General features: G+C 59.7%; 54 protein-coding genes and 3 pseudogenes (1 of these 57 cut by a window edge). 21 read left to right on the top strand and 36 right to left on the bottom strand.

Going from position 1 to position 57,422, the window contains the following annotated elements; all coding sequences use genetic code 11:
* Positions 1-250 precede the first annotated feature (250 nt).
* Positions 251-616, bottom strand: a pseudogene (locus RIB87_RS09855) (sodium/proton-translocating pyrophosphatase); the annotation flags it as partial.
* On the opposite strand from RIB87_RS09855, the pseudogene RIB87_RS09850 reads away from it, so the two are divergent.
* Together RIB87_RS09850 and RIB87_RS09845 are read left to right on the top strand one after the other, a co-directional pair.
* Positions 607-837, top strand: a pseudogene (locus RIB87_RS09850) (ATP-binding protein); the annotation flags it as partial. The pseudogenes RIB87_RS09855 and RIB87_RS09850 overlap by 10 nt on opposite strands.
* Before the next feature lie 112 nt (positions 838-949).
* On the top strand, positions 950-1,351 hold the full coding sequence (locus tag RIB87_RS09845) for a hypothetical protein (protein WP_350146060.1): 402 nt from the start codon (positions 950-952) through the stop codon (positions 1,349-1,351).
* A 43-nt stretch (positions 1,352-1,394) separates the two neighbouring features.
* Here RIB87_RS09845 and RIB87_RS09840 read toward each other — a convergent pair whose 3' ends face one another.
* From RIB87_RS09840 to RIB87_RS09825, 4 genes and pseudogenes are all read right to left on the bottom strand, one after another.
* The gene (locus RIB87_RS09840; protein ID WP_502943236.1) at positions 1,395-1,646 is read right to left on the bottom strand and encodes a tRNA-binding protein; all 252 of its coding nucleotides are present in this window, start codon (positions 1,644-1,646) and stop codon (positions 1,395-1,397) included.
* A gap of 74 nt (positions 1,647-1,720) precedes the next feature.
* Positions 1,721-2,098 (bottom strand): annotated as a pseudogene (locus RIB87_RS09835) (sodium/proton-translocating pyrophosphatase); the annotation flags it as partial.
* A gap of 128 nt (positions 2,099-2,226) precedes the next feature.
* Positions 2,227-3,366 carry a zinc-binding dehydrogenase gene (locus RIB87_RS09830; protein WP_350146058.1) on the bottom strand — a complete coding sequence of 380 codons (1,140 nt, stop codon included), beginning with the start codon at positions 3,364-3,366 and terminating at the stop codon, positions 2,227-2,229.
* A 119-nt stretch (positions 3,367-3,485) separates the two neighbouring features.
* Positions 3,486-4,298, bottom strand: a complete 813-nt coding sequence (locus RIB87_RS09825) for an SDR family NAD(P)-dependent oxidoreductase (RefSeq protein WP_350146056.1) — start codon at positions 4,296-4,298, stop codon at positions 3,486-3,488.
* 106 nt (positions 4,299-4,404) lie between these two features.
* On the opposite strand from RIB87_RS09825, the gene RIB87_RS09820 reads away from it, so the two are divergent.
* On the top strand, positions 4,405-6,204 hold the full coding sequence (locus RIB87_RS09820) for a flavin-containing monooxygenase (RefSeq protein WP_350146054.1): 1,800 nt from the start codon (positions 4,405-4,407) through the stop codon (positions 6,202-6,204).
* 17 nt (positions 6,205-6,221) lie between these two features.
* On the opposite strand, the gene mobA is transcribed toward RIB87_RS09820, so the two are convergent.
* The gene (mobA, locus tag RIB87_RS09815; protein WP_350146052.1) at positions 6,222-6,800 is read right to left on the bottom strand and encodes a molybdenum cofactor guanylyltransferase; all 579 of its coding nucleotides are present in this window, start codon (positions 6,798-6,800) and stop codon (positions 6,222-6,224) included.
* A gap of 82 nt (positions 6,801-6,882) precedes the next feature.
* On the opposite strand from mobA, the gene RIB87_RS09810 reads away from it, so the two are divergent.
* From RIB87_RS09810 to RIB87_RS09800, 3 genes are all read left to right on the top strand, one after another.
* A complete protein-coding gene (locus RIB87_RS09810) occupies positions 6,883-7,167 on the top strand; it encodes a hypothetical protein (protein ID WP_350146050.1) in 285 nt (94 codons plus the stop codon).
* A gap of 27 nt (positions 7,168-7,194) precedes the next feature.
* On the top strand, positions 7,195-8,187 hold the full coding sequence (gene moaA / locus RIB87_RS09805; RefSeq protein WP_350146048.1) for a GTP 3',8-cyclase MoaA: 993 nt from the start codon (positions 7,195-7,197) through the stop codon (positions 8,185-8,187).
* Positions 8,188-8,313: 126 nt separating this feature from the next.
* Entirely contained in the window at positions 8,314-10,122 is a 1,809-nt protein-coding gene (locus RIB87_RS09800; RefSeq protein WP_350146046.1) for a hybrid sensor histidine kinase/response regulator, read from the top strand.
* Here RIB87_RS09800 and RIB87_RS09795 read toward each other — a convergent pair.
* On the bottom strand, positions 10,102-10,791 hold the full coding sequence (locus tag RIB87_RS09795) for a response regulator (protein ID WP_350146044.1): 690 nt from the start codon (positions 10,789-10,791) through the stop codon (positions 10,102-10,104). The two genes, RIB87_RS09800 and RIB87_RS09795, sit on opposite strands and share 21 nt — an antisense overlap.
* A gap of 74 nt (positions 10,792-10,865) precedes the next feature.
* Complete coding sequence (locus tag RIB87_RS09790) at positions 10,866-11,861, bottom strand: S1C family serine protease (protein ID WP_350146042.1); 996 nt, start codon at positions 11,859-11,861, stop codon at positions 10,866-10,868.
* Between the two features lie 160 nt (positions 11,862-12,021).
* Here RIB87_RS09790 and RIB87_RS09785 point away from each other — a divergent pair, with 160 nt between their 5' ends.
* From RIB87_RS09785 to RIB87_RS09765, 5 genes are all read left to right on the top strand, one after another.
* Positions 12,022-12,561 carry a PAS domain-containing protein gene (locus RIB87_RS09785; RefSeq protein WP_350146040.1) on the top strand — a complete coding sequence of 180 codons (540 nt, stop codon included), beginning with the start codon at positions 12,022-12,024 and terminating at the stop codon, positions 12,559-12,561.
* Positions 12,562-12,692: 131 nt separating this feature from the next.
* A complete protein-coding gene (locus RIB87_RS09780) occupies positions 12,693-14,345 on the top strand; it encodes an acetolactate synthase large subunit (protein ID WP_350146038.1) in 1,653 nt (550 codons plus the stop codon).
* Between the two features lie 37 nt (positions 14,346-14,382).
* Entirely contained in the window at positions 14,383-15,828 is a 1,446-nt protein-coding gene (locus tag RIB87_RS09775; protein WP_350146036.1) for an aldehyde dehydrogenase family protein, read from the top strand.
* A gap of 109 nt (positions 15,829-15,937) precedes the next feature.
* Positions 15,938-17,269, top strand: a complete 1,332-nt coding sequence (locus RIB87_RS09770; RefSeq protein ID WP_350146034.1) for an O-antigen ligase family protein — start codon at positions 15,938-15,940, stop codon at positions 17,267-17,269.
* Positions 17,270-17,275: 6 nt separating this feature from the next.
* Positions 17,276-18,289 (top strand): MraY family glycosyltransferase, encoded by a 1,014-nt coding sequence (locus tag RIB87_RS09765; protein WP_350146032.1) that lies wholly within the window; start codon positions 17,276-17,278, stop codon positions 18,287-18,289.
* Here RIB87_RS09765 and RIB87_RS09760 read toward each other — a convergent pair.
* The 3 genes from RIB87_RS09760 to RIB87_RS09750 all read right to left on the bottom strand — a co-directional run bounded on the left by RIB87_RS09760 (position 18,286) and on the right by RIB87_RS09750 (position 21,872).
* Positions 18,286-19,530 carry an acyl-CoA dehydrogenase gene (locus RIB87_RS09760; RefSeq protein WP_350146030.1) on the bottom strand — a complete coding sequence of 415 codons (1,245 nt, stop codon included), beginning with the start codon at positions 19,528-19,530 and terminating at the stop codon, positions 18,286-18,288. The genes RIB87_RS09765 and RIB87_RS09760 overlap by 4 nt on opposite strands.
* A 230-nt stretch (positions 19,531-19,760) precedes the next feature.
* Positions 19,761-20,780, bottom strand: a complete 1,020-nt coding sequence (locus RIB87_RS09755; protein WP_350146028.1) for an NAD(P)H-dependent flavin oxidoreductase — start codon at positions 20,778-20,780, stop codon at positions 19,761-19,763.
* 102 nt (positions 20,781-20,882) lie between these two features.
* Positions 20,883-21,872 carry an alpha/beta fold hydrolase gene (locus RIB87_RS09750; RefSeq protein ID WP_350146026.1) on the bottom strand — a complete coding sequence of 330 codons (990 nt, stop codon included), beginning with the start codon at positions 21,870-21,872 and terminating at the stop codon, positions 20,883-20,885.
* Positions 21,873-22,059: 187 nt separating this feature from the next.
* Here RIB87_RS09750 and RIB87_RS09745 point away from each other — a divergent pair, with 187 nt between their 5' ends.
* Positions 22,060-23,055: an NAD(P)H-dependent flavin oxidoreductase gene (locus RIB87_RS09745; protein ID WP_350146024.1), complete on the top strand. Its 996-nt coding sequence runs from the start codon at positions 22,060-22,062 to the stop codon at positions 23,053-23,055.
* A 166-nt stretch (positions 23,056-23,221) separates the two neighbouring features.
* Here RIB87_RS09745 and RIB87_RS09740 read toward each other — a convergent pair whose 3' ends face one another.
* The 4 genes from RIB87_RS09740 to RIB87_RS09725 form a co-directional block, all read right to left on the bottom strand.
* Positions 23,222-24,121, bottom strand: a complete 900-nt coding sequence (locus tag RIB87_RS09740; protein WP_350146022.1) for an EamA family transporter — start codon at positions 24,119-24,121, stop codon at positions 23,222-23,224.
* A 209-nt stretch (positions 24,122-24,330) separates the two neighbouring features.
* Positions 24,331-25,581, bottom strand: coding sequence for a serine hydrolase domain-containing protein (locus RIB87_RS09735; protein WP_350146020.1), 1,251 nt, complete (start codon positions 25,579-25,581; stop codon positions 24,331-24,333).
* On the bottom strand, positions 25,578-25,889 hold the full coding sequence (locus RIB87_RS09730) for a hypothetical protein (RefSeq protein WP_350146018.1): 312 nt from the start codon (positions 25,887-25,889) through the stop codon (positions 25,578-25,580). The genes RIB87_RS09735 and RIB87_RS09730 overlap by 4 nt, the downstream gene beginning before the upstream one ends.
* A gap of 189 nt (positions 25,890-26,078) precedes the next feature.
* Complete coding sequence (locus RIB87_RS09725) at positions 26,079-27,158, bottom strand: serine hydrolase domain-containing protein (protein ID WP_350146016.1); 1,080 nt, start codon at positions 27,156-27,158, stop codon at positions 26,079-26,081.
* 108 nt (positions 27,159-27,266) lie between these two features.
* Between RIB87_RS09725 and RIB87_RS09720 the strand changes: the two genes are divergently transcribed.
* Complete coding sequence (locus tag RIB87_RS09720) at positions 27,267-29,255, top strand: glycoside hydrolase family 5 protein (RefSeq protein WP_350146014.1); 1,989 nt, start codon at positions 27,267-27,269, stop codon at positions 29,253-29,255.
* Between the two features lie 156 nt (positions 29,256-29,411).
* Here the strand turns inward: RIB87_RS09720 and RIB87_RS09715 are convergent, their stop codons facing one another.
* From RIB87_RS09715 to RIB87_RS09690, 6 genes are all read right to left on the bottom strand, one after another.
* Positions 29,412-31,517, bottom strand: a complete 2,106-nt coding sequence (locus RIB87_RS09715; RefSeq protein WP_350146012.1) for a S9 family peptidase — start codon at positions 31,515-31,517, stop codon at positions 29,412-29,414.
* Positions 31,492-31,947 carry a peptide-methionine (R)-S-oxide reductase MsrB gene (gene msrB / locus RIB87_RS09710; RefSeq protein ID WP_350146010.1) on the bottom strand — a complete coding sequence of 152 codons (456 nt, stop codon included), beginning with the start codon at positions 31,945-31,947 and terminating at the stop codon, positions 31,492-31,494. Before msrB ends, RIB87_RS09715 begins: the two co-directional genes overlap by 26 nt.
* Positions 31,948-32,054: 107 nt before the next feature.
* On the bottom strand, positions 32,055-32,507 hold the full coding sequence (locus tag RIB87_RS09705; protein ID WP_350146008.1) for a MaoC family dehydratase: 453 nt from the start codon (positions 32,505-32,507) through the stop codon (positions 32,055-32,057).
* A 120-nt stretch (positions 32,508-32,627) separates the two neighbouring features.
* Positions 32,628-33,092 carry an OmpA family protein gene (locus RIB87_RS09700; protein ID WP_350146006.1) on the bottom strand — a complete coding sequence of 155 codons (465 nt, stop codon included), beginning with the start codon at positions 33,090-33,092 and terminating at the stop codon, positions 32,628-32,630.
* Positions 33,093-33,183: 91 nt separating this feature from the next.
* Positions 33,184-33,927, bottom strand: coding sequence for a gamma-glutamylcyclotransferase (locus tag RIB87_RS09695; protein WP_350146004.1), 744 nt, complete (start codon positions 33,925-33,927; stop codon positions 33,184-33,186).
* Positions 33,908-35,452, bottom strand: a complete 1,545-nt coding sequence (locus tag RIB87_RS09690) for an AMP-binding protein (protein ID WP_350146567.1) — start codon at positions 35,450-35,452, stop codon at positions 33,908-33,910. The genes RIB87_RS09695 and RIB87_RS09690 overlap by 20 nt, the downstream gene beginning before the upstream one ends.
* Before the next feature lie 191 nt (positions 35,453-35,643).
* Between RIB87_RS09690 and RIB87_RS09685 the strand changes: the two genes are divergently transcribed.
* Positions 35,644-36,555: a crotonase/enoyl-CoA hydratase family protein gene (locus RIB87_RS09685; RefSeq protein WP_350146002.1), complete on the top strand. Its 912-nt coding sequence runs from the start codon at positions 35,644-35,646 to the stop codon at positions 36,553-36,555.
* A gap of 37 nt (positions 36,556-36,592) precedes the next feature.
* Here the strand turns inward: RIB87_RS09685 and RIB87_RS09680 are convergent, their stop codons facing one another.
* Both RIB87_RS09680 and RIB87_RS09675 read right to left on the bottom strand, forming a co-directional pair.
* The gene (locus tag RIB87_RS09680; protein WP_350146000.1) at positions 36,593-37,840 is read right to left on the bottom strand and encodes an MFS transporter; all 1,248 of its coding nucleotides are present in this window, start codon (positions 37,838-37,840) and stop codon (positions 36,593-36,595) included.
* Between the two features lie 115 nt (positions 37,841-37,955).
* The gene (locus tag RIB87_RS09675) at positions 37,956-39,209 is read right to left on the bottom strand and encodes an MFS transporter (RefSeq protein ID WP_350145998.1); all 1,254 of its coding nucleotides are present in this window, start codon (positions 39,207-39,209) and stop codon (positions 37,956-37,958) included.
* Between the two features lie 156 nt (positions 39,210-39,365).
* On the opposite strand from RIB87_RS09675, the gene RIB87_RS09670 reads away from it, so the two are divergent.
* Complete coding sequence (locus RIB87_RS09670) at positions 39,366-40,550, top strand: ATP-binding protein (protein WP_350145996.1); 1,185 nt, start codon at positions 39,366-39,368, stop codon at positions 40,548-40,550.
* A 58-nt stretch (positions 40,551-40,608) separates the two neighbouring features.
* On the opposite strand, the gene RIB87_RS09665 is transcribed toward RIB87_RS09670, so the two are convergent.
* Both RIB87_RS09665 and RIB87_RS09660 read right to left on the bottom strand, forming a co-directional pair.
* Positions 40,609-41,046, bottom strand: coding sequence for a Rap1a/Tai family immunity protein (locus RIB87_RS09665; RefSeq protein WP_350145994.1), 438 nt, complete (start codon positions 41,044-41,046; stop codon positions 40,609-40,611).
* 46 nt (positions 41,047-41,092) lie between these two features.
* Positions 41,093-41,404, bottom strand: coding sequence for a hypothetical protein (locus RIB87_RS09660; RefSeq protein WP_350145992.1), 312 nt, complete (start codon positions 41,402-41,404; stop codon positions 41,093-41,095).
* 322 nt (positions 41,405-41,726) lie between these two features.
* Here RIB87_RS09660 and RIB87_RS09655 point away from each other — a divergent pair, with 322 nt between their 5' ends.
* Entirely contained in the window at positions 41,727-42,905 is a 1,179-nt protein-coding gene (locus RIB87_RS09655) for a DUF2336 domain-containing protein (RefSeq protein ID WP_350145990.1), read from the top strand.
* Positions 42,906-42,910: 5 nt separating this feature from the next.
* On the opposite strand, the gene RIB87_RS09650 is transcribed toward RIB87_RS09655, so the two are convergent.
* Positions 42,911-43,693 (bottom strand): helix-turn-helix transcriptional regulator, encoded by a 783-nt coding sequence (locus RIB87_RS09650; protein ID WP_350145988.1) that lies wholly within the window; start codon positions 43,691-43,693, stop codon positions 42,911-42,913.
* On the bottom strand, positions 43,690-43,986 hold the full coding sequence (locus tag RIB87_RS09645; protein ID WP_350145986.1) for a hypothetical protein: 297 nt from the start codon (positions 43,984-43,986) through the stop codon (positions 43,690-43,692). The genes RIB87_RS09650 and RIB87_RS09645 overlap by 4 nt, the downstream gene beginning before the upstream one ends.
* A gap of 107 nt (positions 43,987-44,093) precedes the next feature.
* Between RIB87_RS09645 and RIB87_RS09640 the strand changes: the two genes are divergently transcribed.
* Positions 44,094-45,014: an alpha/beta hydrolase gene (locus RIB87_RS09640; protein ID WP_350145984.1), complete on the top strand. Its 921-nt coding sequence runs from the start codon at positions 44,094-44,096 to the stop codon at positions 45,012-45,014.
* Here the strand turns inward: RIB87_RS09640 and RIB87_RS09635 are convergent.
* Both RIB87_RS09635 and RIB87_RS09630 read right to left on the bottom strand, forming a co-directional pair.
* Positions 45,011-46,072 (bottom strand): Rieske 2Fe-2S domain-containing protein, encoded by a 1,062-nt coding sequence (locus RIB87_RS09635; protein WP_350145982.1) that lies wholly within the window; start codon positions 46,070-46,072, stop codon positions 45,011-45,013. The two genes, RIB87_RS09640 and RIB87_RS09635, sit on opposite strands and share 4 nt — an antisense overlap.
* A 62-nt stretch (positions 46,073-46,134) precedes the next feature.
* On the bottom strand, positions 46,135-46,968 hold the full coding sequence (locus RIB87_RS09630; protein ID WP_350145980.1) for a GNAT family N-acetyltransferase: 834 nt from the start codon (positions 46,966-46,968) through the stop codon (positions 46,135-46,137).
* A 206-nt stretch (positions 46,969-47,174) separates the two neighbouring features.
* Between RIB87_RS09630 and RIB87_RS09625 the strand changes: the two genes are divergently transcribed.
* Positions 47,175-49,097, top strand: coding sequence for a hypothetical protein (locus RIB87_RS09625; RefSeq protein ID WP_350145978.1), 1,923 nt, complete (start codon positions 47,175-47,177; stop codon positions 49,095-49,097).
* A gap of 36 nt (positions 49,098-49,133) precedes the next feature.
* Here the strand turns inward: RIB87_RS09625 and RIB87_RS09620 are convergent, their stop codons facing one another.
* Positions 49,134-49,712 (bottom strand): helix-turn-helix domain-containing protein, encoded by a 579-nt coding sequence (locus tag RIB87_RS09620; RefSeq protein ID WP_350145976.1) that lies wholly within the window; start codon positions 49,710-49,712, stop codon positions 49,134-49,136.
* A 447-nt stretch (positions 49,713-50,159) separates the two neighbouring features.
* Between RIB87_RS09620 and RIB87_RS09615 the strand changes: the two genes are divergently transcribed.
* Positions 50,160-50,357: a hypothetical protein gene (locus tag RIB87_RS09615; RefSeq protein ID WP_350145974.1), complete on the top strand. Its 198-nt coding sequence runs from the start codon at positions 50,160-50,162 to the stop codon at positions 50,355-50,357.
* The gene (locus RIB87_RS09610) at positions 50,354-51,229 is read left to right on the top strand and encodes a DUF6456 domain-containing protein (RefSeq protein WP_350145972.1); all 876 of its coding nucleotides are present in this window, start codon (positions 50,354-50,356) and stop codon (positions 51,227-51,229) included. The genes RIB87_RS09615 and RIB87_RS09610 overlap by 4 nt, the downstream gene beginning before the upstream one ends.
* Positions 51,230-51,239: 10 nt before the next feature.
* Here the strand turns inward: RIB87_RS09610 and RIB87_RS09605 are convergent, their stop codons facing one another.
* The 6 genes from RIB87_RS09605 to RIB87_RS09580 all read right to left on the bottom strand — a co-directional run bounded on the left by RIB87_RS09605 (position 51,240) and on the right by RIB87_RS09580 (position 56,828).
* Complete coding sequence (locus tag RIB87_RS09605) at positions 51,240-51,602, bottom strand: DUF4345 family protein (protein ID WP_350145970.1); 363 nt, start codon at positions 51,600-51,602, stop codon at positions 51,240-51,242.
* The gene (locus RIB87_RS09600) at positions 51,599-52,033 is read right to left on the bottom strand and encodes a SufE family protein (RefSeq protein ID WP_350145968.1); all 435 of its coding nucleotides are present in this window, start codon (positions 52,031-52,033) and stop codon (positions 51,599-51,601) included. Before RIB87_RS09600 ends, RIB87_RS09605 begins: the two co-directional genes overlap by 4 nt.
* 280 nt (positions 52,034-52,313) lie before the next feature.
* The gene (locus tag RIB87_RS09595; RefSeq protein ID WP_350145966.1) at positions 52,314-52,706 is read right to left on the bottom strand and encodes a hypothetical protein; all 393 of its coding nucleotides are present in this window, start codon (positions 52,704-52,706) and stop codon (positions 52,314-52,316) included.
* Positions 52,707-52,939: 233 nt separating this feature from the next.
* Positions 52,940-53,836, bottom strand: a complete 897-nt coding sequence (locus RIB87_RS09590) for a polyphosphate kinase 2 family protein (RefSeq protein WP_350145964.1) — start codon at positions 53,834-53,836, stop codon at positions 52,940-52,942.
* 137 nt (positions 53,837-53,973) lie between these two features.
* Positions 53,974-55,641, bottom strand: a complete 1,668-nt coding sequence (locus RIB87_RS09585; RefSeq protein ID WP_350145962.1) for a sensor histidine kinase — start codon at positions 55,639-55,641, stop codon at positions 53,974-53,976.
* A 131-nt stretch (positions 55,642-55,772) separates the two neighbouring features.
* Entirely contained in the window at positions 55,773-56,828 is a 1,056-nt protein-coding gene (locus RIB87_RS09580; RefSeq protein ID WP_350145960.1) for a hypothetical protein, read from the bottom strand.
* Positions 56,829-57,273: 445 nt separating this feature from the next.
* On the opposite strand from RIB87_RS09580, the gene RIB87_RS09575 reads away from it, so the two are divergent.
* Positions 57,274-57,422 carry the beginning of a PAS domain-containing sensor histidine kinase gene (locus RIB87_RS09575; RefSeq protein WP_350145958.1) on the top strand. Its footprint extends 1,543 nt past the window's final position, so the window shows 149 of its 1,692 coding nt (coding positions 1-149); it begins with the start codon at positions 57,274-57,276; its stop codon lies beyond the right edge, outside the window.

The raw sequence follows: 57,422 nt of genomic DNA, 5'->3' as shown, positions 1-57,422 counted from the left end.
ACAGCGGGCCGTCTTTTCATTCGTCTGCTCGCCGGCACTGCACTTGTTCTGTGTACTGCATTTGTCGGTCTGGTCGGCGGCACGCTCTTTGGGTCACTGGTCATGGTAAAGCCGGGCGCTGGGCTTGGGGGTTTTTGCAGGCTTTGCTGCGGTCAGGCTGCCTTTTGAGAGGCTGAAAAAATATGCCGCCGTCGCCTCCGTAGTCGCAGCGTTGATAGCAGGAGCTCTGACTGTAAGGGTGATGTATCTGCATAAGGCCGACGACGACGTAGGCGTTCGCCAGCGAGAAGTCCGGCGTGACGCCGGCGAAGTACTGGTACTGCGTCGAGCCCTCGCGGTTCGCCTCGAGGATGAAGTAGTTCAGGACTGAGGTGTAAGCCGCGAACAGGACGAGCGCGCCCAGGCCCGCCGAGCCGATGGCATAGCCCTTGGTGACGGCCTTGGTGGTGTTGCCGACCGCGTCGAGCGCGTCGAGCGCGTCGGTGGAGCGGCGCACTTCCTTGGGCAGGCCCGCCATCTCGGCGATGCCGCCGGCGTTGTTCGTCACCGGGCCGAAGGCGTCGAGCGCCACCACCATGCCGGCGAGCGCCAGCATCGCAGTCACCGCGATGGCGATCTCTCCACGTCGACGACGACGGGCCGGGCATCCAACCCGAGAGCCGAGCCGACGTGTTCAAGCCGTTCGTACGGCTCGACGAAGCGCGCAACCAGGACGAAGGCGGCTCGGGCCTCGCGCTCACCATCGCCCGCGACATCGCCCGCGCCCGCGGCGGCGACATCGCCCCGGAGGACAGCGCCCTCGGCGGACTGCGGGCGACGGTGCGGCTGCCGGGGTGAGGCGAGTCGGTTCAGCAATTTTCGCTTGCATTAGTCGTTCGGTATGGCATCTCATATGTGCTCAATATTCGTCGGTAAGTCGCTTATGATCAGACGTCTTCGAAACTCAGCATTGTCGCTCGTCGTTCTGTTTGCCCTCTCGGCTTGCGTGGGCGATGCTCCGGTGTTCGGCCCCCCCGGGCAGGCCGCTGGCACGACGTCCCTGCGCGACTGGTTTAGCGGCGCAACGATCGAAATCCGCAATGCCGAGAACCCCGAACTCTCCCTCGTCATCACCACCACTTTCGACCCGAGCGGATCGTTTTCGTCGGCGGTGTCTACGCCCCAAGGGGTCGTGACGCTGACCGCGTCCGGCCAATGGCTGATCAGAGGTGATCAGCTGTGCCAAGCCGCTAACCCGGTATCGATTACCCGGCCGCCGACCTGCACGACCCCGACAATTACGGGACCGGACACCGCGACTTACCTGAGTCGGGACCGCCTGCAGCTGCTGCGTGTCATCGCGCGAAACTGAAACGGCGGCGCAGGCGATCAGCGAGAAGCCTATCTCAACCCGCTCAATATAACCGCCCACCCACCGGCACGTCCGTCGACGGCTCGATCAGCACTACCTCGCCCTCCGCGTTGGGGACGCCGAGCGTCAGGACCTGGGACATGAACTTGCCGATCTGGCGGGGCGGGAAATTGACGACGGCGAGCACCAGCCGGCCCGGCAGCTCGTCCAGCGCGTAGTGCTTCGTGATCTGCGCCGCCGAGCGCTTCTCGCCGACCTTCAGGAAGTCGTCGAACCCGATCTGCGTGGTGTCCATCTCTCGATCCTCCCGTCGATACGAAAATGGGCCCCCTCCAGCGGGAGAGGGCACATGCCGCACGGCGCTCGCGCTCAGTTGTGCGCCAGCACGGCGAGCAGCAAGGGCGCGATGATGTTGGTGATCTTGATCGCGGGGGTCACCGCGGGGCCGGTGGTGTCCTTGTAGGGGTCGCCGACGGTGTCGCCGGTGACCGACGCCTTGTGGGCATCCGAGCCCTTCATGTGCTTGACGCCGTCCTTGTCGACGAAGCCGCCCTCGAAGGACTTCTTGGCGTTGTCCCACGCGCCACCGCCGGACGTCATCGAGATCGCCACGAAGAGGCCCGTCACGATCACGCCGAGGAGCATGGCGCTCACCGCCGAGAAGGCCTGGCTCTTGCCCGCCACCGCGAAGATGACGAAGTAGGTCACGATCGGCGCGAGCACCGGGAGGAGCGAGGGCACGATCATGCTGGAGCGGCATGAGAAGTCAGCCTATCGCCTGTTCTGGACCGGCAACGGGTTTGCAACAGACCGCATTTACGGCGGCCAAACTCAGTAGGGCACAGTGCAACGGCATACCTTAACCCCGTACCCGACTAGACATCCAACTGCGGGCAGACCAGAAACTTCTCACCCGTTGTCTTGGCATTGTAGCGCGCCACAATGTCGGCCTTGAGTGCCTCACTCAGAGATATTTCGTCTGTGTAGTGGCTTGCGAACGTGGTCTTGAGTTCACTCGCCACCCGCGTGCGCAGACGGTTTGCAACTTCGTTGCCTGCCTTGGCCAGGAAGTTTGGCAACAACCATCCGCCAACCCCCCACGCCATGCCATAGCCACGTGTCAGTACGGTGGCTGACGTATCAAGGCCACCATACAGGTAAACCTGCTTGTGCTTGATGGAGCCGTAAATGCTGTACGCCCCCGGCGTGCGGGCCGCAGCGCCTTCCATTGCGCTCAGAATGGTGGATGCCAGCGTGCCGCCACCCGTTGCGTCAAACGCCAGCGTGGCGCCTGTCGCGTGAACGGCATCGGTAAGGTCAGCAAGGAAAGTATCTGTGCTGCTGTCCACGATGTATTTGGCACCCATGTCCTTCAGCAGCTTGGCCTGTTCGGGTTTGCGCACAATATTGACAAGCTCAACGCCGTCCGCCTGACAAATGCGGTTGAGCATCTGACCAAGGTTTGATGCTGCAGCCGTATGAACAAGCGCCGTATGGCCTTCCATCCGCATGGTTTCGATCATGGAAAGCGCCGTAAGCGGATTAACGAAACTCGATGCGCCGTCCTTTGCGGTGTCGCCGGGAAGCAGCGGCATACACATTGCCGCGTCCACGCAGCGATATTGCCCATACATGCCGCCACCCATGACGGCAACGAGGCGGCCCATCAGCTCTTGCGCAATTTTTTCAAGGCCAGCCGCGACTACAGTGCCGGCACCTTCGTTGCCAACAGGAAGCGGCTGGTCAATGCGCGCCTTCATCACGCGCATACCCTGCGCTGGAACGGGCGCGGTGAGTGTCGTGCTTTTACCCAATCCCGATGATTTGGCTTCTGCGAGGTTGGCCCACCCGAACATCACACCAAGGTCAGACGGATTGATCGGCGTGGCCTCCACTTTCACCACAACTTGCCCAGGCTTTGGGGTTGGCATTTTCTGTTCAACCAACTCCATACGGAGTTCGCCATCGCCGGTAACGGTTGAAATCATCTGCAGATAGGTTGCTGGCAATGACATGGGTGTCCTCGTCTCGTTAAACTGAGTTTGTGATTTGGCCGCACACTAGCATGAGCGTAGTGCAGGTGATGCTTCTTTCTTATCGACGCAGCAACACCCCATGCCGCTACCCCATGCCGCTACCCCATGCCGCCATCACACCGCACGATTGCCCCGGTCGTGAAACTTGACGCCGGGCTGGCCAGATAAAGGGCGGTCGTCACAATTTCTTCAGGCCTGCCGGGACGTTGCAGCGAGTTGTCAGATTTCTCTCGCGCTTCAGGTGTCCAGGCGTTGGCGATGTCTGTCAGAAATGGCCCCGCCGAAATCGTGTTGACCCTGACGTTTGGTCCATATTCACGGGCCATCGAAACCGTCATCGCGTTGAGCGCTGCCTTGGCACCGGAGTAGGGCACCACCCACGGCAACGGCACAAGCGCACCGCTGGATGACACGTTGATGATGACCCCGCCGCCCGCATCTGCCATCCGCTTTGCAACATGTGCAGCCAGCCGGAACGGGCCTTTGAAGTTTAGGTTCAGCACCATGTCGAACAGTTTCTCAGTCACTTCATGTGACGGCACCGCCGGTGACTTGCCTGCATTGTTGACGAGTATGTCGATGCGCCCCCATTCGTCATAAACCCGATCAGCAAGAGCATCCATCTCGTCCCACTTCGAGGCATCGAGCGCGAGCGGCAGCGCCCGCCTGCCAAGGGCGCGCACTTCCTCGGCCACAGCTTCACAGGCATCCAGCTTGCGGCTGGCAATCACAATGTCAGCTCCGCGATGTGCAAATGCCAGTGCCATCTGTCGGCCCAGTCCCCGTGACCCGCCGGTGATGACTGCAATTTTCCCGCTGAGATCAAAAAGTGTGTCCACCTGATTGCCCTTCCTCATGTTTTTGCATTTGCGCGCGAAGGTGGACGCCTGTTTACGCAACGTCAATGTCATGCGCGGGTGTTTCGCCTTGAATACTCCCTTGAATACTTCATGGCGTGACAGCTAATAATGGTCCCGAAAACAGTAAAACAGACATGATCAAAACAAGGACGACACCATGAGCCGCCCTGAGGAAATGCTGGACTTTGACCCTGACGCCCTGCGCGAGCGCTACAAGCAGGAGCGCGACCGTCGCCTGCGCGAAGATGGCAACGAACAGTATCTTGAAGTTGCCGGTGAGTTTGAGCGCTACGTCGAAGACCCCTATGTGGAGCCCGGTTTCACCCGTGCACCGCTGACGGATGACGTCGAAGTGGTGGTCATCGGGGGCGGCTTTGGTGGTCTGCTGGCAGGCGCCGAGTTGCGCAAGGCAGGCGTTAAAGACATTCGCATGATCGAGAAGGGCGGCGACTTTGGCGGCACCTGGTATTGGAACCGTTATCCAGGTGCGGCGTGTGACATTGAAAGCTATGTCTATCTGCCGTTGCTTGAAGAGACGGGCTACATCCCCGTCGAAAAATACTCCCGCGCCTCCGAGATTTTGGAACATAGCCAGCGCATCGCCCGGCACTTCAACCTGTATGACAACGCCTGCCTGCAAACCGAAGTCACCAACATGGTGTGGGACGAGGACGCATCGCGCTGGGTGATTGAAACCAACCGGGGCGACCGCATGAAGGCCCGCTTCGTCATCATGTCGAACGGCCCGCTGCACCGCCCCAAGCTGCCCGGCATCAAGGGCGTTGAGTCTTTTGCCGGCCACTCTTTCCACACAAGTCGCTGGGACTATGCCTACACCGGCGGGTCGCCTGAAGGCGGTCTCGACAAAATCGGCGACAAGCGCATCGGCATTATTGGCACCGGCGCCACGGCTGTGCAGTGCGTGCCGCATCTCGCAGCCGGGGCAAAGCAGCTTTACGTGTTCCAGCGCACCCCGTCATCGATTGATGTGCGCAATAACCAGCCGACGCAGCCGGATTGGTCAAAGGGCCTTGCACCGGGCTGGCACAAGCACCGCATGGAAAACTTCAATACGCTTGTCTCCGGCGGATTTGCCTCGGAGGATCTGGTAAATGATGGCTGGACGGACATCATCCGCAATCTGCTGTTTATTGCCAGCCAGGGTGACAACAAGAACCTGTCGCCCAAGGATCTGGCGGATTTGGCAGAGCTTGCCGATTTCAAGAAAATGGAACAGGTGCGCGCGCGCGTGGACGAGATCATTGCAGATCCCGCAACCGCAGAGGCGCTCAAGCCCTGGTATCGCCAGTTCTGCAAACGTCCGTGTTTTCATGACGAGTATTTGCAGGCGTTCAACAACCCCAATGTCGAACTCGTGGACACCCGCGGACAGGGTGTTGACCAGATCACGGAAAATGCTGTGTGGGCCAACGGCAAGGAATATGAAATTGATTGCCTGATCTATGCCACAGGCTTTGAGGTCGGCACCTCCTACACCCGTCGCGCGGGCTACGACCTGACCGGCCGGGACGGCGTGACCCTGACGCAGAAGTGGGCGGATGGAATGCGCACGCTGTATGGCATGAACGTAAACGGTTTCCCCAATGTGTTCATCATGGGGCCGGCACAGGCCGGCTTCACGGCCAACTATCCGCATCTGCTGATTGAGCAGGCAAGCCACATCGCCTATGTGCTGGACGAAGCAGGCAAGCGTCAGGCCCGCATCATTGAGCCAACGGTGGAAGCGGAAGCCGATTGGGTGCAACAGATCATCGATAACGCTGCCTTGCGTCGCAAGTTTCTGGAGGAATGCACGCCGGGCTACTACAACAATGAAGGCAAGCCTGCTGACCGCAGCGAGCAAAACAACGCTTACGGCGCAGGCTCGGTCAAATACTTCGAGATTCTGGAAGGCTGGCGCGCAACCGGCAAGCTCGAAGGGCTGGAACTCGCGTAAAACACGGACTGGCGGGGCTACGAAAGTCCCGCCAGGTCATCGCGTGTATTGATATTGGCAAATGATCCGTCGATGTCCGCGTCAGTCACGCGCACATAGCGTGCGTGATGTGCCTCAAGAGCGGCAACAAGCGCGAATGACCCGTTTCCGGCCAGCCTTTCATCCAGGCTGTCACGCATACTCACGGGCCAAAGCGAACAGGCGGCTTCAATGCCCCTCGGCGTTTCAATTGTTACGGGCATCGCAGGCATGGAGGGCCCGTCTGCGGCGCTGTCCAGCAGAAGCGACAGCAAATTGTGAGGCAGATGCGGCACATCGCACGGTGCGGTCAAAAGCCAGTGCGCGTTCAGCGTGCGCGCCCATGCAAGGCCGGCAGCAATGCCCGCCAGCGGACCCTTGCCTTCATGTTGGTCATCATCAATGAGCGGGTAGGGCAGGCCGTAGGTCTGGCGCGCGCCGACAATGGCAACCGCTGTCACCTGTGGTGCCAGCCGGGTAGCCACATGCGCGATTAGCGGCCTGCCATCAAGCAATGCGGCGGCTTTGTCCGTACCAAAACGTCTGCTTGCACCACCAGCAAGAATGATTCCTGCCACACGCATCACCGTACAACTTTTGCTGTTAATTTATTCAGGTGGGCGATCACCATGTCCTCATGGTCAAGCGCTGCAACCTGGCGTGGCGCTTTATGCCGACAATATGGCGACCACCAACCGTCTGGTCTATAGCGGGTTGTCGCAGGCCACCTGCGAAAAGCGTGTGCACCAGCACAAGAAAGGTATGTTCTTGGCGGCCGCGCTCACCACGCGGCGGAGCAACCTCCTCGATATGATGAAAGTTTCCATGTTTCAGCGTATGGTGCGTGCTCAGGATCCTGCGGTGGACTTCAAGCGGGACGAGATTTGCGATGCCGAGCCGGAGTTTACCGTTGAAGAACCGCGCGCTTTCAAAAACCGAATGTAATACCAGCGAGCCGGAGACCTGGAGCGCATGATAGATCCCTTCGGCCGCAGCATCACCTATCTGCGCGTGTCAGTAACAGATCGCTGCGATTTGCGCTGCACGTATTGCATGTCCGAGAAGATGACATTTCTTCCCAAGCGCGACCTGCTCACCCTGGAAGAACTGGACCGCCTGGCAACCGCGTTCATTCTCAAAGGCGTCCGCAAGCTGCGCATCACCGGAGGCGAGCCGCTGGTGCGCCGTGATGTACTGTCACTGATCGACAACCTGTCGCGTCACCTTGAGACCGGTGCGCTTGAGGAGATCACGCTCACAACCAACGGCACACAACTCAGGCAACATGCAGCGCGTCTGGCGCGCGCAGGGGTTCGCCGTCTCAATGTGTCGATCGATAGTCTGGTTGCCGATACATATGCCCGCATTACACGGGGCGGTGATCTTGGCGGGGTGCTTGATGGCATCAAGGCAGCAAATGACGAAGGCATGGCTATCAAGATCAATGCCGTGGCTCTCAAAAACGACAACGCGAATGAGTTGGCTGACATGGTTGCGTGGGCGCACAGCGAGGGCCATGACTTTACCGTCATCGAAGCCATGCCCATGGGCGAGATAAGCGAAGACCGCTATGACCAGTATTTGCCCTTGAGCCTCGTGCGCGAAGGATTTGAAACACGCTGGACCCTGACACCTCTGGCCCACCGAACCGGCGGGCCGGCGCGGTATGTGCGGGTGGAGGAGACGGGTGGCCAGCTTGGCTTCATAACGCCGCTCACGCATAACTTCTGCGAAGGCTGCAACCGGGTGCGGCTCACCTGCACGGGCCAGCTTTACATGTGCCTTGGCCAGCAAGACAAAGCCGACCTGCGTGCTGTCCTGCGTCAGGAGGGGGCAACGGATGCCATGCTTGCGGCGGCCATTGACGACGCCATAGCGCGCAAGCCAAAAGGCCATGACTTTGTGATTGACCGTCCCGGCAGTGCGCCAGCCGTACCGCGCCACATGTCCACAACCGGTGGTTAATCGGCGGCTTCTGCACGGTGCAGGCAGCTGGCAGCGTTTTACGCAACCGTGTCCATTTTCCTACTCAAAGCGTAGTATCGGCACCTTCCTGTTCGATACCCCAAAAGCTGCAAGATGCCGCAACACATGACACAAAACGTCCTGGAAAAAAGCACTGCCGAGGCGTCTGTCGGAGAAGCTGTTGAGGCAATCGGCGTTGAGCAGGCACGGCTGCTTTACGACCGGGCGAGTGGATCCGCTCTGACCGTATTTTGCCTGGCGCTGCTCTATGCGGTGATCCTCACTTTCTTTCAGCCGCTTGTGTGGACGGCAACATGGCTGGCGGCCGCTTCTGCAATGATAGGCATGACGCTGCTGCAACCGCGCGTGGTTGCGCCTGGCGGCATTACCCGCGCAAACGCTGAAACATACCTTTCCGTACACACGGCCGTTTCAGGCATGACCGGTCTGGTGTGGGGCCTGGGTGCCATCGCGCTTACGGACGTGTCATCGCAGGCAAACGTGCTGACGACCACCACAATGGTCATCTCTTTGACACTTGGTGGCATTGCTCCACAAGCTGCATTCCGCAAAGCTTATGTTGCGCTCGCAACCACCATGCTGTTGCCCTATGCGGTCTGGATATCGTTCGCTGCATCCTGGCCGATCGCATTGACCGGCATCGGCATTGTTCTGGTCTATGCCTATTTCATGTCTGCTAGTTTGCGGGTTGAAATAGGCACCCGTGATGTAATTTCTGCCAGGCAAAAGCAGGCTCTGGCCGAAAAACTGCGCGAGCAGCGCGATGCCGTGCAAAAAGTGAACGAGGAAAAGAACCGTTTTCTCGCGGCAACCAGCCACGACCTTGCGCAGCCGCTTCACGCGCAGGGTTTCTATCTTGCAGCCTTGCGTCAGAAGGTAAGTGACCCCGCAACAATTGCACTTCTGGACAAGATCGAAACAACCTCCCGTAGTCTTGGGCAGTTGCTGGACGGTCTGGTAGAAGTCACCCGGCTCGATGCAGGCGCTTTTGTGCCTGACAAGCGCGTCGTTGACCTGGGCTTTCTCGCAGCCAGTGTGCGCGATGAGTTCATCGGCGTCGCCTCTGCAAAGTCTGTCAGGCTTGAGCTGCAAAGCGTCCCGACGTCGGCCCAAACCGACCCCGCGCTGTTCAAGCGGATCATCCGCAATCTTGTTTCCAATGCAATAAAGTTCACGCCGGCAGGGGGCGTCGTCACCATAGAGGTGGGTATCAAAAACGACATCGCACAGATTTTAATCCGCGACACGGGGATCGGCATTCCCGCTGAGTCGCTTGACGATGTATTTGGCGAGTATGTGCAACTGCGCAACCCGGAGCGTAACCGTGAAAAAGGTCTGGGGCTTGGCCTGTCCATCGTGAAGCGGCTTGCGACGCTGCTGGATGTTGATCTTGCCATCACCTCACAACCTGCCTGCGGCACCACCGTCACGCTCGCACTTGCCGCCGCTTCAAAATCCGATGACCAATCGGCGCCTGCGCCGCGCGCTCAAAACAAGTCAATGTTCATGACAAACCAGCTTAGGGTGCTGGTCATTGACGACGAAGAGAGCATTCAGCTGGCTATGGCTGAAGTGCTCACAAGCTGGGGCTGCGAGGTCTATTCGCTGGGTGCCTCAGACGATCCTGTAGCCTTTTTGGACCGAATAGATGTCACCCCGGACCTGTTGATCATCGACTACCGGCTGGGCGACGACCAATTTGGCACCGGCGTTATTGCCCGGCTGCGTGAGGAACTGAACAAGACAATACCGGCGTTGCTTATGACAGGAGATACAGCACGTGTTGATTTGCGCGATGCACAGCCAGCTACACGGGTGATGCTGAAGCCAATCAGACCTGAAGCGCTGCAGGTAGCGCTTGCTGACATGACGCGCCTTGAGCCCGAAGCAGACTCAGCCGATGAGGCCAATTGACTTGGCTTTGTTGATGCAGGCCGTGCGACGGGTGACGCCCAACTGCCTGAATATGGCACTGACATGCGTCTTGACGGTGTTCTCGCTGATGCTCAGAACCTCGGATATCTGCCTGTTTGAACACCCCTCGGCGATCAGGCGCAAAACGTCGAGTTGCCGCTCGCCAAGTGCCTGCAAACCTGGTTCGGTTTTTGTGTCATCGCCCGCTATGGCGATGGCGCTGCGCTGTCGCGGCTGAAGTTCTATCCTAACGTCGTCAGGCAGAAAGACATCTCCCGCAAGCACCGTCTTGAGGGCGTCATTCAAAGTGGCAGAGGGTGCCGCCTTCGAAACAAACCCGCGGGCCCCCGCTTCCAGAATGCGCTCGATCGGCGGCAAAGTATCAATCCCGGAGACCACCAGAACCGGCAGGTTAGGCATACGTGCCTTGAGCGCCATAACGAAGGCGATCCCGTTCATGTCCGGCATCACCAGGTCAGAAATTACAAGATCAAACGCAGCACCGGCATCAACAGCGTCGATCATGTCAGCCGCTGATCCAAAACGGGCGCACTCATACCGCTCATCAAGAACACCAATAATTTCGGCCAGCCCGTCCAGAAACATCTGATGGTCATCAACAAGCGCGATACGCACGGTGTTCGCGGATGGGCGGGAAGATACGGTCATGAGTGGTTTGTGGCTTTTCATGGGAAACAGGCGAAACAAAAAGCGTTCGATACGTAGTCAGGCTGTATAGCTGATTAGTCACGTCCACCGGGAACGGCTGTGAGGCTCAACACGGTGCCGTCGCGATAGACCTCCAGCCTGGTTTTCTTTCCAAGCCTGTCAGCAGTCAGCATCCTGTGAAGATCATCGACACCACTTATATGCTCGCCATCAAACTTCAAAATGATATCGCCTGGCGCAAGGCCCGCCTGCGCTCCCGGCGTGCCGATTTCCATTTGTGCTACGCGCACCGCGCCGGGTGATTTACGGTTGAGCTCGCGCACCAGTTGCTTTGGCAACTCAATTGTCTGCACGCCAAGTCCCAAATAGCTGCGACGAACCTTGCCGTATTTGAGGATTTCGCCCACCACATATTGCGCGGTGTTGGAGGCAATGGCGAAACACAGCCCCTGTGCGCCGGCGATAACCGCCGTATTGATGCCGATGACCCGCCCGTCAGGCGTCACCAGCGGCCCGCCGGAGTTGCCGGGATTAAGCGGCGCATCCGTTTGAAGTACATCATCAATCAACCGGCCCGACTGGCTGCGCAATGAGCGCCCTAAAGCCGAAATCACGCCGGTGGTTACCGTGCAGTCAAAGCCCAGCGGATTGCCGATGGCAACCACGAGCTGGCCCTGGCGCAACGCACCGCTGTCGCCCAGTTCCGCCCATTCCCGGTGCTTGCCCGGCAGGCGCACAATGGCAACGTCAGTGTCCGGGTCAGCACCGACAGTTTCCGCCTCTATTTCGCGCCCGTCGGGGTAAACTGCCATCAGCGAACGGGCACCGTTCACCACATGGCTGTTGGTCAGCACATAGCCGTCCGGCGTGAATATAAAACCCGAGCCTGATCCTGACATTTGCCCCATTGAGGAGGGGCGTCCCTTGACCTGCAGATGCACAACCGAGTTCGACACCGCGTCCACCGCCCCTGCAACCGCGCGGCTGTAGGCATCCAGCAGGTCATGCGATGAGCCGCGCCTGCGCTTTGGCGGCAGCTTGGCCCGGTTCTTTGGTGAAAAGAGGCCCACCGTCCCCCCTCCTCATGATGGCAGCGTTAAGCAACAGCATAATAGGTAGAGCTCAAAAACGGCTTTTGAAGGAAGAGTTGGTTAACCGTTTTATTGCAACAGTGCCCAACCCTGATATCCGGGTGTTTTTAAGATGCGAAATCAAGAAAGCCGCGCGAAATTGGCCCTGCCAGATATCCACAAGACCCGCCCCAGCCCGAAGATACCGCAGAACGAAAAACTGCTGGCTCACTGGGTGGCGTTGCGAGGTGATGCACGGTTTCCGCGGCGCACCCAGTTTAACCCCATGCAGGTCACTGACCTGTTGCCACAACTGGTCATGCTTGAGCCGGACCTTCCCGACACCGCCACGATCCGCCTTTTTGGAACCGGCCTTGCCCGGCGGCTTGGCATTGACCTCAGCAACGCCAACCTTCTTGCGCTCTATGATGAAGAAAGGCAGGAGCTGTTACGCGAACTGCTGAACTTCCTGGTTGAGCACCACTGCGTTGTCATAGGCCATAGTGAGTGGGCAACACCCTCCGGCCACAGGTTTACAACCGAGAACCTGTGGCTTCCTCTCAGCGATGAACACGGCAAGGTAATCCGCGTGCTGGGCTCGTTGTGGGAAACCAATGTGCTGCTTGATGCGAATGAGACCCTTGGCGGTTCGGTAAACACGTCGCAATATCTGACAGAGCGCAGTTACTTCAGCTTCTGACTGCTGATTGTTTCGCCTTGCCTCATGGTTTTGATTGCCGATTGCATGATTTGCATATCATCACCAATCGCGCACACTGGTGTCTGATGTTGTGTCAGACCATTCCCGGAACCAAGTGAGCGCCCTTCCCGATGAAAGCATCCGACCTGTTTGTTCGTTGCCTCGAACGCGAAGGCATTACCCATATTTTTGGCGTACCCGGTGAGGAAAACGCTGACTTCATGATGTCGCTGGAGGGCTCCAGCATAGAGTTTGTGTTGACCCGCCATGAGCAGGGCGCAGCCTTCATGGCGGAAGTCTATGGTCGCCTCACAGGCAACCCTGCCGGATGCCTTGGCACGCTTGGCCCCGGTGCCACCAACCTCATTACCGGCGTTGCCGACGCCAATATGGATCGCGCGCCCATGCTGGTGCTGACAGGGCAGGGGGCGACCGCCCGCCAGCACAAGGAAAGCCATCAGATCATGGACGTGGTGGGCATGTATGAGCCCGTCACCAAATGGGCCTACTCGGTCAACCACGCAGATGCCATTCCCGAAGTTGTCCGCAAGGCCGTGCGGCTGGCACGAACGGAAAAGCCCGGTGCCGTCCTCATCGAACTGCCCGAAGACATCGCTAAGATCGAAACCGATCGCGAACCCATGGAGCCGCGCCGCTTCCGCCGTCCCGGCCCGGACGACAAGATCACCGACCGCGCCTTCGACATGCTGCGAAATGCAAAACGACCTGTCATCATCGCGGGGAACGGCGCAATCCGAAAACGGGCCGCATCGCAGCTGCGCCGTCTGTGCGAAGAAACCGGCATTGGTGTCATTTCCACATTCATGGGCAAAGGCGCCGTGGATATGGATGCAAACTACTGCCTCTACACCATCGGCCTTGGCCAGCGCGATATTGTGTCACTCGCCATTGAAGACGCAGACCTTGTCATCACGCTTGGCTACGACATGGTCGAGTACCACCCGCATTTGTGGAACCCCGGCGGTACCAAGGACATCATCCACATTGATTTTCTGCCCGCTGAAATTGACCGCAACTACAACCCCAAATGCGAACTCATCGGCGACGTTGCCCATTCCCTGTGGATGCTGAACGAGCGCCTGTGGCGGCATCGCGGCGAGGTTAGCTTTGACCTTGAGCAGCAGGCCAAGATACGTGCCCGCATGAAGGACGAACTGGCTGAATACAGCGACGATGACACCGAAGGCTCCATCCGCCCGCAAAAAGCCATCTGGGATGTGCGCCAGGCTCTTGACAGAAACGATATTCTGCTGTCGGGCGTTGGTGCTCACAAAATGTGGATTGCCCGACATTACCAGTGCCACGAACCCAACACCTGCCTTATCCCCAACGGCTTTTGCTCCATGGGTATGCCACTGCCCGGCGCAGTAGCGGCTCACATTGTGCACCCCGACGCCAGGATTTTTGCCATCGCCGGTGACGGCGATTTCCTGATGAACGTGCAGGAGATGGAAACCGCCCGCCGCATGAACTCGGACATTACCGTCATGGTCTGGGAGGATGGTGGCTATGGCCTGATCTCATGGAAACAGGAAAACGAGTTCAAGCGTCATACCAATCTGGGCTTTGGAAATCCCGACTGGCTCAAACTGGCGGACAGTTTTGGCTGGCACGGTCAGTATGTGCCCAATGCGCGTGACCTTCGCGGGGCGCTTGATACGGCACTGGCCTACAAGGGGCCCTCGCTGCTGGTTATCCCCATCGATTACCGGGAAAACGTGCTGCTGACGGAGCGCCTGGGCCAGATCGACGTTAACATCTGAGTTGCTATTTGATTGCCTGCGCGAAGGAGCCTGACACATGTCCGACGATCATAGCCTCAAAGAGCATTACCCGTATTATCTGGCAAATGAACCGCGCCAGCCCAACACCGACCTTGAGGTTGAGGATAAGTACACCGGCAAGATAGCTACCCGCGTTGCCCTGGCTGATGAAGCCGCCATTGATGAAGCCATAGGCCACGCCGTATCCGCCGCCGAACCCATGGCGGCTCTCAAGCCCTATCAGCGCCGCGAAGTACTGGACCACTGTGTTGCCCGCTTCAACGAGCGCCACGAGGAATTGTCTCGGGCGCTGTGCATCGAGGCTGGCAAACCCATCAAGGATGCGCGCGGCGAAGTCACCCGCCTGGTTGAGACTTTCCGCATTGCTGCCGGCGAAGCCGAGCGCATGTATGGTGAGGTCATGCCGCTGGACAATGCCGAGCGGGCGTCCGGCTATCGCGGCATGTGGAAGCGTGTGCCCATTGGTCCGTGCTCGTTCATCTCGCCGTTCAATTTTCCGCTCAATCTGGCCGCCCACAAAGTCGCACCGGCACTGGCGGCAGGCTGTCCGTTTGTGCTGAAACCGGCCAGCCTCACCCCCATCGGGGCGCTTATCATTGGCGAAACACTAGCAGAAACAGACCTGCCCAAAGGCGCGTTCTCCATTCTGCCCTGCCGCCGTGATGGCGCGCGTCTGTTCACCGAAGACGACCGCCTGAAACTGCTCAGTTTCACAGGCTCCGCTGATGTCGGCTGGGATCTGAAGGCCAAGGCGGGCCGCAAACCTGTGGTGCTTGAACTGGGTGGCAATGCCGCGTGCATCGTCGATGAGAATGTGGACCTTGATGATGCCGTTGAGCGCATGGTGTTTGGCGCGTTCTACCAGTCAGGCCAAAGCTGCATCGGCGTCCAGCGCATTCTGGTTCATGATGCCATCTACGACGATTTCCGTGACCGCTTTGTGGCTGCAACCGCCAAACTCAAGGCTGGTGACCCTCACGATGAAGACACATTCATCGGACCGATGATCTCCGAAAAAGAGGCGCAGCGCCTGCACGGCTGGATCAAGGATGCCGCCGCAAAAGGCGCAACCGTCCTCACCGGCGGTGACCTGAACGGTAAGATGCTGGCTGCGACGGTGCTGGAAAATGTGCCTGATGACTGTGATGTGGTCCGCGAGGAGGCGTTTGGTCCAGCCGCCGTTCTGTCGCGGTTCGCTGATTTTGAAGCCGCACTGAAAACCGTCAACGAAAGCCGCTACGGCCTGCAGGCGGGCGTTTTCACCCGCGACCTCTACAAGGCCATGCGCGCATGGGATGTGCTGGATGTTGGCGGCGTCGTGGTCGGCGACGTGCCCTCGTGGCGCGTCGATCACATGCCTTACGGCGGCGTCAAGGATTCAGGGCTGGGCCGTGAAGGCATCCGCTGGGCCATCGAAGACATGACTGAAATCCGTCTGCTGGTCATCCGTGAGCCTTCCTAGCTTGCACCGTAAAGCATGCGCGTTCGTGGCCCGCAGTTGCGGTAAGCGGTGTGCTCCAGTAATCACGTGAGTGATCCAAAAAAAGATACAACGCGGAGCGGTGACCAACGTGCGTGAAAAACTGGCAGGCCATGGGCTTGCAACGCTCTTTGTGCTGCTGGCCATAGCCCTGCTGCTGGCTGAGCGGGCCCCACCTTTGCTGGCTGTATTGACGTTTGTATGTGCGGCTGTTGCGGCGCGCTGGTCCACAGTGGCGGTCTTCTTGCGCGCGAACCCGGTGGCGACATTTCTGGCCCTGCTCCTCATCTGGATGCTGATATCAGCCTCATGGTCTGTGGCGGGCGCCGAAGCACTCAGCGGTGGCGTGCGCATTGCCCTCATGATCGTGGTTGCCGCCGCCTTGCCGGTTTTGATCCTGAGCACACCCCGGACAGTGCGCGTGCGCGCCGCATGGTGGGCAACATTTGCGTTATGTCTGATGGGCGTTTTGCTGCTGATCGAAACTCTCTTCGACATGCCGTTGCTGCGCGCGGCGAGATATGTGTTCAACGACGAAGCCTTTGTCGCCGTCATTCCGCCTGTTGCCGAACAACAGCCAGGCAAGGTCTATTTTCATCTCTCCGCGCTGGTTAACAGGCTGACCCATCTGTCATCGGTTGTTGCCATCTGTGCGTTGCCACTGGTCGCATTTCTTTGGGCAAGGAAGGCAAGGGGGGCGAGGAGTGTTGCGATTGCTGTCGCCGCAACATCCGTGCTTGCACTTGCGCTGTCGCCTGCCCAGGCACCCCTCGTTGCGCTTGCGTTTGGTGGCATGGCAACGGCCATCCTCCTGGTGCCCGCTGTCGCATCACACCGCGCATTGCCCGGTCTATCCGCAGCCGCTGTTGCCGTGGCCGTCATTGCCATGCCGTGGTTTGCGCAAAGCGCGTATGAGCGCGGCGTGCAGAGTGCGGAAACGATGGATGTCAGCGTCATTCACCGCCTTGCAATCTGGGATAATGCCGCCAGCCTCATCGCTGAGCGTCCGGTAGCGGGCTATGGCATAGAAGCATCGCGCGTGATCGGGCGCAGCGGGCTTGCCGTGCACGACATCATGCCCGGCCATGAAGCCACAACATTTCAGGTACTTCCCCTGCACCCTCATAACGCCTCCATACAGATATGGTTGGAACTTGGCGGCATTGGCGCGCTTATGTTCGCAGCTTTCGCATATTTCATGACGCTTAAAGTATGGAGCTATGTCCACGGCAGTCTCCATCACGCCGGGATCATGGGCGCAAACCTCGTGGGTGCCGGCCTCATGGGCGGGTGGGTCACAGCGCTTGTCATCGCCCATCTGAGTTACGGCATCTGGCAATACTGGTGGATAGCAACCCTTGGGTTTGTCGCCGCAATGCTGGCAGTAATGGTTGCCGCCCGCGACCCGGATCCAAGAGGCTGACCGCTGATGTCACAGGCATTTTTGACCACGCTGTGCATCTTCACGCTGTCGCTCAATCTGGTGGCGATCGTCAGCATGTGGGCGCGCACTCATCAGCTTGATGTGCCCAACGCGCGCAGCTCTCACACAACGCCCACACCACGCGGCGGCGGCATCGCCATCGTGCTGGCATCACTCGCGGGTGCGCTGGTGCTATGGTGGAATGGGCAGCTCGCAGACGGCCTCGCTCTGGCAATCGTCTGCGGCGGCGCGGGCATTGCGCTGGTCGGCCATATTGATGACCGGCGTAACATCGCAACGCTGCCAAGACTTGTAATCCACATCGCCGCCGCTGCTTTTGCACTTTGGTGCATCGGCGGTGTGGCAGCACTGCCTGTTGGTACGTACATCTGGCACCCCGGCAGCATCGGCTGGCTGATCGCCCTCGTCGGCCTTGTCTGGATGATAAACCTGACAAACTTCATGGACGGCATTGATGGTCTTGTCGGCAGTCACACCATTTTCGTGAGCCTTGCAGGTGCGGCACTTCTGTGGGCCACAGCCACACCGGGCGGCGCTGCCTTCATGGTGTTGCTGGCCGCTGCGACAGCGGGGTTTCTGGTCTTCAACTGGCCCCCCGCCTCGATTTTCATGGGCGATGTCTCATCAGGTTTTTTGGGCTTCGTGATTGGGGCCGTGGCAATCGCCACAGCCGAACACGTCAACCTGTGGGCCTGGGGCCTGCTGCTGACGCCGTTCATCGCCGACGCCACCATTACCCGCGCCATGCGTATTGTACGCTACGGCGATTGGGTCGGGGCGCACCGCAGCCACGTGTATCAGCGCCTGTCGCGCCGCTGGAGCGGGCACGCGCCAGTGGTTCATACCTATTGGCTGATATCGCTGATCGTTTTCTGGCCTCTGGCCCTGCTGGTGACGCTGCACCCCGCTGTCGGCTGGGTGGTCATGCCGGCAGCATGGGGTATCAGTTTCGCCGCAGCCTTTGCCCTGGGCGCGGGCCGCAATGACGAAGCAGCCTAGAAAAACGCCTGAAGCCCGGTCTGCGCGCGGCCCAGAATAAGCGCGTGCACATCATGCGTGCCTTCGTAGGTGTTCACCGCTTCAAGGTTCATGACGTGACGGATGACATGATATTCATCCGAAACGCCGTTGCCGCCATGCATGTCGCGGGCGATGCGGGCAATGTCCAGCGCCTTGCCGCAGTTGTTGCGCTTGACGAGTGAAATCATCGGCGGCGCAGCACGGTGCTCATCAAACAGGCGACCGACCCGCAGGGCCGCATGAAGACCAAGCGTGATCTCGGTCTGCATGTCCGCCAGTTTCTTTTGAATGAGCTGCGTTTGTGCCAGCGGCTTGCCAAACTGCTTGCGATCCATCGTGTATTGCCGCGCCTGATGCCAGCAGAACTCAGCCGCTCCCATGGCCCCCCAGGCAATGCCGTAACGCGCCCTGTTGAGGCAGCCAAAAGGCCCCTTGAGACCTTCCACATTCGGCAGCAGATTTTCAGCTGGTACAAACACGTCAGTCAGCACGATTTCGCCGGTAATGGAGGCGCGCAGCGAAAATTTGCCTTCGATCTTCGGCGTCTCGAAGCCCTCAAACCCGCGCTCCACAACAAACCCGCGGATTTTGTCCTTGCCGTCATCATCCTTCAGCTTGGCCCACACCACCGCTACGTCAGCAATCGGCGAATTGGTGATCCACATCTTTGCGCCGTTCAGCACATAGCCGCCATCAACGGGTTTGGCACGGGTCACCATGCCCGCCGGGTCCGAGCCGTGGTCAGGCTCCGTCAGGCCAAAGCAGCCCACCCACTCACCGGTGGCGAGCTTTGGCAGATATTTCATCCGCTGCTCTTCGGTGCCGTAGGCATAGATGGGGTGCATCACCAGCGACGACTGCACGCTCATGGCCGAGCGGTAGCCTGAATCCACATGCTCAACCTCGCGGGCAATCAGCCCGTAGGACACATAATTGAGCCCGGCGCAGCCATATTGCTCGGGGATCGTGCAGCCCAAAAGCCCAAGCTCGCCCATCTCGGTCATGATTTCGCGATGAAAAATCTCGTGCCGATTGGCCTCCTTGACCCGGCTCATGAGCTTGTCCTGCGAATAGGCATGGGCGGTCTCGCGCACCATGCGTTCATCTTCGGACAACTGGTCCGTCAGATAAAACGGGTCTTCCCAGGAAAACGGTGCAGAGGCCTCCGGTGACGGATCAAAGGGGGTATCTGCGGCGGGCGTTTTTGCGGCTTTCGACATCAAAGGCTCTTTCTCGTTTTGCTCAGCGCGCGACCCTACCGGCTTGCCTGTTTCTCAACAAGTGAGCCGCACCCTGTGAGCAGCCGCAACAAAGTTGGCCGCATTGGCAGATATATCCGCGCTGTAGGGAGAATATATTGCACTGCGGGACTAATGCACGGCGCAGACAAAAACCGGCCATGCAGATCTGCCGCATGGCCGGATTGTCGTCGGACTACTATTGCGTATCTTTACTCCGCAGCAGACGCTTTTGCACCCGTCTCCTCAATGGCCTCACCCAGCAGCGTCCGCCCGCTGAGGTCAGCAAGTGCCTCGCGGTACTGCGCTTCAAGCCTGTCCACCAGAACGGCAACCGACGGCGCGTCGTCAATGCTGCCGATGCCCTGACCGGAGCCCCAGATGTCTTTCCAGGCTTTTTGCTTGGTGTTGCCACCGGAGCCGAAGTTCATTTTGGATTTGTCCGCTTCCGGAAGATTATGCGGATCAAGACCCGCACCCACAACGGACGGGGCCAGATAGTTGCCGTGAACGCCGGTAAACAGGTTGGAATACACAATGTCTTCGGCAGCGCTGTCCATCAGCATCTGCTTGTAGCCGGGGTCGGCGTTGGCTTCTTCCGTCGCAATGAAGCGCGTGCCGATATAGGCAAAGTCCGCGCCCATGGCGAGCGCACCGGCAATGGATGAGCCGTCTGAAATTGCCCCCGACAAAATCACCGTGCCGTCAAACCACTCCTTCACTTCACGCACCAGCGCAAAAGGTGACAGCGCACCCGCGTGTCCGCCGGCACCGGCGCACACAAGAATGAGACCATCCACCCCTTCGTCGGCAGCCTTTTTGGCGTGCTTCACATTGATGACGTCGTGATAGACAACGCCGCCATAGGAGTGTGCCGCTTCCACAACAAACGCAGGCGGACGCAGCGACGTGATGATGATCGGCACTTCGTGCTTCACACACATGTCCATGTCGTGCTGCAACCGATCATTAGAGGCGTGGCAAATCTGGTTGACCGCAAACGGCGCTACCTTCTTGTCCGGGTTGGCGGCCTGATACTCAGCAAGTTCCGTCTTGATACGGATGATCCATTCTTCCAGCACGTGTTCGGGCCGCGCATTGAGCGCGGGAAACGAGCCGATGATGCCCGCCTTGCACTGGGCAATCACAAGCTCGGGGCCGGACACAATAAACAGGGGCGAGCCGATGACAGGCATCCGCAGATGGTCGCGGATATGGGCGGGAATGCTCATGAAAAAGTCTCCAAGGCGTTTGCGTTACATTTCGTAGGGATATTTGGCGCGCACAGCCCAAATGTCCAGCCGCGCGCCGCCAAAAGCAGCTGTGAAACGGCGTCATTCAACCGGCGGGGCTTGGCTCTTGAGCGTTGCCAGAAAGTCCAAAAGTGCCTCAGCCACGGCCTCGGGTGCTTCAATCTGCGGAAAATGACCGACATTTGCGAGCTCTACGTAGGTGAACGGCCCGACAAATCCATCGCGCCCTTCGGCAAACAATGCGGTGTCGAGCGCGCCATCATCCGCACCTGCAATCACCAGGCTGGGCATTGCAAATCGGGTGTCGTCGGTTGCAGCCATCGTGCCCGGCGTCGGGTCTGCGCCTATGGACCAGTAATAGCCAAGCGGCCCATCAACGCCGCCTTCCATCGCCATGGTTTTCTTGATGTCCGTCAGGTCTCGGTCTGAAGCCGCAAAGGTGGGGGACCACGCATCATAAATGCCATCGATATGGGCAAAGTCATTGCGCGCCACCATCCAGCTTGCCCACGGCAACTGGTAGTAAAGAAAGTGCGGCGCGTTGAGCAAAAGACTGAGGCTGAACTCGGTTGCCATCGGATGGGGGATCACAAGCGACACGAGCCCCGTCACGTTGTTGGGTGCTGTCGCAGCGGCTGACATGGCGGCTGTTGCGCCCCAGTCCTGCCCGACAATCACAGCGCTGGTTTCGCCAAGCGCGTCCACAAGCGCCAGCGCATCAGCCCCAAGAGTGCCAACCGTATAGTCGCCATCGGGCGCAAGTGATGTTGGCGGGTAGCCACGCATGTTGGGGGCAACGGTACGATAGCCCGCAGCGGCAAGCCTTTGCTGCACAGGCCACCAGCTCCGCGCCGTGGCCGGGTAGCCATGCAGCAAGAGCACAAGCGGCCCCTTGCCAAGTTCAACATAGGCGAACGATATGCCGTTGGCCTCAATGGTTGAGAACGCGGGCGCAGGCAGCCCCGGCACCGCGTCACCCCGTTGTGCAACTTCTTGCGCCATTACGGGCAAAACCATGCTTACCAAACTCATCAGCCCGGCCGCATACACAGCTTTCAGCGTGGTCATCATTGTCTTGCGCTCCCAAAATCTGAGGCAGGCCCTGCGTCATTTCGCAGGCACGGCGCCGCTCAGAAGCCTGACAATGTCGCAACACCGGCAAGGGTGCAATCATCCCCAAACAGTGTGCTAAAACAGGCGTCGAAAACATCAAAGCGGGGGACACACCCGCCTCAATGCCACGACACGGGAGTGACCCATGATTAAGACACGTTTTACGGAGATGTTCGGCGTTGAACATCCCATCGTTCAGGGCGGTATGCAGTGGGTGGGCAAGGCGCCGCTCGTGGCAGCCGTTGCCAATGCCGGCGGCCTTGGCTTCATCACTGCGCTGACGCAGCCAACGCCAGATGATCTGGCCAAGGAAATTGAACGCTGCAAGGCAATGACCGACAAGCCGTTTGGCGTGAACCTCACAATTCTGCCGGCCATCAAACCTCCTCCCTATGCGGAGTACCGTCAGGCGATCATTGATAGCGGCGTGAAAATTGTTGAGACCGCAGGCTACAAGCCGCAGGAGCACGTGGACCACTTCAAGGAACACGGCATCAAGGTCATTCACAAATGCACAGCGGTGCGTCACGCCCTGTCAGCGGAACGCATGGGCGTGGATGCCATTTCCATTGATGGTTTTGAATGTGCAGGTCACCCCGGCGAAGACGATATTCCCGGCCTGATTCTCATTCCCGCTGCGGCTGATAAAGTAAAAATCCCGATGATTGCGTCGGGCGGCTTTGGCGATGGACGCGGCCTTGTGGCAGCGCTGGCGCTGGGTGCCGAAGGCATCAATATGGGCACGCGCTTTTGTGCCACCAAGGAAGCCGACATCCACGACAACGTGAAACAGAAAATGGTGGATACGGACGAACGCGGCACCGACCTGATTTTCCGTACCCTGCACAACACCGCGCGCGTCGCCAAGAACGCGATCTCCCAGGAAGTGCTGGAGAAAGAACGCGCCGGTGCCAAGTTTGAGGAAATCCAGCATCTGGTGTCCGGCCAGCGCGGCAAGCTGGTGTATTCCGAAGGCGACCCGGATCACGGTATCTGGTCTGCGGGCATGATCCAGGGCCTGATCCACGACATCCCGACGGTGGATGAACTGGTGAAGCGCATTGTTGCTGAAGCCGAAACCATCATCAAAAGCCGCCTCAACGGCTATCTGTCCGGTGGCGCCGCGCAGGCTGCCGAGTAAGCAGCGAAACTCATCCATAAAAGCCCCGGATGCAAAAGCGTCCGGGGCTTTTCATATTGGCCCAACCCCGGACTTGATCCGGGGTCCACTCGCCTGCGCTGTTGGCTGTGGAGGTGCGAGTAGGCCCCGGATCAAGTCCGGGGATACGGATATTCAAAAAACCTGCTCACAAAACAATCAGCACAAGCCCCGCCACCACGAGCCCGATGCCCAGCAGTTCCCCGCGATTGGTTTTTTCTTTGAAAATCAGCGTCGAGGTCGCCAGCGCAAAAACCAACTCAATCTGCCCCAGCGCCTTTACATAGGCCGCGTTCTCCAGCGCAAAAGCCGTGAACCAGCCGATAGATCCAATGACGCTGGCAATACCAACCACCACCGCAGGCCGCCACCGCACATAGCTTTGCTTCAGGGAAGCGCGGTCACGCACACCCAGCCAAACGGTCATGATGAGTGTCTGCCATACCAGCACGCAGGTCAGCGTCATGGCGGCTGAGACGGCAAAGCCCGTATCGTCAAGCGACAGCGACGCTGCCCGGTAGCACACCGAGGCAACCGCAAAACCCGCCCCGCACCCAAGCCCCATCAACGCCACGGGCGATCCAAGGGACGCAACGATACTGCGCGGTGTGATCGCCGTTCGTGCCACCGACAACGCAATGACGCCGATAAAGCTCACCAGAATGCCCGCGAAGGCATAAGGCCCCACAACCTCGCCCAGCACCAAAAAGCCAATCAGGGCCGTTTGCACAGTCTCGGTTTTTGAATAGGTCGTGCCCACCGTAAATACCCGCAGCGCAAACATCCGTACAAGGAGGACCGCCGCCACCACCTGCGCCGCACCGCCGACCAGCACGGCCAGCACAAACTGTGCGTTTATCTGCGGCAGCGCTTCGCCTGTGAAGTAGATGAGCGCCGCCAGATAGAGCGCCGCAAACGGCAGCCCGTACAAGAAACGCACATAGGATGCGCCCGTTGCCGTCAGGTCAGCCGCAAGCCTGCGCTGCAAGGCAGAGCGCACGTTCTGCGCGAACGCAGCAAGCAGCGTAAAGATGATCCAAAGCGGCATGAGTAAGGCCGAGCAGGGAAGGGAACTTATGTTCTACGCCCGATGCCCCAAAGAAGGCCACTCATGTCAGCCATGCGGTTGAACGCCCCCACACACCACATGCCTCCCCGCGACTTGATCGCGGGGCCCAGAGCCGCACGCAAATGTGCTGCTTGGTTACCCTGGACCCCGCGATCAAGTCGCGGAGAGGCAAAGGGGGGGAGGAAAATCTAGTCGTCGATCGCGGCGTACACCAGTTGCTGGAACTGCCGCCGCAGCGGATAAGCCCCTGACGGCATGAGCTGGGTCATCAAAATGGCAATCAGGTCTTCGGTGGGGTCGATCCAGAAAATGGTGCTCGCCGCGCCGCCCCAGTAGTACGTGCCGTTGGGGCCGGTAATCTGCGACTTGGCTTCGTCCACCGTGACCGCAAAGCCAAGGCCAAAGCCGATGCCTGCGTTGGTGGTTTCAGAAAATGCACCCTGCGCAAAGCCTTCAAGGTCGCGCCCGTCCGGCAGGTGGTTTTGTGTCATCAGCGCCAGTGTCGGGCGTGACAGCAGCCGCGTGCCATCAGGTGCCGTGCCACCCGCAAGCAGCATCCGGCAGAACTTCAGGTAGTCAGACTGCGTGGACACAAGCCCGCCACCGCCGGACGTGAACACCGGCGGTTTTGCATAGCGTCCGGTTTCCGGGTCGTCCGCCAGCGTGAACGATTTCGACTTTGGGTCCCGCTGGTAGTTGGCCGCAAAGCGCGGCATCTGCTCAGACGACACCTGAAACGCCGTATCAGTCATGCCCAGCGGTTCAAAGATGCGTGTACGGAAAAAGTCATACAGCGACATGCCGGAGACAACCTCAACCAGCCGCCCCAGCACATCCGTTGACACCGAATAGCTCCACGCCTCGCCCGGGTCATGCAGCAGCGGCATACGGCCCAGCAGTCTGCAGAACTCTTCAAGGTTGGAGGTTGTCAGGTCCACGCCGCCAATCTTGAAATAGCGGTAGGCTTCGTCCACCGGGTGAACTTCCATGAAGCCATAGGTAAAGCCCGCCATATGGGTCAACAGATCACGGATGGTCACCTGCCGGTGCGCGGCCCGCGTGGCCATGCCGCGTGCCGGGCCGCCTGCATACACGCGCAGGTCGCCAAGCTCGGGGATGTAGCGGCCAATCTCGTGCTCAAGCTGGAAGCGGCCTTCCTCAAACAGCATCATCACCGCAACGGACGTGATGGGCTTTGACATTGAATAGATGCGGAAGATCGTGTCGTGCGTCAGCGCCTTGCCGCGCTCCACATCCATTTGTCCCTGTACGGAGAAATGTGCCAGTTCGCCCTTGCGCCACACCAGCGTGGAAAGCCCCGCCAGCTTCTTGCGGTCCACATAGGTTTGAAAGAACGGTGCAATCCGGTCGAGGCGGGTGGGGCACATGCCGGCTTTTTTGGCCGCGGTTGCGGGGTCGCTGATCAGGGGAGCGTTCATGATGCGGTGGGCCTGTTTTCGAGCGGGACGGGAGTGGAAAGAGCGTCAATCAGGTCGCTGGCCAGCCGGGACTGAAAAACCGGCTGTGTGCCGCCATGTTCAAGATCAAACGCCTGCCACAGCCCGTCAGATTTCTCGATGCGGAAACTGGGATGCGTCCAGCCGCAGCGATAGGCCAGCACGCACGGGCTGCCGTCATCGTTGGTGACAAGATCCACATCAAGAGGCGAAGCCGCAGCCGCCTGAAAAAGCCGTGTCCGGTCACGATCCGTAATCCGGTCAAGCGGAAGCCTGATAACGTCGCCCACGTGCGTCCCCCCAAAAGGCAAGAGCTGCGTCTTTCACCCGGTTTACCGGACGCCGCGCAGTTTAAGTGTTGTCTGGCAGGCATTCTTGAATAGGAGCGGGCGCGGGGCAAGAGCAAGTTGGGTACAGCGCCTATGAACTGCTTTCAAAGTCCGTTTATGCTTACCAAAGCGTGAGATATCCGGGGCATTTCAGGCGTCGCCAAACGCCTCCGCCACCTGCCTGATCCAGCGCTTGACGCCGTCGCCCTGCACATCATGGCTATCGCCGTGGCGCACCAGGATCAGGTCTTTTTGTGGCACCAGAACAATGTACTGGCCGCCATAGCCGTTGCACGAAAACGTATTCGGTCCGGCAATTTCCAGCCACCAATGCGCCCCATAGCCCTGAAACTCGTCAGCCCCCGTCGGCACTTTGCTTTGGCTGCGGGCATAGTCCACCCAGCCATTTGGCAAAATCTGCGTGCCGTCCCACAGCCCGCCGCGCATGTACAGGAGGCCGAATTTCGCAAAGTCCCGCGCGGTCATGAAGCAATAGGATGAGCCGATCCACGTGCCCGTCGCATCAAACTTGGGGATCGCACCGCGAATACCGATCGGGTCAAACAGCGTGCGCGTCATGAAGGCTTCAAAGTCGCCCGCAGACACGGCCTGCCCATCGCCCAGCGCCACCGCCAGTGCGCGCGCCAGAATGTTGGATGTGCCACTTGAATAATTGAACACCGTATCAATCGGGTGCAGCAGTGGCTTGTTGGCGGCATAGCCCGCAACATCCCCCTTGCCGCCGCCAAACAGCATGGCGATGGTGTCGGAGATGTCGCCGTCCACATAGTCTTCGTCAAACGCAAGCCCGCTGGCCATGCGCAACAACTGGTCGATGGTCAGTTCGGCGCGTGGATCATCCGCGGCCCATTCAGGCGCGCCGACACGATCAAAAATCGACATTTTGCCCTCGCGCACTGCAATGCCGATCAGCGCCTGCAAAATGCTCTTGGCCATCGACCACGACGGGTAGGTTTGTGCCGGGCCATAGCCGTCTGCATAGGCCTCAGACACCAGTTTGCCGCCCTGAATGGCCACGAAGGCATGGGTCGGCCCCAGATCATCCGGCCCCTTGCCATCGCCATCGGGGTCTGAAAACGCATGGTCCAGCAGGTCGCCCAGCGCCACATGGTCGGCGCTTGTGGCGGTGGCCGTTGGCCAGGCGTCAGTGGGCCATGCAACGCCTGTGGGCTGCGGCGGGAGGGGGGCGAGATCAGGTTCTTTTGTCATGCCAGCACCCTGCCACAACGGATTTTTCTGGCATAGTCTTGAGCGAACACAAGACCAAAGCAGCAAGCAGTGTCGGGCGTGTGCGGGCACATCGGGGAGAAAAGAAAAATGTCACTATCAAAACTGCGCATTGACGGCGACCGGTTTGTAGATGCTGAAGGCCGCCACGTCATTTTGCGCGGCGTCAATCTGGGCGGCGACTGCAAGCTGCCTTACCCTGACGGCGGCACCCACATTCCCACGGATTTTTCAGATCACGCTAACGTCAGCTTTATCGGCCGCCCGTTCCCCATTGACGAAGCCGACGAACATCTGGGCCGCCTCAAGCACTGGGGCTTCAACTGCCTGCGCCTGCTCACCACCTGGGAAGCGTGTGAGCACAAAGGCCCCGGCCAGTATGACGCGGCCTATCTGGATTACATTGCAGAGGTCTGCCGCCGCGCGGGTGAGCACGGCCTCTATGTGTTTATCGATTTCCATCAGGATGTCTGGTCGCGCATGTCCGGCGGTGACGGCGCGCCGGGCTGGACGTTTGAAAAAGTAGGCCTCGACTTCACGACATTTCATGAGGCCGGTGCCGCGAAGGTCATGCAGCTTTGCTATGACTTTGAGCGCGGCGGCGGGCGGCAGGAAGACACTTACCCGACAATGACCTGGGCGCAGAACTACCGCCGCCCCGGCAACGCCATCATGTGGACGCTGTTTTTCGCCGGTGCTGACTTTGCCCCCGACCTGATGGTGGATGGCGTCAACGCGCAGGAGTTTCTGCAAACACACTATATGGGTGCGATGAAGCAGATCGCCGTGCGCGTCAAGGACATGCCCCATGTGCTGGGCTTCGATACCCTGAACGAGCCGGGCTCCGGCTGGATCGGCCACGAGACGAGCTATCAGCATACCTCAAAGTCAGCCGAGCACCCGCAACGCGTGACGCCCGGTCCCGCCTGGTCACCGCTTGACGGATTGCTGGTCGCCCGTGGCATCCCGCGCACGGTGCCGGTTTTGAGTTTTGACGCCTCAACCATGAAAATGGCGGTCACCGGCGAGGAGCGCGCCAATGAAACGCGCGTTTCGCTGTGGCGCGACGGCGTGTCGTGTCCGTTCGAGCAGGGCGGGGCGTATCGCCTCAACGCCAACGGCGAGGCCGAAGACGTCAACGAGACGTATTTCACCCACAAGAATGGCAGGCCGATTGATCTGGAGACGGATTATATGGTGCCGTTCTTCAACCGCGTGGCGCGCAGCATCCGCGAGGTAAAGCCGGACTGGATGGTATTTGCCGAACTGGACCCGTTCCGCGACCTGACCGACGAGGGCTTTCCCGCGGGCACGCCCGACAACACCGTGAACGCCAGCCACTGGTATGACATTGTCACGCTGGTGACCAAGAACTTCATGTACCCAACCGCAATCAACCCGTTTAACGGCCGCGTCATTGAAGGTGCCGCAGCCATTGAGGCTCAGTATGTTGAGCAGCTTGCCGCCATCAAGGATGCGGCGCGCACACTGAACGGCGGTAGCGGTGCCCCCACGCTCATCGGCGAGTTCGGCATTCCCTATGACCTTGATGACGCTGCCGCCTACAAGGCGTGGGCGGGCGGCGACCACTCGGACGCCCCGTGGCAGATGCACGTGACGGCACTGGACCTCATGTACAACGCCATGGATGCATTGCTGCTTTCAACGGCGCACTGGAACTACACAGCATCCAACAGTAACGATCAGGCCATCGGCGACGGGTGGAACCAGGAAGATCTGTCGATTTTTTCCCGTGACCAGCAGAACAATCCGCATAGCAAGGATTCAGGCGGCCGCGCGGTTAAAGGCTTCTGCCGACCTTACATTCGCCGTGCGCAGGGCATGCTGGTGAAGCATGGCTTTGAGTTGGCGTCGCGCAAGTTCAAGGCTGAAATCACGGTAGAGGCTGACGCCGCACCTACCGAGATTTATGTGCCACGTCTGCACTATGCGTCAGGGTGCGACATCAGCCTGTCGTCGGGCAAGGCCGTGTTTGGGGACGATGGGCAGGTGGTGACGGTGGAAGGCGCGAATGCCGGGCGGCTGGAAATTGTCATCCAGCCATCGACCGGGGCTTAAGACTCGGCGCGCGGGGTGAGACCCTCCGGTCAAGCCGGAGGGAGGTCGGTATTTATATTTTCGGTCAAGTCGGGGGGGCGGTATTTATACTGTGTTTCCGCTGCCCCTCCGGCTTGACCGGAGGGTCTCTCCAATATCTGCGCAACCTCGCGACGCTCAGGCCTTCCCCACCGCCATCAAACAAAATGCATACACTTCCGCCACCTCATGCAGCCCCTCAAAGCGGCCTGACTTGCCGCCGTGGCCTGCTTCCATGTTGGTCTTGAGCATCAGCAGATTATCGTCGGTCTTGAGCGCCCGCAGTCTGGCCACCCACTTTGCGGGTTCCCAATAGGTAACCCGCGGGTCCGCCAGCCCGCCCAACGCAAACAGCGCCGGGTAATCCTGCGCGGTTACATTGTCGTAGGGCGAGTAGGCGGCGATCCAGTCATAGGCGTCCGCATCGGCAATCGGGTTGCCCCATTCGTTCCACTCGGGCGGCGTCAGCGGCAGCGTGTCGTCCAGCATCGTGGCCAGCACATCGACGAACGGCACTTCCGCCACGATGCCGGCAAACAGATCCGGCCGCATATTGGCAACCGCGCCCATCAACATGCCGCCAGCACTGCCACCCTGCGCCACTACGTTGCCCTTTGATGTAACCCCGGTCGCGATCAGATGTTCGGCCGCTGCAATAAAGTCCGTGAACGTATTTGTTTTGTCCTTGAGCTTGCCCTGCTTGTACCACTGATAGCCCTTGTCCTTGCCGCCGCGCACATGGGCAATGGCATAGACAAACCCGCGATCCACCAGCGACAGCCGCGCCACGGAAAAACTCGCCGGAATGCTGATCCCATAAGCTCCATAGCCATACAGCAGGCACGGTGCCGAGCCATCGAGCGGCGTGTCACGATGATGCAGGATTGACACCGGCACCTGTGCACCATCGGGCGCTGTCGCCATCAGCCGTTTGGTCACGTAGTGCGACACATCATGACCACTGGGCACCTCCTGACGTTTCAGCAGCACTCGCTCTCGCGTTGCCATGTCGTAGTCATACTGTTCCGTCGGTGTTGTCATTGACGAATAGCTGAAACGCAGTTTGGTTGTGTCGTATTCATACCCTGGCGACAGCCCCAGCGAATACGCATCCTCGTCAAACGCAATGGCGTGTTCATCGCCTGTCCGCATGTCTCGGATGATCGCGCGTGGTAGCCCGCCGTGCCGCTCAAGGCGCACCAGATGGTTCTTGAAGGCGATGTGATCAAGCACCAGTGTGCCCGGCGCATGTGGCACCATATCGCGCCAGTGCTCTCGGCCTGGTGTTGCGATAGGTACTTCCACCAGCTTGAAGTCTTCCGCATTGGCCGCGTTGGTACGGATAATCAGCCGGTCGTTCCAGTCTTCAACATCGTATTCGTGGCCGTCGTCGCGCGGGGCCACCAGCACGGGGGCTGCTGTCGGGTCATCCGCACGCACAAACCGTATTTCAGACGTCTGGTGATCGTGGCTGTCGATGACAATCAGCCGCCCGCTCTGGGTCTGGCCGACGCCGACAAAGAATCCCGGATCAGTTTCTTCGTACACGCACACGTCGTCACTCACCGCCGTGCCAAGCGCGTGGCGCATGACTTTGTGGGGGCGGTGATTTGCATCCAGCAGCGTGTAAAAAAGCGTGGCGTTGTCGGCTGCCCACACAATTCCGCCGGAGGTATCGGAAATGACATCCGGCAACACTTCGCCGCTCTCAAGGTCTTTGACAAAGACCGAGAAATACTCCGACCCCGCCGTATCCGTTGAATAGGCCAGCAGCCGGTGGTCACGCGAATGCGTGGCGTCGGCAATGCGCATATAGCTTTCGCCAGCCGCAAGCTGCGGTCCATCCAGAATGATGGTTTCTTTTTCCCCGCCACTGCCCCGCGCGCGACGGCAGAACAGCGGATATTCCGCGCCCGTATCCCAGCGTGAATAATAGCTGTAAGGCCCGTCAGGGGCAGGCACCGAGCTGTCATCTTCCTTGATGCGGCCCTTGATTTCGCCAAACAATGTGTCCTGCAGAGCCTTGGTTGGCCCAAGCTGTGCCTGCGTATAAGCATTCTCGGCTTCAAGATAGCTGCGAATGTCAGCATCGAGCGTCTCAGGCTCGCGCATCACCTGCTGCCAGTTGTCAGCGCGCAGCCACGCATAGTCATCGGTGCGCGTGCGCCCGTGATGCGTATCTGTATGGGGTTTGCGTGCAGCGACGGGCGGTGCGGCCTCAGTCATCGGAGGTCGATGAGCCATCCGGGGTAAACTCCATCGCCATGCCATTCATGCAATAGCGAAAACCCGTGGGCTGTGGCCCGTCGGGAAACACATGCCCCAGATGCGCATCACAGTTTGAACACACAACTTCCGTCCGTGTGGAGAACAATGATTTATCCGCGTGATACTCAACGACATCTTCGGCAACGGGTGCATAAAAACTCGGCCATCCGGTGCCGCTGTCATATTTGGTGGCCGCATCAAACAACGGCTGCTTGCAGCACACGCACGCATAGGTGCCGGACGCTTTCTGGTCCCAGTTGGGGCCGGTGAACGCGCGCTCCGTGCCTGCCTTGCGGGTGACATGAAACTGTTCGGGAGTAAGCTGCGCCTGCCATTCAGCATCCGATTTTCGCACTTTCGTGCGCGTGCTGCTGGTGGTCCAAAGGGCGCGCGTTGCGTCAGCCATGCTTATTCTCCCGGCAGTGAAAGGTTGTTCAGCGTTGGATATAATAAGACCGGCGGATACATCAAATGTATCCGCCGGTCACATTTTTGCGAACGGTTCTTCGCGGCCTATTCAAAAACCAGCGACAGGGTTTCAGCCACCATGGCGGGCCGGTCCGAGCCTTCCACTTCCATGGTCACTTCGTTGGTCATCTGCACGCCGCCTGACTTGGGTTCCATGTTGAGCAGTTTAACGCGGGCACGCACCTTGCTGTTGACCGGCACCATGCCGGTGAACCGCACTTTGTTGCTGCCGTAGTTGATGCCGCGCGTCACGCTCTTGATGCCGGATACACTGCCCTGCAGCATCGGCAGCAGCGACAGCGTCAGGTAACCGTGGGCAATGGTTGGCATCCCCAGTTCCTTTTGCGTGCGCTCGCCGTCAATGTGGATCCACTGGTGGTCGCCGGTCGCATCCGCAAACAGGTTAATGCGGTCCTGGTCAATCTCCACCCAGTCGCTGACGCCAATTTCCTTGCCGACTTCCTTGGACATTTCTTCGATGTTTTCAAATACGCGCATGGCGATGTTCCCTCTTTAGAGCGAGGCGCAGTATGGCCCCGCATGTCATCGGATGGTTTCGGGCGCGACTTTAACGGCACCGGAGCGCATGTGCCAGCGGCACGCTCAACCAGCACCCACTTAATATGAATAAGTGATGTCCACCCGGCGGTCCGCAGAACTGTCGCTGGTCAGCCAGTCCGACAGGAAACCCCAGCTTTCCCCCTTGGAGCGAACCACGATCTGGTCGCGTTGCCAGCCGCGCGCCACAAAAGCCTCCGCCACAGCCTCTGCCCGCCCCAACGCGAGGGCAGAGTTACGCCTGGCGTCACCCTCCTTGCTGGCCTGGCCGACAATGCAAATCTGCTTGACGTCCCGCGCTTTGCCGATCGAGCTTGCCCGATCAATGCGCTTCACGGCCTCCTCATCCAGCTCATTGCCTGACGTGTAAAAATAGATGCGGTACTCCTCATCAATCTGGGCATCCACATTGTTGCGGCATTTCTCAGCCCATGCGTGAGCAGGCACCGATGCGCCGAGCGCAATAATCAGCGACAAGCCAAGAGCTGCACAGCAACCGACGATAAAGTGTGCATGACGGGTCATAAAAAGGTCTCCGGATAGCAGTTTGACGGGCACCAAACGCAACGGGTTGAGCCTAGCGGATTTCGCGGCACAAGACGAGGCGTGAGGGTGCTCAGTCTCCGGCGGCAGCCCGCACGCGCCCGCAAAGCTGATGCATTGGCCCGTCGCCTATGCCCAGCGCATCCAGCCGCTCAACCGTGCGATACAGATAGTCACGGTTGGTGCCCAACTGGCCTTCCGCGCGCGCAATCCGCCGGATGACAGTCGGCTCTTTCAACTTGCCCGCATAGCGCTTGTGCTGCCGGTTGATAACGTAGGTGAAGGCGGGTGTGCTGAGGGGTTTGCCGTTGATCTGAAGGGTGACCCATGCGGGCCGGTAGGAGCCGCCGATCATTTCGCGCATCCACAATATCTCTGTCTCACTCTCCACCTGATGCGCCGCAATGCGGTGCGCCATGCCGCGGCACGAGCCGCCATGGTCCAGTGCCAGCATCAGGCCGGGCTTTTCAGGTGTGCCGCGTCCCAGCGGCAGGTTGAGGCAGAACGAACGGTGCAGGCCAAACACCTTGGCTGGCTGGGTTTCAGCCACATGAATGGCGGGATTCCACATCAACGAGCCATAGCCGAACACCCAGATGTCCGATTTTCCATTCCACCGGCGCATGAAACGACGGCGGTTATCCTCGCGCTCCTGCGCCGTGAGCAACGAGGTGTCGCCGCGCTCCGCCAGCTCACGCCGCAGCGTTTCCATCCGCTCGTGGGTAAAGTTCTCGCGCAGGATCATGCCGTCCGGCGACAGTTTCAGTTCGACCCCGAACGCGTTCTGCTTGGCCGCGTCAGACGATTTTCGAGTCACGGTTTCCCCAGTACCTGTCGCGGATCAGCCGCTTGTACAGCTTGCCTGTCGGGTGGCGCGGTAACTCCTGCTCGAAGTCGATGGAGCGCGGACATTTGATTTTGGCAAGCTGCGACTGACAGAACTCTATCAGTTCAGCTTCAAGCTCCGGTCCGCGCTCGGCCCACGCCATGGGCTGCACAACCGCCTTCACTTCCTCGCCAAAATCCTCGTTCGGCACGCCGATCACCGCAACGTCCGCCACCTTGGGGTGCGTCACCAGGAGGTTTTCGGCTTCCTGCGGGTAGATGTTCACGCCCCCGGAAATAATCATGTAGGACTTGCGGTCGGTCAGATACAAAAAACCGTCCTCGTCCACACGGCCCACATCGCCCAGCGTTGTCCAGCCTTTGGGGTGTTTCGCTTCGGCGGTTTTGGACGGGTCGTTGTGATATTCAAACTCGTTGCCGCCACCAAAATAGATGGTGCCGACCTCACCAACGGGCACTTCCTCACCATCCTCACCCACAATATGCAGCTCGCCCATCAGGGGCCTGCCAACGGACCCTTTGTGTTCCAGCCACTCTTGCGAGTTGAGCGCGCAAAAGCCGTTACCCTCGGTGCCGGCATAATACTCGTTGATGACCGGACCCCACCACTCGATCATTTGTTCCTTGATGGGAACGGGGCAGGGGGCCGCTGCGTGAATGGCGCAGGTAAGGCTCGACACGTCATACCTGCTGCGCACATCTTCGGGCAGTTTCAGCATACGGACGAACATCGTCGGCACCCACTGGCTGATATTGATCTTGTGTTTTTCAACAAGCTTCAGTGCTTCTTCCGCATCAAAGTGTTCCATCACGATGCAGGTGGCACCCACGCGATGCATCGCCATGTTGTAGCGCAATGGCGCTGCGTGATAGAGCGGCGCGGGGGACAGATAGACCGAGTGCTCGCCTGCGCCATACAGCACGGTGATGAGCCCCAGCAGCGGCGGTATCTCGTTGATCGCACCTTCCGGCAGCGGTGCCTTGATGCCCTTGGGCCGCCCGGTGGTGCCCGACGAATACAACATGTCAGTGCCGGGGCATTCATCTGCGATGCGTTCTGCGGGCATTGCGTCACGCGCTTCTTCATAGGACTCATACCCGGCCCGCGTGCCGCCCACCATCAGGCGGTGTGCAACGCCGGGCATCTTGTCCACGAGTTTGTCCACGACATCGCCCATCGCTGCGGAAGTGATAAACAGCTTCGCCCCGCAGTCGCTGGCAATGTACTCAACTTCGCCTGCGGTCAGCCGTGACGAGATACAGGTGAAATACAGGCCGGCGCGTTGCGCGGCCCAGCACAGCTCCAGAAAGCGCGCGTTGTTTTCCATGAAAATGGCAATCGAATCGCCCCGCCTGAGGCCGAACTTGCGGAACAGTTGCGCCCCCTGGTTGGAGCGGTCATCCAGTTCCTTGTAGGTCACGGTCTCGCCGGTGGAGGCCATCACATAGGCGGGTTTGTCCGGGTTGGTCTGGGCGTGGTCGCACGGATGCATGATGTCTCTCCCTGGAGCAGGCATATTGTGTTTGGCTGCTCAAGCAGCTCTTTCAGTGTTGTTATACGCCAACCGGTTCGCACTTGAATACCGGTTAGCCGTAAGCACACACATCTGGCGCTCGCCGATTTGCACGCTAAACTCCCCCCGACAGAAACCTGAGATACCAACGATAATTCGGGAGACGACCCACCATGGCCGACAAAACCTACAACACCATTCTGTATGACGTGGACGACGGCGTGCTCACACTCACGCTTCACCGCCCTGAAAAAATGAACGCCTTCACCGGCGAAATGATGGTGGAGATGATTGATGCGTTCGACCGCGCGGATGCCGACGACGCCGTGCGCGCCATCATCGTGACAGGGGCCGACCGTGCATTTTGCGCAGGGGCGGACTTGTCTGCCGGTGCCAAGACCTTTGACTACGAAGCCCGCGACGATAGGCCCGACAAACAGGGCTCAGCCATGAAGGGCGGCGAAATCGACTGGTCCGATGAGCGCGTGCGCGACGGCGGCGGTCGCCTGACGCTGCGGATTTTTGAAAGCATCAAGCCTGTGATCGGCGCCATCAACGGGGCGGCTGTAGGCGTCGGCGTCACCATGCAGTTGCCAATGGATATTCGCATCGCCTCCACCAAGGCGCGCTTCGGCTTTGTGTTCGCCCGCCGGGGCATCGTGCCTGAAGCCTGCTCAAGCTACTTCCTGCCGCGTATTGTCGGCATCTCAAAGGCACTTGAGTGGTGCTATTCCGGCCGCGTGTTTGACGCGCAGGAGGCGCTGGACGGCGGCCTCGTGCGCTCCCTGCATGAGCCCGACGACCTGTTGCCCGCCGCCCGCGCGATTGCCCGCGAGATTGCCGACAACACGTCAGCCGTGTCGGTCTCGCTCACCCGTCAGATGATGTGGCGGATGCTGGGGGCCGATCACCCGATGGAGGCGCACAAAATTGATAGCCGCGCCATCTATTCACGCGGCCAGACGGCAGACGCCAAGGAAGGCGTCATGTCGTTCCTTGAAAAGCGGCAGCCGGAGTATCCGTGTACGCCGTCCAAAGACATGCCGAGCTTCTATCCGTGGTGGGAAGAACGCAAATACAGCTAGGCTGCTCTGATGGCGTGTCGCAATATGTCAGGCTGTATCAGTCGGCAGGTTGCGGCACGCCCATGCGGGCATCCGCCTTCCACAGGCTGGTGAAGAAGAACACGCCAAGCCACAAAAACAGCATCGCCACCGGCGGCACCAGCAACGCATCAAACAGCCCCAGAATGCTGGCCACATAACCTGCCAGCAACGCACCAATGGGTCCGCCGCCCATCATGGCCATTTGAAATGCCGCAAGCATCCGCCCGCGATGGCTGTCGGGCGCACGCGCCTGTACCAGCGCCCGCGATGTGGACATGCTCACGCCCGCCGACAGCCCCCACACCAGCACCAGCAGCAGCACCGCCCAGAACGGCGGCTGAAAATGCACGGCCGTCATGGTGACGGAGCCTGCGCACATAGCCAGCATGATGGCGCGGCCCTGCCGCCTGATCTCAGGCAGCCGCGTCAGCAGAAAACTGGACGCACCGATGCCGCCAAAAAACGCCGCCGTGAACAGTGAAATCTCGAAGGCCCCGCCGCCATAGGCATCGCGCGCAAGCAGCGGGAAAATCACCATGAACACGCCGATGTAAAATACCCCGCCCAGCCCCATCAAAATCATGATGGCGCGAATGTCCGGGTCGCCCAGCGTCATCGACAGGCCTTCCCACATTTCTCTTGCGCGGGATCGCTTTTCGTCTGTGCCGGGTTGCGGCGGTGCTTCCTCCAGCCGTGTTGTTGTAAATGCCGTAAACAGCGCCAGCACCGAATGCAGCACCAGATAAGGCACAGCCCCCACAATGCCGGCAAAGCCTGCCGCAATCATGCCCACCACCTGCGCTGCAAACTGCGCAGCCGTGGCCATGGCAACAGCATGGGGAATGGCCCCGCCCATGGAACGCATGGCGATGCGTGTGAGGATGGAGTCCCGTGCGGGCACCACCCACGCGGATGCTGTGGACATGACGCCCACATAAGCAATCACCGCCCAGTAGCTCAGGCTGTCCGTCGCGATCACCACCGCAAGTGCCACTGAGGGCAGGGCAACAAAGACCTGAAGCCTCACCAGGTGGCCGCGCAGCTCCACCCGGTCAGCGGCAGCACCACCCACCATGATGAACAGCAGCATGGGCAGCATGGAAAACATCTGCGCGATGCCCACACGCTCCGGCGTTTCAGCCAGCACCACAGCCACCAGCCACGGCACCAGAACGCCCTGAAACCCCGCCGCCAGAAAAAAAGCGGCATGGCCGGTCATGTACCAGCGCGCTTCGGCCTGGTGGTGTGCGTCACTTGAAGTCACAGGGGAATATCCAGTTTGGCGTGCTTTAGGGCCGCCGGGAGAAACCTACTGACTTATTGTCAGATAATCCGATCACACAGTCCAGTCAGGGTTTTGCCTAAAAAAGACCGCTGTTCTAGGCCGGAGCTGCCACATCATCAGCGGTGATGGACAGCAGCCGCGTTGTGCTGGCGACGGTAATGATTACCAAAAGCATGATGCCCGCCGGTATCCATGCGGCTACATGCAGGTTGGTGCCTGCAATCAAAAAGCCCATGGCGAACGCGCCGATCGGCCCGCCGCCCGCAAACCCCAGTTGGAAAATCGACAGTACCCGCGCGCGGTGGCTGGGTGGCGCTGCAAGCTGAACAATCGTCCGGCTCATGGTCATGGAGGTGCCGGCCCCCAGACCCCAGATGAAACACAACAGACACATGACCCAGAACGGTGCCGGAATGCCAATGAGGGCGAGAATGACCACGCCGCTGGACAGCGTACATACCAGCACCAGCCCGCGCCGATGAATATGGCCAAAGCGCAAAAGCCCGAAGGTGGCCATAATAGTCCCGCCCCAAAAACAGATATTCACCAGCGAGATTTCAGTGGCACCACCGCCAAACAGATCGCGCACCATCAGCGGCAACAGCACCATGAAGCTGCCGACATAAAAAATGCCTACGGCAAACATGCACAACACAACAGGCAGGATCACCGGCGATGACGCAACCTGCGCAATGCCGTCGCGCATATCAGCAAGGTGGTGTGAGGCGGGTCGCTCGATAGGAGGTGCAGCGGGAAGTTTGCGCACGGCTACAGCGCCTGTCAGCATGACGGCTGATTGCAACACCAGCAAGGCAGGCACGCCCGTAAGCGATGCCGCGCCGGCAACGATGATGCCCCCAAGCTGGCCGATGAACTGTAGGCCGGATGCCAGGGTCACCGCTTTTTGAATGTCCGTGCCAAACGCAACAACCGCCACCGTTGACAGCAGCGAGTCGCGCGCGGGTATGGCAAAGGCTGACAGCGTGCCCATGACCAGCCCAAACGCGATCAGCCATTCAAACCGCAATGAGCCGCCGAAAATAATCAGCGCCAGCACGAGCGGCGGCAATGCGGCAATACAATGCAACCGCATCAATAACGCCCGCGTGTCACGCCGGTCTGCGAACGCCCCACCAAAGATCATGAACAGCAGCGAAGGTGCCATGATGGCCGTTTGCGCCAACCCCACCCGATACGCGCTTTCGTCGAGCACGACAGCCACGAGATAGGGAAACAGCACCATTTGCAGCCCGGTGCTGCCAAACCATGTGGCCAGCCCGATCGCATACCAGTTGAAGATTTTAGGGCCTGTCGCGGGAGCAGAATGCTCCGTAAGCCGATCGGTCAAAGCCTGAAACTTTCTTGGCACTGCCTGGGCAAGCAGCAATGTGACGTTCGTATGAAACTTTTAAGTCAGATGCGATTGAGCCCGGACATTAAGCGAAATGCAAGCGGTGGGGCATACGATCGTCGAACAGCATTGGACGGGTGCGGACAAGGTTTCATGACCAGACAAATTGATCAACTCATAGAGCGTCGCGCACCGGTTACATCGTCGGCCAAGTGCCATGAGGTCTATGAGATTTTCATGCATGACCCCGATGCAATGTGTGTAGCGGTGGTAGATGACGGTTTGGTAGCCGGTATGGTCAACCGTCAGGACTTCGTGTTGCGCTATTCATATCAGTTTGGTCCGGACCTTTATGGCCGTCGTCCGATTAGCCACCTTATGGACCCATCCCCACTTATCGTGGATACCGACGTTGCCTTCGATACATTAACTGGCCGTATTGGCGGCGCGCGCGCCAGTGATCTGTTGCGCAGCTTTGTCGTCGTGGAAAACGGTATTTATTGCGGTGTCGGCACTGCGTTGACACTGTTGCGTATGATGCTGGATGTAAGTGAACACCGTCTGGCGGCGCTTGAAATTGAACGTCACCGCGCCGAGGTGGCGAACGGGGCCAAGACTCAGTTCCTTGCCAGCATGAGCCACGAGTTGCGGACCCCTCTCAATGCCATCATCGGCTTTACCGATTTTATGGCCACTGAGCCGTTTGGGCCGGTGTCACCGCCGCGCTACGGCGAGTATGTCAAGGACGTGAACGCGAGTGCCAACCACTTGCTGGGCCTTATCAATGAACTGCTGGATATGGCCAAAATTGAATCCGGCCATATAGATTTGTGCGAGGAAGAGTTTCCGGCTTCACGCCCCATTCTTGACGCGCTGAATATGCTCAAACAATCAATCGCCGATGCAGGGCTAACCCTTGAAACCCGGTTGCCTGACGGCGATGTTACTCTGTATGCAGATGAACGAATGGCGCGACAGGTTGTTCTCAATCTTTTGTCTAACGCTATCAAGTTTACCCCTGCCGGTGGCACCATATGTGTGACCGCATCCAGCAACACACATGCCGCCAGTCTCACAGTAGCCGATACCGGCATCGGCATCCCGGCAGATCGTATTGAAACGGTTCTTGAGCCGTTTGAGCAGGTTGAGAACGCCATGAGCCGCACCCGTCCGGGAACAGGCCTTGGCCTGCCGCTCGCACGCGCCATGATGCAGGCCCATGGCGGTTCTCTTGAAATACAAAGCGTCCTCGCTGAAGGCACGCAAGTTACAGTGTCACTGCCGCGCGAACGCATTGTTTCATATGGCGCGAGAGCATTGCAGCCTGCAGTAGCTTAGGAGCAGCGTCTTAGCAGGGGGGCACTGGCAAGGCGTGCCCGCGAACAAAGTGTCCACGCTAACAAGGCGTCATGGCATCAAACGCCGAGAAAGCCAGTTCCATTGCGGGCTTCTCCAAGAGTTCCGGTTGCCACTCGGCCTGGTTCACCACTTTTTGCGCCAACTGCTTGAAGCTTGCCTGCTGCGGCACGCGCAGGCACTGCACCCGGTCCGCATCCTCGTTGCTGTGCTGCTTGGCCGTCACCCGGTTGCGCGTCATCACCTGATGGCTGCGAAACAAGCCACCCAGAAACTGATTGCAGTGGTAGATAGCCACTGAGTTTTGTGGCGTGCGGCCATCCTCAAAATCAGTCACTGCGCGGCTGCACGCAGTATACAGATCCTGGCCTGTCTCCACCCGCGATTTTGCGTGCGCCAAGCCGACGACACCGCACAGGGCCGCTGCCGTGAGCGCGGCAAACAGCCTGACAGAAAACGGGGGGCGTAGGGTTGTCATGGGTCAAGTTTACCTACAGGCGCGGGCCTGAACCAGCATGTTTCACCTAGAGTGGCGCCGGGCCAATCTGCTGATCTTCAAACATGCGGTTGCGGCCAAGCCCGTCTGAGGAACCGCAGGTCATGGAGCCGTCACGCCACCCGGCGCGGTACGCTGCATCCTGTGCAAACATGTCCTCGTCGCGCAGCACCTTGGTGGCAAAGCCGCGTTCTCGGTTGTGCGCAGTGCGGCAACCATCGGTGTAGCCAGCGGTAAAGCCGGGCAGATGCGACAGGTCACGGTCAGCCTCATGAGCACACCCGGCGGCCAGCAGACCAATGGCCGCACCCAGAATTATCGATCGATATAAGCGTGTCACGTCCAACTCCCCCAGCTACCCGGCAAGCCAATATCCGGTTCCCCGAATGCTATCAGAGTGCTGCTCTGCGTGCGATGCCACCCTTTTGTCGCGGTAAACGGCCCACAAAAACAGCAACTTTGTGCAAATTACCAACAAAAGCCGGACAAATACCCGGCAAACACCCGGCAAACACGCGCTTTTGTCGGCTCAAATGCAACAACCGGTTTTGGCAACGCTGTAAGCCCCGCGCGGTCATTATGCCCAAACACTTAGAAAAGACGGATCAACTTTGCCGTTACCCGTCTCAAGCCAAGTCAAAAGGCAAGTGGAGGCTGAACCGATGTCGCAGACACTGGAACCCGCGCACACAAACCACCAGCATACCGATGCTCCTGACAGCCATATTCGTCGCGACGCAAAGGAGATGCTGAGCCTCGTCGCACTTGCGCGCGACAAGGCCGGCAAGGCCCGCGCCCTCATCGTGCGCCGTCTCACCGACATCGCCCTTCTGCCCGCCGACCAGCTCACCCCGCAGGAACGCCAACTGGTGGACCAGATGCTGACCCAGCTCGTCGGTCACATTGAAGTGGATTTGCGCGCCCGCCTGGCCGCACGTCTGGCAGACCGCGCCGACGCACCGCCCGATGTGCTGGTAGCCTTGGCGCATGACATCATTTCAGTGGCGCGCCCGCTGCTGGAGCGCTCCAAAGCGCTGAGCGACAGCGACCTTGTAAGCGTGATTTCAAACAAGGGTCACGACCACTGGGTGGCCACCGCAAAGCGTGAACAGCTTTCAGCGTCCGTGACCGATGCTCTGGTAGCCACCTGCGACCCTGATGCGGTGCTGAGCATTGCCCGCAACAAGGGCGCGCTGTTCTCAGCAGAAGGCTTGCAGAAAATCGTCGAACTCAGCGAACAAACACCTGCTTTGTGTGAACCGTTGCTTGCGCGCACCGACATGACGCCCGCCCTGGCACACACAATGTTCTGGTGGACATCCTCCAAGCTGCGCCTCGACATCGTCAACCGTTTCACAACCGACCGCCGTATGCTGCGTGAAGCCCTGACAGATGCCATCGAGGAGGGCATGGAAGCATTTGCCGGCGATCCCGACCTGATGCGCACGCTGAGTTTGATGGTGCCGCAAAAGCGCTATGGTCCGTCGCTGGGGGAAGATCTGCTGGCCGCCGCCCGCGGCAAGGACTTGCGCAAGGTTGTCGTAATGCTTGGTCAGTATGCGGACATAAAACCCGCAACGGCAGCGCATATTGTGACTGATACCGGCGGCGAAGCGCTGGCTGTGGTCAGCAAGGCGCTTGGCCTCACCCGCAGGGAGTTTTTGCAGTTCGCCTTGCTGGTTGCCAGCCACCGGGAGGGAACAACACGCACGGCGGCTGAAGTGAACCGGCTGACGGCATTGTTCGATTCTGTCGCAACCGATCGCGCGGACGTGGTGCTGCGATATTGGGACGATACGGTGAGGGCAAAAAAGCCCGTGCGCCATAGCGCAGCGGCCTGACGCGACTATTCGCCCGCGAGTCTGTGGGCGTCACGCGGCATGTCGTCAAGGTCACTACGCGGTGTGCGCCTGCGCGGTGCGGGTGCGGCAAACGCCTCGAACGACATGATCTCTTCAAGCTGTGTTTGCGCGTCGCGGGCAGTTTGCACGATGGCGTTTTCCGCTTCGTCCACCAACGCCACAATCTGCGCCAGCGCACCGGCAAGGTTGGCGGCCCAGGCGCTGTCCGCGCCGTCTGCCACCAGCGCCTTGGTATCGCGTTCAAGGCGTGAGGCGGCAGCCCGCACGGCACCGCTGTCAAAAGCACCGCTTGAAATAGCGGCACGAATGCCAGCGATCTCCGCCTTGAGAGCAGCCTCACGGCCCGTGCGCCGAATGCCCTCCGCGTCTTCGTGGTCTGCCATCGGGGCAAGATCATCAAGGCTGATGCCCAGGTGCCGCGCCAACAGCGCCATGGTTTTGAATGTGCCTTCCTTTTTGCCGGTTTCGATTTCCGACAGATAGGCCGGGCTGATGCCCGCGCGCCGCGCCAGCGCCACAGCCTTGAGTCCGCGATGCTCGCGCCATACCCGCACCGGGTTGGCACCGTCAGCGATGCGGTGGGCAACGTCTGCAGGCACAGCATCCGCGCCTGCGTCCAGCGTGTTGAGTTCGGTCAGCCCCGCCTTGAGGTCACCATAGGCTTCAAGGTCGCGCACCATGACGCGGTACAACTCAATCGGCACCGCGGCAAAGCAGGGTTCGCCCTGCGGTGTTTCAATGATCTGAATGGGCTTGGTGTTGCTCATGCGGCAATACCTGCGTCCAGCCTGCGCGCCGAGGTGGGCAGAGCATGATTGCGCCGAACGATCATCAGCACATCAATGCGCTCCGCCGTAATCCTGCAAACAAGACGACCAACGCCTTCGACGGCTACCTGGACAAGATTGTGTTCCATCCCGCCGGGCAGCGCACGCAGCGACGCGGATGCGTCGCCCTGGTCTGTCAGTGCCAACGCCGCATCGCGCACTAGTGCCTGTGCAGGCTTGGGCAAGGCTGCGAGGGCGCGATAAGCGCGTCGGCTGTAGAAAAGCGGGGTCAAAAACACAAAACCTGTCAAAACTGGCGAGGATGCGGATCACCTTGAAGTCTGAACCAGACGTTATACGATTCGCATCCCCTCCGGTGAACGCGATAGGCTTGGTCAAGATGACAAACATCCAGCTCCCCACTCCCGCCGCGCTCACTGCAACCACACTGCATCAGTTCATTCGCGAGCGCGGTGCCGCCCGCGCCAACCTTACATTGCAGCAACGCCGCGAAGCCGCAGACGGCAATGCCCTGATCTACCCGGTGGCGGGCAGTTTCACCATTGAACCTGTGTCTGCGGGCGGTGCCGCCGCTGAGTGGCAGGCCGGGCCTAATGCATCAGGCACCCGCACGCTTCTGTATTTTCACGGTGGCGGCTATCTGTTCGGCTCGCCCACGTCCCACCGCCATCTCACAACCGCGTTGGCGGACGCTGCAAATATGCGCTGCCTCAGCGTGGATTACCGGCTGGCCCCGGAGCATCCGTTTCCCGCCGCGGTGGATGATGCCATAGCCGCCTATCGCTGGTTGCTTGAAACCGGCGTCTCCGCGACAGACATAGCGCTAGGCGGTGATTCAGCAGGTGGCGGCCTGGCGGTAGCCCTCATGGTGCGGGCCCGCGATGAAAACCTCCCGCTGCCCGCTGCCGCCATACTGATTAGTCCGTGGACGGACCTTGAATGCGCACGGCCCAGTTATACAACCCACGCGCATCTGGACCCGTCCATCACCCAGGCAGGCATTGCCGACACGGCAAATGTATATCTGGCAGGTGCCGACCCGCACGACCCTCTGGCGTCCCCCGTTTATGCAGACCATCGCGGGCTGCCGCCGTGTCTCATTCAGGTTGGCGGTGCCGAAGTGCTGATTGACGACGCCCGCGACCTGTCAACAGCCATGCGCCGCGCTGGCGTGTGCGCTGAACTGGAGGTGTGGGATCAAATGGTTCATGTCTGGCACGCCTTCCACCAGCACCTGCCCGAAGGCCAGCGTGCCGTGCAGCGTGCGGCGGATTTTCTGCGTACCCAGATGCCGGGCTAGCTGCGCCACCGCAACACGGTTTCAGGCACCGGGTTTTTGAACGGACGGCCTTCAGCGCGCGCGCGGTCCCATTCGGTTTTCATGCTGAAATACCATTTGCCCTGCACATCCGCTTCGTTGATGAGCATCAGGCGCGGGTCAAAGCTCAGGCCTTGTTGCAGCAGGTTCACCACATCTACGTCCTGCTTGAGGAAGTGATGCACAAACGGCTTGAGCAGTGGCGCAATGACGTTGAGCCACGGCACCGTTGAGAAAAAGCTCTGCGTGATTTCGGTGGTCTGGGCACCGGCAGGCGTCACCGTCGTCATGCCCACCAGATGATGCTTGCCCGCCGTAATGTGCTCCACACGCACACCAGGCAGCAGAAAACTGATCTCGGTTTTCACGTCGCCGCCCATCAGCTTATAGACTTTCGAGTTGGCAGACGGCTTGTGCGCCACCATGGAAAACCCGTTCTTGACCGGCGCAAACGCCTTGGCCTTTTCGCGCATCCGCCCTTCGTCGCGCCACCACCAGTTCTTGTGAACAAACGGCCCGTGCGCCGGGTCAATCAGCCCGATCACGGCGTTGTCCACATGGCAGGAGAGCTGCATCTTTTCCACGATGCGTGCGGGCCGGTTGCCCACACCGGGCATCACCGGCGGTTGATCATCTGGCTGGGACGGTGCGCGCAGATCCGACGGCATCCATATCCACAAAACGCCCTGCTGCTCTCGCAGCGGATAGGACGCGACGGAGATCCGCGTCGGGTCCATGTCCTGCCCTTCATAGAGCGACGGAATGTGCTTGCAGACCCCATCCGTGCCAAAGCGCCAGCCATGATAGGGGCACTGCACGGTAGGCTGATTGTCAGTGTCAATGAACTTGCCGTAGGACAGTGGCACGCCGCGATGAGGACAAATGTCGCGTATGGCAAACGCCTCACCCGCCTTGGTGCGCCCCAGCAGCACGGGCTCACCGGCAATGACCTTGTGCGTCAGTGCGCCCGGCGCAATGTCGCGACCATGCACGGCAAAATACCAGATGTCCCTGAGAAAGCCGTCACCACGATCTGTCATCGGTCCCGTCATCCGTTATAGCCCCCGATGCCGCGCCGCGGTGTCAGACTGCTGTATCCTGCCTATGCGGCGTGGCGACCATTGGTGAGCGCACCTAAAACCGGCACGCGGCCAATAACAGTGCGGCCAAGCGCCAGCCCTTCAGATACGGCCTCGGTTGCGATGGTGCCGGGGGTCGGGCGCGACAAGTCAAACTGTGCTTCCACGGTTTCGTCACGGAACCTGTCCACCTCGCCGCCGAACTTCTCAGCAATCCTGTACATACGCTCGTTCTTGACCAGACACAGCATGTAAATGCGCGACATGAATCGGTTGCGGCCGATGGTCAGCATACGCTTGGTCAGTTCCGAACCAAGCCCAAACCCCTGCAGGTCGGCTTCCACGGCAACCGCCGCCGAGCCTTCAAGCGGCAAACGCCAGCCGATGGGAGTGAGAATGCCGGTGGCTTTGATTTCACCGTCAATCACCGCGCCAATCACAATGTCGCGGAACCAGTCGAGGCGGTCCACATAGGTCTGGATGAAGCGGTTGGTGACCGGACGGCCAAACCGCAGCACCCGGTCCTCGCGGCTCAGTCGGCACAGATGACGCCGCAGTGCGTCCATCTCCAAGGGCCAGATGCGGCGGATAACCGGCTGAGCAACAGCACGTGGGCGCGATGGCTGGGCGGATGTGGTGGCTTTTTCAGGTCCGGCTTTTTTGGCGGCGGCTTTGCGGGGGGCGGCTTTCCTGGCCACCGTCTTTTTGGCCACTGTCTTTTTCGCCACTGTCTTTTTAGCAGGTGTCTTTTTAGCAGGTGTCTTTTTGGCAAGTGCGGGTTTCGCAGATGCTCGCTTGGGTGCTGCCTTCCTGGCAGTTGCCTTTGCGGAACCAGTCGTCGTTTTTGCAGTAGCCATGAAGCAAGACCTTTCTGGACCCCCGTAACCCGCAAAACAGGTACAGCATAGGGGCAAGTAGGGGCCGCGCGGCGAAGGGTGACAAAGTGTCATTCGGCGCGGCTTCGGGCAGACCATACACATCCACCATTGTGCTCTGCAATATAGGAATGATGGAACACATCCCCAACCTGATTCGGTCAGTCGCAGCGTCTGGCAACCTTGCTATGGCGAGGGGGATGCTTGTCTGTGCATTGGCCCTTGCCGCGCTACCCGTTCCACCGGCCTTTTCAGATGTTCACGCAGATGTCGAGGCAGACGCCTCCACGAAAGAATGTTCGGCATGTATCGGGCCCGCTGAACTGGCTGCAGCGCTTGCGGCAAAGGCGGATGACCTAAAGGCGCAGGTGCGCGCCATGCAGCAAAACCCGGCAGCGCTCGAAATACCGGCCTCCCGCGACAAGCCGGGCTTGCCGCACGGTAATGGCCCCGGCACCGGCGGGACTGATGCGCAGGCCCCCTTCACAACACTCAATCATGCCGACGCGGCTGGCCGGACTGCAGAAGGTGTCGCCACACTGGCTGGCAGCATGGCGCAGGCCTATGGGCAGTGCAGCGATGAACAGCGGTGCTTGCGGGAAGACGAGCACATCTCCAACCTGTTGACTCGGTCCTGCACACCGATTGGGGTGGGCGACGATGTTGACACGTCGAAGCTGCTGCGCCCGGTTCTGCACATGGTGGAGACCCTCGAAACACAGGCTGCGAACTGCGCCACGTTGGCGTGTCCCGGTGCTGACTGCGAGGCAAGGTCCGCAGTGCTGGAGGCGGCGGCCTTTGCGCAGTCGCTATTGATCGCCGCAACCGGCGACGGCCCGGCAGCGGGTCACAATACGACGCTGCCGCAAGCAGTGCCCGGTCGCATCATCAGCGATCATGCCGATGGAGCGGTGCAGGCGCTGCTGTCACTTGTTCAGCATATGACCCTGTCGGGCCTTGACCCGGAGGATATTCAGCGCGCCGCGCGGACGCTTGCTGAAATCGAGCAGGCGCTTGAGGCGACATCGACAGACGACAACGCAATGCGCGAGCGGTGGCGGGCAACGGCAGCCCGTCTTGCGCTGGCGCACCTGCGAGACCGGCTTGGTCGGTTTAACATGGCGTCAGGCTCAATGGCCGAAACGCGCCCCCCACAAGAAGACTGGAGCGGGCTGGGTGATGCCATGCAGCGTGCAGTGCTTGCGCTTGCGCGGCTTGGCGCGGGTAGCAGCGAAACGCAGCAACGCCCCGGCGCGTGTCCGGCAAGTGATGCGCTGCCTGACCCCGCCATTGCATCCGCGCTGGCCCGTCTGCGCACGGTGCTCAATTTGTCGGCAGTGTGCAGCATCCGCAGCGGGTGCGGCGTTCAGCAGGCACTTGAGCGCGGCACGGCACGGGCAGCCTTGTTGTTGCGGGTGCCCGTGTTGGAGCAACGCTTGGAAATAATGCGCGCTCTGGAAGAGGAAGTGGAGCTTGCGCCGCACATGCTTGCCGCCGCCGCGGCATCTGCCGAACCGGCCCCGCAGATCATGGTCGATTTTTCAGCCTATCGTCAGGGCGAGGCCGTGAAGGCGAGGGTGGACGCCAACCAGAACAGGTGTCTTGCGCAGGGGGGCACCATTGTGTTGCGGACGGTGGAGCAGAACGACCCCGCACAAATGCTTGAGGATGTTGCCCTGCCAGCAAGCAAGACGTCGCCGGTCCATTTTGCAGCACCCGCACCCGGAGATTACGAAATAGCGGTGGTTGCCAGTGTTGGAAATGGTGGCGGCACGCTGGCTTCGGTGCCGGTGCGGGTGTCCGGCGCCGAACCTTCAACATGCGTCGGGTGGAACGGCGTATGGCAAACCGAGTTCGGCCGATTGGTCACGGTGACGCGCGATGACGGGTATTTCAGCGGCACATACAGACAAACACCCACAGCCAGGCCCGGCTTTGTGTTCGGGCGGGTAAGGGAGGAAACCGTTGAGGGTATCTGGCTTTCAGAAATTGCCACCGGCGGCACCCGCCTGCGCCTCATGGGTGAAGGTGTGTTCAGGGGCGGTTGGGGGCTGTCGCCGGGCCGCACCGACAATGGTGGTCGCTGGTCAGGCATCTGCGTGGCGCAGTAGCTTGCTGGCGGAGTAGTTAGCGTGGCTGAGCCGGGGCTAGTGCCAGTCCCTGAAATATGAGACCCGCATCACAATCCGTGCCGCCCACTCAAGCTGCACACCAAAACGCACGTCGCCACCAGGGTCGAGCGGCATCAGCGTGAACGTGCCATCAGTTTCGCGCGCCAGTCGACGCAGAAAAAACATCTTGCCGTCTGCGGGCACCAGACAGTCCTGCCCGTGCGCGCCTGCAAGGTCTGCTCCTTCCAGCCGGTTACAAATCAGCAGGTCGCCCGCTTCGTAGCGTCCGATGCGTGCTGCAAGGCGCACGGCGACCGGCCGGTCTGCGGGTACATCCAGCACAAAGCGGGCCGTCTCGGTTTCAGCGCCCGATAACACGGCTCCGTCCCCGGCGAGCGTGCCCAAAAGTGATATCTCGCGCCCGCCGCCGCCTTCAATCAGGTCGGCCACATGTATGCCAAACACCTCGGCAAAGCGCTGCAGCCAGTCCATCGAGACCGTCATGTTGCCGGTTTCAAGCCGCGAAATGGTCTGCGGCGTGGTGGCAACACTGTCCGCGAGCTGCTGCAGCGTCAGTCCGCGCAGCTTCCTGTAATGCCGAATACGTGTTTGCACGTCGATATCCCCCGTTTAGCCGACCAGCCTGCGCCGCCCAACGCGCCCATTCGCGTCAGTCTGACACCCGTGGCCGGGTCTCAAGACGAAAATAATCCAAAAAAGTTATCCACGGTGTTTACGTAATACGTAAAAATATATCTAATGAAATATAAAGTTCCTATTATGTTCCTAGATCACGCCGGGGTTAATCGCAATGCCGAATGTTATTGACGTAATAGCATCTAACTCACCTGCCTGCCAGATGCACTACCCGATACACCGCCAGATACACCACCAGATACGGTGTTTCTCGCTTCACAATACACATCATGCACAACTTGTGCGGGTGTTTGTCGCCCACGCCTTCAGGCTGCCCGCTGCAGCGTTGCTTGCGCCCACGCGCGGGTCAGGCGCTGTCAGCCATGCCCGGCAGGTTGCCATGTACCTCACCATGTCGTGTTCAGTGTGCCGCTTGCCCACGTCGCCGCAGCGTTCGGCCGGGACCGCTCGACGGCGTCCCATGCCTGCAAGGTGGTTGAATGGCAGCGCGATAACCCGGCTTTCGACCATTTCCTGACGCGTCTTGAATGGCATTTGCTGGCGGCCAGCGGCAATGCCGCGCAGGCAGACGCGTCCAGCCTCATGACAGGAGAAGGCGCATGAGTACATCAGGCAAAAAGTGGGTCACGGGCCTGCCATCAACGGCGCAGCAACCCGTTCTCGCGGCAGGCGATCTCGACCGCGAGCGCCGACGCATTCTGCTGCGCCTTGCGGTCGCGCAGGCCCGGCTGGAGCCTGTTTCCGGCACCACGCGGTATGCTGTCAGGACCACCCGCACCAAGAGTGGTGTGCCGCGCATCCGTATGGATGCTGCCTATGTGTCCGCCTTTGTGCGGGAGGGCCTGTTACAGCCGGACAGCAACCAGACCTATGTACTGAGTGACCTCGGCCGCCAGTGGGTGGCACGCGCAACAGCAGCACAGGATCCGTTTCGCAGCCAGCATCAGCTTGAAGGCACGCGCCTGATAGACGGGCGGGGTACGGGAACCAAAACAGCCCTTACCCCCATGCGGGTCAACCTGAGTGAAACACCGCTGGGCTGGCTGCGCCGCCGCAAGGGCGCCAAAGGCCAGGCCCTGATCACACAGGCGCAGTTTGAAGCAGGCGAAAGGCTCCGGGCGGATTTCACCTCAGCCCAGATGACGCCGCGTACCACCGCCGACTGGTCAATGGCGCCAGACGCCGCCCACACCAAAACCGGCGACCGCATGACCATGAGCGATCGTGCCCTTGCCGCGCGCCAGCGTTTCTACAAGGCCGTGGATGCAGTGGGGCCGGGCCTCGCGGAGCCCCTGGTGGATGTGTGCTGCTACCTCAATGGCCTTGAAGATGCTGAACGCCGCATGGGCTGGCCGCAACGCGCCGGGAAAATAGTTCTCGCCATCGCCCTCGACAGGCTGGCCGATCACTATGGCTTCAACGGCAACACCAAACGAAGCGGAAAAATCGGTCTGTGGCGGGCCGATGGCCGATAGGTTTGCGCAGCTACGCAAGCAGGAACGGCCCGGCGAGCAACGCTGCCATGGCAAACTCAAACGCCGTGCCGCCATAGTTTGCGCTGTTGGCAGCCCTGTCCATCATCATTGAACCAGCCCGCACCACAGCTGTCAGAGCCCAGCCGCAGGCTAGTGTTATGAAAGCAGCCTCGTTGCCTGACACAAGCGCAAAGGCATGGCCACCCGCAAACACGCCTCCATACGTCGCGCGCACTTCTGAAATCGAGTGGGGCAGGTCAGGGTCAATGCGAATGACCACAAGCCGCGCAGCACCGTGCGGGCTGACAATGGCAAACAGACCAAGGCCAAGCCCGGCAAGGCCTGCTGCATAGGCCAGCCACACCACACTCATGATGCCGCCCGACCTTCAAGGGCTGCTGCAGCATCGGCCTGAATGCGCCCCACCATGGCGTGCAGCCCATTGGAGCGTTGCGGGCTCAAATGCTCGTCCAGACCAATCTTGCGGAACACATCGTCAGGGTCGGTCGCCAGAATATCGGATGCGGAGTGTCCCGAATACAACGCCAGCACAATAGCAATCAGTCCACGGACGATATGCGCATCGCTGTCCCCGACAAACCGAAGTACCGGCCCGTCCGATGTGCCCTGCTCAACATGCGTAACCAGCCACACCTGACTGACGCAGCCTTTGACTTTGAACTCATCCGTGTGCGCAGCTTCAGGTAATGGCTCAAGGCCTTTGCCCAGCTCAATCACATACCGGTAGCGGTCTTCCCAATCATCCAGATAGGCAAAATCGTCTATGAGAGCATCAATGCTCACGGCCCGCAGTCTCCTGACAAAAACACTCGTATGTCACAGACATAGGGCGTTCTTTGAGCACAGACAACATACGCGGCGACTGTCATGCCGATCGACAGGAACAAAAATCGCAAAAAAGTGGCGCGTACTGCACTCCTGGTGGGGACGAGGCGGACCCTGGGGGGGAAGGGGGCCTCTTGGAGGAAGCGCAATACGCGCCCATCGAGGGACGGGCAGTCTATGTCAGACGGCTTCTGCCGCCTTTACTTACCGGTCTCTCCACCGGTTTTGTATTTGTGCCTCAAACACCCTGTTCAATGGCAGGGGCCTCTATGGCTGCAGGCGTGATGGCTGACGGATCTGCAGCGTCCGCGCCGGCCTGACGGGCATTCAGCAGCTCCTGCGTAGCCCAGCCCAGCGCCTCGCCGGAATAATAGATGACCTGGTCCACAACATGCGCACCGGCTGACACCGCAGTGTCGCACACAGCTTCGTTGCGCTCGCAAAAGCCCAGAACGTCAGCCCCTGTCGAAACGGCAATCGACACGGCATCGCCTGCGTCAAATGCATCCGCCGCGGCGGGCGTTACAGCAGCAGCCTGTGCCGCGCCGCCCTGCTGTGTCGAAACGCCGGGCGCCGCAGGTAAAATCATGGCGATAATCGCCAGCCAGAAAACAACTCTCACTATAAGCATCGAACCGACCCCTCGGTTGTGCCGTGTCGCCGCCCGGAATGGGCAGGCAAGACAGCAGTGCTCTCATGTCACGCCTGCGAGCGTAGGACTGAAGGTGTTTGAAGGGTGCAAATTGAATAGGTCGCATTTGATGTAACTTGCCGTGCAGGCGCCCAAACAGGCCCCTAATATGGCGCATGGTCAAAAAGTCCAAACCACCGCAACGCAAGTACAGATCAAAAAAACCTAAAACTTTAGCTTTTGTTGTCTGGGTCGGCGGGCGCGTCTCTTGACGCAGACGCGGCGTCATCCATGCCCAGCGCGTGATGTGCCTCGGCCAGAAACTCAGGTGTGTGCTCTCGCGGCTCGAAGTTCACACCCGCACCCAACGCCTTGATGATGGTATCTAGGGCAGCAGCGCGCGCAAACTTCTTGTCGTTTGCGGGAATGACATGCCATGGCGCATCCGGCGCGGATGTGCGGCGGATCATTTCCTCGATCGCATCCTCATAGGCAGCGCGCTGGCCGCGATTGCGCAGGTCTTCAGGTGTCAGCTTCCAGCGTTTCAAAGGGTCTTTCAGCCGGGCGCGAAAGCGCTCTGCCTGCTCTTCGGGTGACACATGCAAGAAGATTTTCACCAGCCGGAAGCCGTCCGCCGCCAGCGACTTTTCAAAGGCATTGATTTCGCCGTAGGCGCGCCCCCATTCTTCCGAGGTGGCAAATGCCTCCACACGCTCCACCAACACCCGTCCGTACCAGGAGCGATCAAACACACCCAGTTCTCCGTTTGGGGGCAACCGCCGCCAGAAGCGTTGCAGATAGTGTTCTTCACGCTCGCGCTGGTCTGGTGCTGAGATTGGCCACACCCGTACGGCGCGCGGGTCCATGACGCTGGTCAGGCGGCGTATCACACCGCCTTTGCCAGCCGCGTCCCATCCCTCAAAAACAATCACGCCCTTGAGGCGGTTATAGAGAAAAGCCAGTTGCAGCTGCCGAACGCCATCCTGCAGCGTTTTGATGGCGTCTGCATAAGCGTTGCTGTCAAGCTGAGCATCCAGCGGCACGGATGACAGGGCAAAGCTGTTGGGCTGCCAGACCGCAAATCCATCCTGATAGCCGCTCGATGAGCTGTTGGTTTTGTTATCTTTCATGAGTTGCTGTGCTGTATCCATCAGGCGTAGGTGAATCTCGACGCTGATCGGATCATGCCGAGACGCTGTTGTCACGCACTTGCTAAAGACCATACCCGATTACGCAGATTGGCGTTGCCAAGCGGACTGCGCATAGCTCAGTAGGCGGAGGGGGAGGCAATCAATCCATATCCGGCGGCTTGCACGCGGGGCCGCGCGGACACATCGCACGCTTCGACGGGGAGCCACATGGTCACTGTGGTGCCCTTTCCCAGGGTGCTGGCAAGCTCGATAGAGCCGCCATGCAGTTCAATCAACGATTTCACGATGGGCAATCCCAGACCAGTGCCCTGCTTCTCAGCAGCAAAAGCTGAATCCACCTGCTCGAAAGGAATTAGCACCCGACGCAAATCATTCGGCGAAATGCCGATGCCGGTGTCGCTCACGGTCAGCCTGACCATGCTGTTCACCACATCCAGCCCGACACTGACCGAGCCGCCCTCAGCTGTAAACTTGACAGCATTCGACATGATGTTGAGTACTGATTGCCGTATCGCAGTGGGATCCGCATCCACTTCCAGTTCATCCGCAGGCAGATCAACGTCAATGGTAATCTGGCCTGCTTTTGCCTGCGGTGCCAGCAGGTCAACGCAATCCTCCACCACGTCGCGCAGGTCAAACGGGTGATACACGAGTTCGTAGCGCCCGGCTTCGATTTTGGACAGATCAAGTATCTGATTTATCAGCACCAGCAGATGCCCGCCGGATGTGTGGATCATATGCGCGTAGTCGAGATATTTTTCGTTGCCCAGTCGCCCGAACAGCTCCTGTTCCAGCACCTCTGAAAACCCGATGATGGAATTAAGCGGCGTGCGCAGCTCGTGGCTCATGTTGCGCAGGAATGATGTCTTGCTTTCGTTGGCACGTTCGGCGGCAGACTTGGCTGAGTCCAGCTTCTCCGCCACGTCCACAAGGTTGGATGCCTGATCTTCGAGCACCGCCTGGTTCATTTCCAGTTCCTGCACCGTGTATTGCAGGGTCCGCCCCCGCTCAATGAGCTGGCGTTCACGTTCCTTGAGTTCGGTAATATCCGTGTACACCGTAACGCGCCCACCTTCACGGGTGTGGCGATCGCGCATCAAGAACCAACGCCCATCACGATGCCGAAGCGTGCTCTGGCCGATGGGCAAGGCATGTTTGTCCATGCGTCGCTCAATCCATTCATCCGGGTCCACGCCGTCATCAAAAACATGCGAGTGGGCAGTCTCCGTGATGAACGTACGAAATGATGTGCCCGGCTTAAGCCGCTCCGAGGTGGCGCGATGCAGCCGCGCAAAAACGCGGTTGTGCAGCACCAGCCTGTCGGCCTGATCCCATACGGCAAAGCCGTCGGCGGTGCTTTCAATAGCGGCTTCAAAGCGCATCTGTGTGCGCATCAGCGTGGTGATATCGTTCCAGTGAACAATCGCACCACCGTTATCAAGCGGTCTCGATTTCACTTCCATCCAGCGCCCATCAGACAGCCGTTCAACACGCGGACGCCAGTCGCGAGACATATGATAGGCGAGAGTATCCGCAATCCATCCGTCGGGGTCCGTGATCGCGCGTTCACCGGCGAACTCGCCTTCAGCCACAAGCTGCTTGAGCATTTGCTCAAAGGTTGAGCCGATAAGGCTGTCGAGATCGTCAAAGGTGCGGAAGATGTAACGGAAGTGGTCGTTGCAATAGACCAGCCGATCGTCACCATCAAAAACGATAATGCCGACGCGCAGGCTGTCCAGCCCCGCCACAAGCGCGTTTATTCCTTCACGCGTCCCCACAGGCATTGCGTGCCCCACCCATATCCATCAAATCCAGTCCACAGATTAGTCACAGGCTGGTTAGGAAATGGTGTGCAAAAAAAGAGGCGACCCGTTTTGGGCCGCCTCTCGAAGTTCACAAAGCGTATTGGCGAGTTTTACTTGGCCGCTTCCGGCAGATATGTCGCCCAGCAATAGGCAATCTCGTTAACGCCGTGTTTACCGGTGCAGTACGCTTCCTCAGACGGGAAGTGAGCGGCAGCAAGGCACTGGTTGAGATTGAGCCGTGCAAAGCGGGCGCAGCGCGAAAGATCCCGGTTTTCCGTCATCGAAACGGCCGTGACCTTTTCAGATTCATCAATCGCAATGTGCCCGGCGAGCGACAGAATGCGCTGCATCACAGGCGTTGCCGCGTGGGCAGACTGAACCCCCGCCAGTTCCGCAAGTATGCCGCCAAGGTCAACACCCCCAACATCGCTTGCCGCAAACTGGGGTGCCACCGAGAACGGTGCCGGTTGCTCATAGCTGCCCCAGCGTGTGCGCTGGAACTCGACGGCTGTTGTCAAAAAACGCTGGCCCAAAACCGTCAGCCGCTTATAGGCATCGGCCGCATCAGCCACCACCGCAAGGCGGGCTTTCTGGCTTCCGTCAAACATCCATACGCCTGATCCTGAGGCGAGCCGTGTCACCACCGCGTTTTTGCCATCGCGTGCCACAGCAGCCTTAAGGGCGGCTGCAAACTCTGGCTCGTTTGCGGCCAGAAACGCACTGTTGGCAATCCAGCCTTCGGCCAACTGCTCCGGATCATGCGGTCGCAGGGCCTCAAGGGCGGCGCGGACGTCGCGCGGGGACTTGAACTTTTTGTTGGCCAGATCGTCAATTGCCTGGTCGAAAGCGCGGTAAGCCTCGGCCTTGGCAACCAGCGAAGCTGAGCCTTCAAGAGATGGCAGCACACCGGCATCGTCGCGCGTAGCCGTGTCCAGCGTCTTGCCGGCATAGGCCGGCTTTGCCCGCGGCACAGGGATGATCGATCCGTCTGACAAAATAACCGGCGCGCTTGCGATCTGATAAGGCTCAATGACGGGTTCGGGAGCCGGGGCTGCCTGAACCGCGTTTACGGCAGGCGTGCTGCCGGTCAGGCCGTCTGTCATGCAGCCAGCCAATGCAAGACCCGCCACCACGATACCAGCCGATCGCGCAAACATGTTCACCATCACTAAAGTCACCCCGTTGTGGCCGTCGTGGCCGTTTTGGTTTTGGCCGTTGTGGTCAGCGCGTTCAAGAAAACGCGTCACAAGACCTGAAAATATTGCGCGCGCCCGTTTCGTTGGCGCACAAACGCTTCATTCCGGGCGATGTCCTTGCCCATTCAGCGGGTATCTGTGCCATTCCGAAGCGCCCGGCACGTCCACGTTAACCTCCGTGCAACGGACATGCCTACACTAGGCTTATGCTGCCCGCCTTGCAATCTGTGAACGCGCCTGCAGGCAAGGCCCGGCAGCGGCGAAATATCGCCACCGGGTTCGCATATTTCAGCTTCCTTAACCCTGAATGGCCAAGAATACGCCGACAACCGGGCTTTGCGGCCCGGGATCAGCGTTTTCGCCGTCCGCCGCCGCGCGTTGCGTAGGCGGTAGGCAGCGTTATTGGGGGATATTCGTGCAGACCGCAGATTGGCATGTTCACCTCAGCGTCCGTGGCCGCCCGCGCCACATGCGCCGTCATGCGTCGTTTATCCGCCAGCATTGTGCTGGCGGCACGATGGGTCTGCTTGGGGGCATCGTCTTTTTCGCTGTCACCGGCAGCAT

Source organism: Pyruvatibacter sp. (assembly GCF_040219635.1).
Lineage (GTDB): Bacteria > Pseudomonadota > Alphaproteobacteria > CGMCC-115125 > CGMCC-115125 > Pyruvatibacter.
Note: the sequence above shows the minus strand (reverse complement) of the source record. Positions and strands in the feature narration are given on the sequence as shown.

Bases quoted from the DNA above. Each gene is read 5' to 3' on its own strand.
- RIB87_RS09715 (WP_350146012.1), bottom strand. From the start codon at position 31,517: ATGGCTCATCGACCTCCGATGACTGAGGCCGCACCGCCCGTCGCTGCA.
- RIB87_RS09610 (WP_350145972.1), top strand. From the start codon at position 50,354: ATGAGTACATCAGGCAAAAAGTGGGTCACGGGCCTGCCATCAACGGCG.
- RIB87_RS09775 (WP_350146036.1), top strand. From the start codon at position 14,383: ATGTCCGACGATCATAGCCTCAAAGAGCATTACCCGTATTATCTGGCA.
- RIB87_RS09780 (WP_350146038.1), top strand. From the start codon at position 12,693: ATGAAAGCATCCGACCTGTTTGTTCGTTGCCTCGAACGCGAAGGCATT.
- RIB87_RS09760 (WP_350146030.1), bottom strand. From the start codon at position 19,530: ATGTCGAAAGCCGCAAAAACGCCCGCCGCAGATACCCCCTTTGATCCG.
- RIB87_RS09820 (WP_350146054.1), top strand. From the start codon at position 4,405: ATGAGCCGCCCTGAGGAAATGCTGGACTTTGACCCTGACGCCCTGCGC.
- RIB87_RS09700 (WP_350146006.1), bottom strand. From the start codon at position 33,092: ATGACCCGTCATGCACACTTTATCGTCGGTTGCTGTGCAGCTCTTGGC.
- RIB87_RS09750 (WP_350146026.1), bottom strand. From the start codon at position 21,872: ATGATGACCACGCTGAAAGCTGTGTATGCGGCCGGGCTGATGAGTTTG.
- RIB87_RS09630 (WP_350145980.1), bottom strand. From the start codon at position 46,968: ATGGCTACTGCAAAAACGACGACTGGTTCCGCAAAGGCAACTGCCAGG.
- RIB87_RS09665 (WP_350145994.1), bottom strand. From the start codon at position 41,046: ATGACAACCCTACGCCCCCCGTTTTCTGTCAGGCTGTTTGCCGCGCTC.
- RIB87_RS09795 (WP_350146044.1), bottom strand. From the start codon at position 10,791: ATGACCGTATCTTCCCGCCCATCCGCGAACACCGTGCGTATCGCGCTT.
- RIB87_RS09685 (WP_350146002.1), top strand. From the start codon at position 35,644: ATGGCCGACAAAACCTACAACACCATTCTGTATGACGTGGACGACGGC.
- RIB87_RS09740 (WP_350146022.1), bottom strand. From the start codon at position 24,121: ATGCCGCTTTGGATCATCTTTACGCTGCTTGCTGCGTTCGCGCAGAAC.
- RIB87_RS09725 (WP_350146016.1), bottom strand. From the start codon at position 27,158: ATGACAAAAGAACCTGATCTCGCCCCCCTCCCGCCGCAGCCCACAGGC.
- RIB87_RS09655 (WP_350145990.1), top strand. From the start codon at position 41,727: ATGTCGCAGACACTGGAACCCGCGCACACAAACCACCAGCATACCGAT.
- RIB87_RS09580 (WP_350145960.1), bottom strand. From the start codon at position 56,828: ATGGTGAACATGTTTGCGCGATCGGCTGGTATCGTGGTGGCGGGTCTT.
- RIB87_RS09800 (WP_350146046.1), top strand. From the start codon at position 8,314: ATGACACAAAACGTCCTGGAAAAAAGCACTGCCGAGGCGTCTGTCGGA.
- RIB87_RS09735 (WP_350146020.1), bottom strand. From the start codon at position 25,581: ATGAACGCTCCCCTGATCAGCGACCCCGCAACCGCGGCCAAAAAAGCC.
- RIB87_RS09840 (WP_502943236.1), bottom strand. From the start codon at position 1,646: ATGGACACCACGCAGATCGGGTTCGACGACTTCCTGAAGGTCGGCGAG.
- RIB87_RS09765 (WP_350146032.1), top strand. From the start codon at position 17,276: ATGTCACAGGCATTTTTGACCACGCTGTGCATCTTCACGCTGTCGCTC.
- RIB87_RS09720 (WP_350146014.1), top strand. From the start codon at position 27,267: ATGTCACTATCAAAACTGCGCATTGACGGCGACCGGTTTGTAGATGCT.
- RIB87_RS09670 (WP_350145996.1), top strand. From the start codon at position 39,366: ATGACCAGACAAATTGATCAACTCATAGAGCGTCGCGCACCGGTTACA.
- RIB87_RS09625 (WP_350145978.1), top strand. From the start codon at position 47,175: ATGGCGAGGGGGATGCTTGTCTGTGCATTGGCCCTTGCCGCGCTACCC.
- RIB87_RS09705 (WP_350146008.1), bottom strand. From the start codon at position 32,507: ATGCGCGTATTTGAAAACATCGAAGAAATGTCCAAGGAAGTCGGCAAG.
- RIB87_RS09635 (WP_350145982.1), bottom strand. From the start codon at position 46,072: ATGACAGATCGTGGTGACGGCTTTCTCAGGGACATCTGGTATTTTGCC.
- RIB87_RS09595 (WP_350145966.1), bottom strand. From the start codon at position 52,706: ATGCTTATAGTGAGAGTTGTTTTCTGGCTGGCGATTATCGCCATGATT.
- RIB87_RS09640 (WP_350145984.1), top strand. From the start codon at position 44,094: ATGACAAACATCCAGCTCCCCACTCCCGCCGCGCTCACTGCAACCACA.
- RIB87_RS09745 (WP_350146024.1), top strand. From the start codon at position 22,060: ATGATTAAGACACGTTTTACGGAGATGTTCGGCGTTGAACATCCCATC.
- RIB87_RS09650 (WP_350145988.1), bottom strand. From the start codon at position 43,693: ATGAGCAACACCAAGCCCATTCAGATCATTGAAACACCGCAGGGCGAA.
- RIB87_RS09585 (WP_350145962.1), bottom strand. From the start codon at position 55,641: ATGCCTGTGGGGACGCGTGAAGGAATAAACGCGCTTGTGGCGGGGCTG.
- RIB87_RS09605 (WP_350145970.1), bottom strand. From the start codon at position 51,602: ATGAGTGTGGTGTGGCTGGCCTATGCAGCAGGCCTTGCCGGGCTTGGC.
- RIB87_RS09825 (WP_350146056.1), bottom strand. From the start codon at position 4,298: ATGACATTGACGTTGCGTAAACAGGCGTCCACCTTCGCGCGCAAATGC.
- moaA (WP_350146048.1), top strand. From the start codon at position 7,195: ATGATAGATCCCTTCGGCCGCAGCATCACCTATCTGCGCGTGTCAGTA.
- RIB87_RS09830 (WP_350146058.1), bottom strand. From the start codon at position 3,366: ATGTCATTGCCAGCAACCTATCTGCAGATGATTTCAACCGTTACCGGC.
- RIB87_RS09590 (WP_350145964.1), bottom strand. From the start codon at position 53,836: ATGAAAGATAACAAAACCAACAGCTCATCGAGCGGCTATCAGGATGGA.
- msrB (WP_350146010.1), bottom strand. From the start codon at position 31,947: ATGGCTGACGCAACGCGCGCCCTTTGGACCACCAGCAGCACGCGCACG.
- RIB87_RS09755 (WP_350146028.1), bottom strand. From the start codon at position 20,780: ATGAGCATTCCCGCCCATATCCGCGACCATCTGCGGATGCCTGTCATC.